This window comes from Gammaproteobacteria bacterium (assembly GCA_016200485.1).
GTDB lineage: Bacteria > Pseudomonadota > Gammaproteobacteria > Tenderiales > Tenderiaceae > JACQEP01.
In genome coordinates this window covers 57,672-100,323 of the sequence record JACQEP010000019.1, presented here as the reverse complement: position 1 = coordinate 100,323, position 42,652 = coordinate 57,672, and the positions used below count along the sequence as shown (strand labels likewise).

Annotated in this window: 40 protein-coding genes (1 of these 40 running past the window's edge); 17 read left to right on the top strand and 23 right to left on the bottom strand. The window is 52.1% G+C overall.

The window, feature by feature from the left end; genetic code table 11:
• The first annotated feature begins 841 nt into the window (after positions 1 to 841).
• Together HY272_12510 and HY272_12505 are read left to right on the top strand one after the other, a co-directional pair.
• A complete protein-coding gene (locus HY272_12510; GenBank protein ID MBI3773508.1) occupies positions 842 to 1,159 on the top strand; it encodes a hypothetical protein in 318 nt (105 codons plus the stop codon).
• Positions 1,160 to 1,242: 83 nt separating this feature from the next.
• Positions 1,243 to 1,662, top strand: coding sequence for a hypothetical protein (locus HY272_12505; GenBank protein MBI3773507.1), 420 nt, complete (start codon positions 1,243 to 1,245; stop codon positions 1,660 to 1,662).
• A gap of 55 nt (positions 1,663 to 1,717) precedes the next feature.
• Here the strand turns inward: HY272_12505 and HY272_12500 are convergent, their stop codons facing one another.
• Positions 1,718 to 2,326, bottom strand: a complete 609-nt coding sequence (locus tag HY272_12500; protein MBI3773506.1) for a hypothetical protein — start codon at positions 2,324 to 2,326, stop codon at positions 1,718 to 1,720.
• Between the two features lie 733 nt (positions 2,327 to 3,059).
• Here HY272_12500 and HY272_12495 point away from each other — a divergent pair.
• On the top strand, positions 3,060 to 4,208 hold the full coding sequence (locus HY272_12495; GenBank protein ID MBI3773505.1) for a Fic family protein: 1,149 nt from the start codon (positions 3,060 to 3,062) through the stop codon (positions 4,206 to 4,208).
• Positions 4,209 to 4,491: 283 nt separating this feature from the next.
• Here HY272_12495 and HY272_12490 read toward each other — a convergent pair whose 3' ends face one another.
• From HY272_12490 to HY272_12480, 3 genes are read right to left on the bottom strand one after another with little or no spacing between them, the layout of a single operon-like run.
• On the bottom strand, positions 4,492 to 5,526 hold the full coding sequence (locus tag HY272_12490) for a DNA polymerase III subunit delta (GenBank protein ID MBI3773504.1): 1,035 nt from the start codon (positions 5,524 to 5,526) through the stop codon (positions 4,492 to 4,494).
• Entirely contained in the window at positions 5,516 to 6,136 is a 621-nt protein-coding gene (locus HY272_12485; GenBank protein MBI3773503.1) for a hypothetical protein, read from the bottom strand. The genes HY272_12490 and HY272_12485 overlap by 11 nt, the downstream gene beginning before the upstream one ends.
• On the bottom strand, positions 6,123 to 8,579 hold the full coding sequence (locus HY272_12480) for a leucine--tRNA ligase (protein MBI3773502.1): 2,457 nt from the start codon (positions 8,577 to 8,579) through the stop codon (positions 6,123 to 6,125). The genes HY272_12485 and HY272_12480 overlap by 14 nt, the downstream gene beginning before the upstream one ends.
• A gap of 86 nt (positions 8,580 to 8,665) precedes the next feature.
• Between HY272_12480 and HY272_12475 the strand changes: the two genes are divergently transcribed.
• From HY272_12475 to HY272_12460, 4 genes are all read left to right on the top strand, one after another.
• Positions 8,666 to 9,178, top strand: coding sequence for a zinc ribbon-containing protein (locus tag HY272_12475; protein MBI3773501.1), 513 nt, complete (start codon positions 8,666 to 8,668; stop codon positions 9,176 to 9,178).
• A gap of 105 nt (positions 9,179 to 9,283) precedes the next feature.
• Entirely contained in the window at positions 9,284 to 9,520 is a 237-nt protein-coding gene (locus HY272_12470) for a hypothetical protein (GenBank protein MBI3773500.1), read from the top strand.
• The gene (locus tag HY272_12465) at positions 9,517 to 9,714 is read left to right on the top strand and encodes a DUF2283 domain-containing protein (protein MBI3773499.1); all 198 of its coding nucleotides are present in this window, start codon (positions 9,517 to 9,519) and stop codon (positions 9,712 to 9,714) included. Before HY272_12470 ends, HY272_12465 begins: the two co-directional genes overlap by 4 nt.
• A gap of 55 nt (positions 9,715 to 9,769) precedes the next feature.
• Positions 9,770 to 9,937, top strand: a complete 168-nt coding sequence (locus HY272_12460) for a hypothetical protein (protein MBI3773498.1) — start codon at positions 9,770 to 9,772, stop codon at positions 9,935 to 9,937.
• 1,347 nt (positions 9,938 to 11,284) lie between these two features.
• Here the strand turns inward: HY272_12460 and HY272_12455 are convergent.
• Positions 11,285 to 12,034, bottom strand: a complete 750-nt coding sequence (locus HY272_12455) for a VIT1/CCC1 transporter family protein (protein MBI3773497.1) — start codon at positions 12,032 to 12,034, stop codon at positions 11,285 to 11,287.
• Between the two features lie 304 nt (positions 12,035 to 12,338).
• On the opposite strand from HY272_12455, the gene HY272_12450 reads away from it, so the two are divergent.
• Positions 12,339 to 13,247, top strand: coding sequence for an SUMF1/EgtB/PvdO family nonheme iron enzyme (locus tag HY272_12450; protein MBI3773496.1), 909 nt, complete (start codon positions 12,339 to 12,341; stop codon positions 13,245 to 13,247).
• 149 nt (positions 13,248 to 13,396) lie between these two features.
• On the opposite strand, the gene lnt is transcribed toward HY272_12450, so the two are convergent.
• From lnt to HY272_12415, 7 genes are all read right to left on the bottom strand, one after another.
• Positions 13,397 to 14,938 carry an apolipoprotein N-acyltransferase gene (gene lnt / locus HY272_12445; GenBank protein MBI3773495.1) on the bottom strand — a complete coding sequence of 514 codons (1,542 nt, stop codon included), beginning with the start codon at positions 14,936 to 14,938 and terminating at the stop codon, positions 13,397 to 13,399.
• A 12-nt stretch (positions 14,939 to 14,950) separates the two neighbouring features.
• Positions 14,951 to 15,841 carry an HlyC/CorC family transporter gene (locus HY272_12440; GenBank protein ID MBI3773494.1) on the bottom strand — a complete coding sequence of 297 codons (891 nt, stop codon included), beginning with the start codon at positions 15,839 to 15,841 and terminating at the stop codon, positions 14,951 to 14,953.
• Between the two features lie 25 nt (positions 15,842 to 15,866).
• Complete coding sequence (gene ybeY / locus HY272_12435; protein MBI3773493.1) at positions 15,867 to 16,334, bottom strand: rRNA maturation RNase YbeY; 468 nt, start codon at positions 16,332 to 16,334, stop codon at positions 15,867 to 15,869.
• Entirely contained in the window at positions 16,331 to 17,344 is a 1,014-nt protein-coding gene (locus HY272_12430; GenBank protein MBI3773492.1) for a PhoH family protein, read from the bottom strand. Before HY272_12430 ends, ybeY begins: the two co-directional genes overlap by 4 nt.
• 58 nt (positions 17,345 to 17,402) lie before the next feature.
• A complete protein-coding gene (gene miaB, locus HY272_12425; protein ID MBI3773491.1) occupies positions 17,403 to 18,770 on the bottom strand; it encodes a tRNA (N6-isopentenyl adenosine(37)-C2)-methylthiotransferase MiaB in 1,368 nt (455 codons plus the stop codon).
• Positions 18,771 to 18,879: 109 nt separating this feature from the next.
• Positions 18,880 to 20,088: an ammonium transporter gene (locus tag HY272_12420; GenBank protein MBI3773490.1), complete on the bottom strand. Its 1,209-nt coding sequence runs from the start codon at positions 20,086 to 20,088 to the stop codon at positions 18,880 to 18,882.
• Positions 20,089 to 20,412: 324 nt separating this feature from the next.
• Complete coding sequence (locus tag HY272_12415) at positions 20,413 to 20,721, bottom strand: PilZ domain-containing protein (GenBank protein ID MBI3773489.1); 309 nt, start codon at positions 20,719 to 20,721, stop codon at positions 20,413 to 20,415.
• 163 nt (positions 20,722 to 20,884) lie between these two features.
• Here HY272_12415 and HY272_12410 point away from each other — a divergent pair, with 163 nt between their 5' ends.
• Complete coding sequence (locus HY272_12410; GenBank protein ID MBI3773488.1) at positions 20,885 to 23,104, top strand: adenylate/guanylate cyclase domain-containing protein; 2,220 nt, start codon at positions 20,885 to 20,887, stop codon at positions 23,102 to 23,104.
• Positions 23,105 to 23,111: 7 nt separating this feature from the next.
• On the opposite strand, the gene HY272_12405 is transcribed toward HY272_12410, so the two are convergent.
• Entirely contained in the window at positions 23,112 to 25,541 is a 2,430-nt protein-coding gene (locus HY272_12405; protein ID MBI3773487.1) for a FecR domain-containing protein, read from the bottom strand.
• Between the two features lie 318 nt (positions 25,542 to 25,859).
• Complete coding sequence (locus HY272_12400; GenBank protein MBI3773486.1) at positions 25,860 to 27,122, bottom strand: tetratricopeptide repeat protein; 1,263 nt, start codon at positions 27,120 to 27,122, stop codon at positions 25,860 to 25,862.
• A gap of 139 nt (positions 27,123 to 27,261) precedes the next feature.
• Between HY272_12400 and HY272_12395 the strand changes: the two genes are divergently transcribed.
• The 3 genes from HY272_12395 to HY272_12385 are packed head-to-tail and all read left to right on the top strand — an operon-like array spanning position 27,262 to position 29,607.
• Positions 27,262 to 27,957 carry a cyclic nucleotide-binding domain-containing protein gene (locus tag HY272_12395; GenBank protein ID MBI3773485.1) on the top strand — a complete coding sequence of 232 codons (696 nt, stop codon included), beginning with the start codon at positions 27,262 to 27,264 and terminating at the stop codon, positions 27,955 to 27,957.
• A 54-nt stretch (positions 27,958 to 28,011) separates the two neighbouring features.
• Positions 28,012 to 28,932, top strand: coding sequence for an AEC family transporter (locus HY272_12390; protein ID MBI3773484.1), 921 nt, complete (start codon positions 28,012 to 28,014; stop codon positions 28,930 to 28,932).
• A gap of 3 nt (positions 28,933 to 28,935) precedes the next feature.
• Entirely contained in the window at positions 28,936 to 29,607 is a 672-nt protein-coding gene (locus tag HY272_12385; protein ID MBI3773483.1) for a hypothetical protein, read from the top strand.
• A 6-nt stretch (positions 29,608 to 29,613) separates the two neighbouring features.
• Here HY272_12385 and HY272_12380 read toward each other — a convergent pair whose 3' ends face one another.
• Positions 29,614 to 30,339, bottom strand: coding sequence for a hypothetical protein (locus HY272_12380; GenBank protein MBI3773482.1), 726 nt, complete (start codon positions 30,337 to 30,339; stop codon positions 29,614 to 29,616).
• A gap of 98 nt (positions 30,340 to 30,437) precedes the next feature.
• On the opposite strand from HY272_12380, the gene cysK reads away from it, so the two are divergent.
• Positions 30,438 to 31,394: a cysteine synthase A gene (cysK, locus tag HY272_12375; GenBank protein ID MBI3773481.1), complete on the top strand. Its 957-nt coding sequence runs from the start codon at positions 30,438 to 30,440 to the stop codon at positions 31,392 to 31,394.
• Between the two features lie 80 nt (positions 31,395 to 31,474).
• Here the strand turns inward: cysK and HY272_12370 are convergent, their stop codons facing one another.
• Positions 31,475 to 32,335 carry an HDOD domain-containing protein gene (locus HY272_12370; protein MBI3773480.1) on the bottom strand — a complete coding sequence of 287 codons (861 nt, stop codon included), beginning with the start codon at positions 32,333 to 32,335 and terminating at the stop codon, positions 31,475 to 31,477.
• 281 nt (positions 32,336 to 32,616) lie between these two features.
• Between HY272_12370 and HY272_12365 the strand changes: the two genes are divergently transcribed.
• A complete protein-coding gene (locus HY272_12365; GenBank protein ID MBI3773479.1) occupies positions 32,617 to 33,003 on the top strand; it encodes a hypothetical protein in 387 nt (128 codons plus the stop codon).
• 27 nt (positions 33,004 to 33,030) lie between these two features.
• Here HY272_12365 and purT read toward each other — a convergent pair whose 3' ends face one another.
• From purT to glgP, 3 genes are all read right to left on the bottom strand, one after another.
• Positions 33,031 to 34,230, bottom strand: a complete 1,200-nt coding sequence (gene purT / locus HY272_12360) for a formate-dependent phosphoribosylglycinamide formyltransferase (GenBank protein ID MBI3773478.1) — start codon at positions 34,228 to 34,230, stop codon at positions 33,031 to 33,033.
• A 40-nt stretch (positions 34,231 to 34,270) separates the two neighbouring features.
• Positions 34,271 to 34,555 carry a glutaredoxin 3 gene (grxC, locus tag HY272_12355; protein ID MBI3773477.1) on the bottom strand — a complete coding sequence of 95 codons (285 nt, stop codon included), beginning with the start codon at positions 34,553 to 34,555 and terminating at the stop codon, positions 34,271 to 34,273.
• An 84-nt stretch (positions 34,556 to 34,639) separates the two neighbouring features.
• Positions 34,640 to 36,325 carry an alpha-glucan family phosphorylase gene (glgP, locus tag HY272_12350; protein MBI3773476.1) on the bottom strand — a complete coding sequence of 562 codons (1,686 nt, stop codon included), beginning with the start codon at positions 36,323 to 36,325 and terminating at the stop codon, positions 34,640 to 34,642.
• Positions 36,326 to 36,740: 415 nt separating this feature from the next.
• Here glgP and HY272_12345 point away from each other — a divergent pair, with 415 nt between their 5' ends.
• A complete protein-coding gene (locus HY272_12345) occupies positions 36,741 to 37,277 on the top strand; it encodes a flavin reductase family protein (protein ID MBI3773475.1) in 537 nt (178 codons plus the stop codon).
• A gap of 15 nt (positions 37,278 to 37,292) precedes the next feature.
• On the opposite strand, the gene HY272_12340 is transcribed toward HY272_12345, so the two are convergent.
• From HY272_12340 to arsC, 4 genes are all read right to left on the bottom strand, one after another.
• The gene (locus tag HY272_12340) at positions 37,293 to 38,525 is read right to left on the bottom strand and encodes an MFS transporter (protein ID MBI3773474.1); all 1,233 of its coding nucleotides are present in this window, start codon (positions 38,523 to 38,525) and stop codon (positions 37,293 to 37,295) included.
• A gap of 208 nt (positions 38,526 to 38,733) precedes the next feature.
• On the bottom strand, positions 38,734 to 39,744 hold the full coding sequence (locus HY272_12335) for a serine/threonine protein kinase (GenBank protein MBI3773473.1): 1,011 nt from the start codon (positions 39,742 to 39,744) through the stop codon (positions 38,734 to 38,736).
• A 329-nt stretch (positions 39,745 to 40,073) separates the two neighbouring features.
• A complete protein-coding gene (locus tag HY272_12330; GenBank protein ID MBI3773472.1) occupies positions 40,074 to 41,159 on the bottom strand; it encodes a response regulator in 1,086 nt (361 codons plus the stop codon).
• Between the two features lie 10 nt (positions 41,160 to 41,169).
• Positions 41,170 to 41,520, bottom strand: a complete 351-nt coding sequence (arsC, locus tag HY272_12325) for an arsenate reductase (glutaredoxin) (GenBank protein ID MBI3773471.1) — start codon at positions 41,518 to 41,520, stop codon at positions 41,170 to 41,172.
• A 92-nt stretch (positions 41,521 to 41,612) separates the two neighbouring features.
• Between arsC and apaG the strand changes: the two genes are divergently transcribed.
• Positions 41,613 to 41,996, top strand: a complete 384-nt coding sequence (gene apaG / locus HY272_12320) for a Co2+/Mg2+ efflux protein ApaG (GenBank protein MBI3773470.1) — start codon at positions 41,613 to 41,615, stop codon at positions 41,994 to 41,996.
• A gap of 144 nt (positions 41,997 to 42,140) precedes the next feature.
• Positions 42,141 to 42,652: the start of an adenylate/guanylate cyclase domain-containing protein gene (locus tag HY272_12315; protein MBI3773469.1), read on the top strand. 1,654 nt of this gene lie beyond the right edge of the window; the window shows 512 of its 2,166 coding nt (coding positions 1-512); it begins with the start codon at positions 42,141 to 42,143; the stop codon falls past the right edge of the window.

The following is a 42,652-nucleotide window of genomic DNA, read 5'->3' as shown; positions in this document are numbered from 1 at the left end:
TACACTCTTTGCCAGATCCAACCCAATCGTTGTAAGCTTCATCTCGGTCTCCTCTCTTTTCGTTTGATGGTTGATACCGTCTCCATCGTGGCGCACTTGACGCCGTTTTAGAAGAGGGAGGAGACCATCACATCAACCTACCGTGCTAAAGAAATACCATTAATAAGACGATATTATTCACAAATAAGTCACCTACCAAAATGGGCGCCGCCCCATACAATTTAGAATTCTAGCTCAGGAGAAACAGATATGAAGCGAGCATTGATATTTCTTCCGCTTTCAATCATATCCTTCAGTTGCTTCAGTCAAACATTCTGGCAACACAGAACTCATAACTCACAGGATCAATTTAACATTGACAGTGCCCAATGCCAGAATGAAACCGCGCGATACTCAGCGACCACAAACAATATGCGACAAACCCCTTCCTACAATATTCCTGATACCTATAGTTCTAATTGTACCTCAACAGGTTATTCACTACACTGCACAACAACAAACGATGCGGATATATATCGACAAACATACGAACAAGGACAACAGCTAAACCGCGCTTACGAGGATTTAGGAGCCGCGCTCGGGTAAACTCTAGTCGAACTATGGGGCGCTCCAAGCAATAACCAACACTACTATGACAACAATTCTTTCAGGGACCAAAATAATAGCGCTGAAAAGTACTATGATAATTGCATGATTGGCAAGGGATACTATAAATAGCGACAATTCGATTCTAATTTTCCATGAGCTTTAAGTGAGAATTAAAATGGCTCTGACTCGAATGGCACTAATATTTCGAAATCTGTCTATTACACCGTTAGAAACATACGGGAGGTGTGTGCATATGAAGACGATATTGATTTCTCTCTGCGCTGCGTCTATTTTGCTTTTTTCAAATTTCGTTGAGGCTCGCGGAGCTGGGCATGGTGGTGGCTATTCCGGGCGAACCCACTCATCAAGCTCTAGCTCTTACAAATCGCCTAAATTGTACAAATGCTCTGGCTGCAACTCGAATGATCACCATGTTGAACCTCATGTTCGCAAAAATGGCGAATTTGTCCAGGGACACATGAAAACTGACAGCAATGAAACTCGCATAGATAATTTCACCCAACGTGGGAATATCAACCCATATACTGGTAAACCCGGCGACAGAGATTAGATGGTTTTCAACACATCGCTCAAGTCGACCGCCTTCCGCGTTGCTGCGGGCATCAGTTTAGCTTGGCACCAGGTCTCAGAAACATGGACATGAAGCAGTTCCTTATCCCGTTGTTAAGTATCGCGGCTAGCGCCATTGGATATTTGATCATTACGTTCTGGGTCAAACCGATCCTTCACTATCGAGAAATAAAGCATCGTGTAGCCGCAGATTTAGTATTTTTTGCAAACGCAACCGAACTGCAAAAACATGATGGGACACTTCGGGAAGACACTCTACAACGGAAAGAAAGTAACCGGCGTTGTGCTTCAGAATTGAAGGCAATTTATTCCGAGCTACCATCTTGGTACCGCCTTCTGTTGAAGAAACGAAAGGAAAACCCGATTGAAGCGTCGAAAAACTTGATCGGCCTGTCTAATTCTTCGAACTGGCGTGACGCGGAACCTTTCGAAAAAGATGCGAGGAAAAATCTGTGCATATCCGACAAAAACTCAGAGACCTAACATCTACGCCTTCAACCGGATGCGGTGTGAAAGCTCGCGTAGGTTGATGGCGTGATTAGGTTACAGCTTTTTGGAGCACATTCATTCTCTCTTCAAACTCGGCATCAATGATTTGAAATAGTGCACGCACCAGTACGTCACAGATTGCTTCGACTTGCCTCGAGGTCGCCTTTCCTGCACCAGGGGTAAGATGGCCGTGGGCAAACGTATGGCGAATTGCAGATGCCAGGAATGTAAAGTTAAATGGTTTTCGCGACGCCAAGTATTGAGAGACATGATGCTTGTGCTTGTCGTTCAAGTTTCCGTGAGCGAGCACGAAATTATAGATAGTGTCATTTGTGTCGGCCTTCTTAAGTTCTTGCACCCAGTCATCGATTGGATATTTCGCCAACAGTCTATCTGAGTTTTTTTGTTTGACTCCGATGACACAAAGTAACAATTCGAATGCCGAATAGGCATATAGCATTCGGGTTAAAGCCAGATAACCGGGGCTAGTTATCGCACTGAAATCTTTTAGCTCAAGCCCTGCCAATGCTTTTGCAGCCCGGTACCTCGCCTTAAAGCGATTGACATGATCAACGGTTGTGAAAATCCCAAACTTGCGCCCCTCGACATAGGGTCCATGCTTGTCAAAAATTTCCCACTTTGGAGGATCGTAGCTCAATGGTTTTTCCTGCAACTTAACGAGGCTGTAGAAAAACCCACCGACGCGAGGCGCGTGCAATCCGGGGACGTTTAAATCGTAATATGCGCTCAGTTTTCATCATTTGTGTTCGATCTTCAATCGTGTTCCTGGAACGCGGAACGGGGTCAAGTTTTGCATTGTGCAATTTACAGCTCGGACGGGAACGCCCCCACCAAGGGAATTATCTATACAATTTATTCAATAAACCAATAAGTTATAAAGCTATATCCAAATCAGAAGACGGGGGTCAGGTCTTGTGTTTTGCATTTACATGCTCGGCCAGCCCCCAAGAAACTAGTTATTTATACTACAAATCAATAAGTTAAATAAGTTATAAAACAACACCCAAATAGTGTCCAATGAGTTTTTTCGACACGCTTGTCGCAATATGCGAAGCACGCTTTTGCTACGCCCCGCCGAATAAGAAAAAAACCATGTTATGTCGATAAAAATAAAAAACATCGACATATTCCATCGCTGCGTCAGATTGGGTGTAATTGGGTGTCTTAACGAGGATATCGGGGTCAGGTCTTGCATTGTGCATTTACGGTTCATTCAAGCAATCCGACACTACTTACATACGGCACAACCGTGGTCTGTCCCTGATTACTCTGATTACTCGATGGAAGCCATTGAAAGGACTCTTTAACGCTGGCGCCCAGTATTAAAGAATGCTTTAATACAGATAGGCCGTATTAAAGACATCTTTACCATGAAACGAACCACAGGCACTTATGTCATATCAACGACACTGGGTGAGCCGGTCCAGGCCTTCGTGCCGCATCCGCTGCCACCCGCCGAACCCACGCTGGCCACGGATGCGTATGTCGATCTGAACCATCAGGCAGAGCTGGCGCTCGCCCGTCTGTCAGGCGTGTCTGGCTTGGTGCCATCGGTAGACTGGCTGCTGTACAGCGCCATCCGCAAGGAGGCCTTGCTCTCCTCGCAAATCGAAGGCACCCAAGCCACGCTGACCGACTTGTTCGATGAGGAAGCGGGGTTCGCCGTCAGCAACACGGACGATGTTGAGGAAGTCACCAACTATCTGCGCGCCTTCCGGCTGGTACAAAACAACCTGCGCGATCCCAATGGACTACCTATCAGTGTACGCCTACTGTGCGAAGCCCACCGCCTCTTACTGGACGGGGTGCGCGGTACTGGCAAGCAGCCCGGGGAACTGAGGCGCTCGCAGAACTGGATCGGCGGTACCCGGCCAGGCAACGCCGCCTTTGTGCCGCCGCCAGCGGATTGGGTGACGGACCTGCTGGGCGATCTGGAGCAATTCATTCACGACGAGACCGGTACACTACCACCGCTGGTAAGGATTGCGCTGGCGCACGCCCAGTTCGAAACCATCCACCCGTTTCTCGACGGCAACGGCCGCATCGGGCGCCTGCTGATTGCGGCGCTGCTCGAACACTGGGGCCTGCTACCCGAACCGCTGCTGTACCTGAGTGGTTATCTGAAGCAGCATCAGGCCGAGTACTATCGGCGGCTGTCGATCATCCGTACCGAGGGTGATTGGGAATCCTGGGTCGCGTTCTTCCTTGAAGGCGTGGCTGCGGCCGCCACCGACGCCGAGCGCAGCATCATCGCCATTGCCAGCCTGGTGGCGGCCGACCGGCGCCGCTTGCTTGAATCACCCAAGGCCGGCCCTGCCAGCTACCGGCTGTTCGAGTTGCTGCCGATGATGCCGCGCTTCACCATCGAGCGGGTACGGCAGACGCTGGACACCAGCTTCCCGACCGCCAATGCGGCCGTCAAGGTTCTGGAAGACCTTGGCATCGTGATCGAAATGACCGGGCAGAAGAAGAACCGCAGTTACAGCTACCAGCCTTACATCGAGCTGCTGACGCGCTGATTTTGCGACGGTTTGCACCGGCACCATATTCAGTTCTCGCATTGGAATATTATTGGGTGTAAATGGGTGTCTTAATGGCGGCACCACTCCCTGGCCCCGGCTGGAGAGGAAAATCGAGCGCGGTACGCTGAACCAGGGTCGGTATGGCCTGCGTTGAGGCGGACACGGGGATCCGGATTCGGGAACTGTAGGTAGTTACAGACACTTCCCAACTACGCGTTGCACATCGCGATTGATGCGGTTCACCGCGTTCACCCCATCCTACGAATTAGGAATAATAGAACTACACCACCCTGCGCACCGCCGGATGCAACCGCACACCGCCGATCCACAAACTCAACTCCAGCAGTTCATCCCACACATTACCGGCGCGGCCACCTTTGATGAGTTGATCGATGCTGCCCGCGCGTTGCAACAGGCGCCGCCAAACGACCGGTTTGTGGCGTTGCAATCCGGCGCGCATCAAGGGTTTGCGCTTTTCCCAGACTTTGGCGGCGGCCAGGGCGCCGTCCACGGATTGGCCGCGCTGCATCGCCTGCGCGCAGTCGGCCATCAGGCGCAATTCGCGGGTGATGGCCCACAAAACGAGCACTGGCTCCACCCCTTCGGCCCGCAGACTATCGAGGATGCGCGTGACACGCACGGTGTCACCTTCGAGCGCGGCGTCGACTAAGGTATAAACATCAAAACGGGAACTGTCGGCGACGCTGGCCGCGACTTGTTCGACGCCGATCTCACTGGCGCCGTGCAACAAAGCGAGTTTTTCGATTTCCTGCGCGCAGGCCAGCAGATTGCCTTCGACGCGCTCAACGAGCAATGAAACGGCTTCCGGTGTGGGTTTCAAACCGCGCGCCTGCATCCGGCGGCTGGCCCACGCGGGCAATTGCTTCACTTCCAGCGGCCACACCGGCACCACCACCCCCGCATCGTCGAGCGTTTGATGCCACTTGCTCTTGCGGGCGGCGGTTTCAAGCTTACCGGCCATGATCAACAACACGTTATCCGGCGCGGGGCGTGCCGCATATTCCGCCAGCGCTTTGGCACCCGCATCACCCGGCTTACCACTCGGTATACGCAATTCGACCAACTTGCGCTCGGCAAACAGCGACAGCGAATCACCTGCCTGCAAAAATGCTTGCCAATCAAAACCGGCTTCAACGCTATACACTTCACGCTCAGCACAACCCGCGGCGCGCGCCTGCATGCGAATTGCATCACAGGCCTCCTGCACCAACAACGGCTCATCACCATAGACAAAATAAATCGGTGCCAGCTCGCGCTTGAGATGTTGCTCGAGCTGTTCCGGCCTAATTTGCACTGGGCACGTTCTCCTGCTTCAGCACCGGAGCAGACTCTGCTTTTTGCAAGCCTTGCAGACGCAGCACTAACGCACGCACCGATTGCAGACGCATGGTCTCAAACAAGCGCGTCTGCTCATCGCCTTTGGCCAGAACATCTTGCTCACTGAAGCTATAGGTTCGTTGCTGAGTGATCTCTTGTAGCGGCAAGCGCTCGGCGCCTTGTTTGTCCATTACTTTAAATTCCAGCGTATACAACAACTCGTATTCGCTGATCTTGCCACTGCGATCTACCGATGACGCGCGCCGATCTTCACCTTCACGCGTCACATTCAAAATTAACTCTGCGGCATCTCTGCTTTCGGTCAACTGAATCCCGGACACTTTGAGACTACGTTTTAATTCACGTTGCAATTGTTGCGAACCACTCACCTCCAGATAAACTGGCGGCAAATGCAAACTAACATCCATCGAGCCACGCAAACGCCAACCGCAACCCTGGACGCTGAACAACACTGATAACAGAATCAGCGCCCACAACAGTAGGGTGCGCCGTGCGCACCAGCGCTGTGGCGAACACCGAGTATTGGTGCGCACAGCGCGCCCTACATTGTGATCAGACTTTGACAACGATATTCACCAACTTACCCGGCACCACAATCACTTTAGCAATCGTCTGCCCTTCAATAAAACGCGCCACATTCGGCTCTGCTAACGCCGCCGCCTCAACCGTTGCCTTGTCGGCATTGACTGCCACTTGCACCTTGCCACGCAACTTGCCGTTGACCTGCACCACCAGCTCGATACTGTCTTTTACCAGTGCCGCAGCATCGACCTTCGGCCAGCGCGCATCAACGACTGCGCCCTGCTTACCCAAGGTCAACCACAACTCATGACAAATATGCGGCACGATCGGCGACAGCAACATCACTATTGTCTCCAGCGCTTCTTGCATCAAAGCGCGACCTTCGTCCGAGTGATCCTCGAATTTGCTCAGCGTATTGATTAATTCCATCACCGCCGCGATCGCCGTATTAAAGGTATAACGCCGCCCCATGTCATCACTGACTTTGGCGATCGTTTCATGCACTGCGCGGCGTAAAGTCTTTTGCGCGTCGGTCAACACATTTACATCCAGTGCCGAAGCCGGACCTGCTGCCACATGCGTATGCACCAGCTTCCACAAGCGGCGCAAGAAACGCGACGCGCCTTCGACCCCGCTATCCGACCACTCCAACGACATCTCCGGCGGCGCGGCAAACATCATGAACAGGCGCGCGGTATCGGCACCGTATTGATCGATCAAGGCTTGCGGATCGACGGTGTTGCCTTTGGACTTGGACATCTTGGCGCCATCCTTCAGCACCATGCCCTGGGTCAGCAGATTTTTGAACGGCTCATCGCCCTTCACCAAACCGACATCCCGCATCAGCTTGTGGAAGAAACGCGCATAGAGCAGATGCAGAATCGCATGCTCGATACCGCCGATGTACTGATCCACCGGCAGCCAGTAATCGGCCCGCTGATCCAGCATCGCGCCATTGTTATCCCGGCTGCAATAGCGGGCGTAATACCAGCTCGACTCCATAAAGGTATCGAAGGTATCCGTCTCGCGCTCGGCCGCGCCGCCGCACTTGGGGCAGGTCGTCTGATAGAACTCGGGCATCTTCTTGATCGGCGAGCCGATGCCGTCAAAGGCCACGTCCTCCGGCAGCACCACCGGCAACTGATCTTCCGGCACCGGCACTGCGCCACAGCAGGAACAGTTGATGATCGGGATCGGCGAGCCCCAGTAACGCTGGCGTGAGACACCCCAGTCACGCAGGCGATAGGTAGTCCGTTTCTCGCCCTTGCCCACCGCCACCAGCTTGTTGGCGATGGCCTCAAATGCCGCGGCCGAGGTCAGTCCGGTGAACTCACCAGAGTTAATCAGCATGCCCTTTTCGGTGAACGCTTCCTTATTTAACAATATCTTAGCGTCACCCGCTGTAGTGATCACCTGTTTTATAGGTAACCCGAATTTTTTAGCAAACTCAAAATCACGCTGATCATGCGCCGGGACCGACATCACTGCCCCGGTGCCATAACCCATCAACACAAAGTTGGCGACCCACACCGGCACTGGCTCGCCGGTGATCGGGTGTATGGCGTTAAAGCCCGTCGCCACCCCCTTCTTCTCCATCGTCTCCAGCTCCGCCGCGGCAGTGCCGGTGTGTTTGCATTCCTCGATGAAGGCGGCCAGCGCCGGATTGTGTTGGGCGGCAGCCTGGGCCAGCGGGTGTTCGGCGGCGACGGCAACATAGGTCACGCCCAGCAAAGTGTCTGGCCGGGTAGTGAATACCTTCAACACCTCATCGCGCCCGGCAACACCGAAGTGGATCTCCACCCCCTGCGAACGACCAATCCAGTTGCGCTGCATGGTGCGCACCTGCTCCGGCCAACCCTCGAGCTTGTCCAGATCGTCCAGCAGCTCGTCGGCATAAGCCGTGATCTTCATAAAATATTGCGGGATTTCCTTGCGCTCGACCTTGGTATCGCAGCGCCAGCAGCAGCCGTCGATCACCTGTTCGTTGGCCAGCACCGTCATGTCGTTCGGGCACCAGTTCACCGGCGCGGTCTTTTTGTAGACCAAGCCCTTCTCGAACAGTTTGGTGAACAGCCACTGCTCCCAACGGTAATATTCGGGACGGCAAGTGGCGATCTCGCGCTGCCAGTCGTAACCAAAGCCCAGTCGCTTCAACTGGGCGCGCATATAGCCGATGTTGTCGTAGGTCCAACGGGCCGGAGGCACATTATTCTTAATGGCGGCGTTTTCGGCCGGCAAACCGAAGGCATCCCAGCCCATCGGCTGCAACACATTCTTGCCCTGCATCCGCTGATAGCGGGCGATCACATCGCCGATGGTGTAATTGCGGACATGGCCCATGTGCAGGCGGCCGCTGGGATAGGGGAACATTGCCAGGCAATAAAACTTCTCCCGCCCCGGTTCTTCCACCGCCCGAAAAGTGCTGTGTTTATCCCAATAACGCTGGGCGTCCTGCTCGACCTCTGCTGGGCTGTACTGCTCTTCCATTATTCTGATCCGTAATCGCTTGTTGTCTGGTTGGAAAACGCATTAGGATACCAGAAAGCCCCCGCCAACCGGACAAGGACACCCCCATGAGCGCAGAAGACCGCCACTTAAACCAGAAACTCGTCCACGCCTACAACCGGATGATGGAACGCGTCAAAGAAATCTTGGAGCAGGCCAAGGGCAAGACCGGCCCCAAACTGCAGCAGGCCATCGCCAAGGCCCAGGACAAGGCTATCGAACTGGGCGAGCTCTCCCGCGAAGAAGCCGAAAAGATCGGCGACTACCTGCGGCGCGACCTCAGCGACGCAGCCGGCTTCCTGTCCGAACAAGCAGACTCTGAATTTGCCGAATGGCTACGCTTCGACATCAACCTGATCGAAGCCGAACTGCTCGACCTGTTCTTCAGCGCCGCCGACCAGGCCAAACTCGATATGCTGGATTTCGAAGAGAGCCTCGCCGAACATGAGGAATATCACGCTGGCGAAATCACCGGCCCCGGCACGCTGATTTGCGAAGGCTGCGGAGAGCATGTGCACTTTCACCAGCCGGGATTGATACCGCCGTGTCCGAAGTGTGGGGGCAAGATTTATCAGCGATAGTGATTTTTTAGCCGCGCCAAACATGTGGTATAAATTGGACGATCAAGATTAATGATGGCCAGGTTGTGTGGCGGCCAATAGTTCTGCCGATAAGGAACAGTGGTAGTGAAGACAACAAAATATTTCCAAGCCACCCGAATTAGACCAGACCGGGAGACGATTAAGGAAGAGTGGATTGCATTTGTCATCCGCTGTCCTGAAAGAGAACTCAAACAGGCCGATGGCCGCATAAGACGATGGGCTAGAATTGAAGAAGTGGAGGGTCGTTACCTCCGGGTAATCTTATTACCAGATGGAGAAACCGTACACAACGCGTTCTTTGATAGAGGATACAAACCATGAAAGTCAGCTACTTTGAAGACACCGACACGCTATACATTGAATTCCGCGACAGCGGCATAGCTGAATCCAAGGATCTGGATGAAAACACTATTCTTGACGTCGATGCAAAAGGCAACGTCTGCGCAATTACGTTCGAGCATGCGAGCCAGCGAACCGACGTAAGCCATCTTATTGTTGAAGGTATTGCGGCATAACGGTTTAAAAGGGTAATCCGAAGGTACTTATGCCGCCGACCAAGCCAAACTCGACATGCTCGATTTCGAAGTGAGCCTTGCCGAACACGAGGAATATCACACCGGCGAAATCACCGGCCCTGGCACATTAATCTGCGAAGGCTGTGGCGAACATGTGCAATTTCATCATCCGGGATTGATACCGCCGTGTCCGAAGTGTGGGGGCAGGGATTATCAACGGTAGTGATTGTAACCACGTGAAACAAGTGGCAAAAATTAGAGTATAAGATAAAAACGGCCGTGTTGTTTTGTGGCTGTTAGTCCCGATATTAAGTTTGAGCGCAATTGAAACGCCATGTACCCTCTTCGTCTTGTCGTCGATGCAAACTGCCTAAACGCAAAAGGCAGGCTGCCTGCCATGAATGAGCTCCAGCGTTACCATGATATAGGAGCGATAGAACTCATCGTGACATCCACGCTTCAAGCCGAGATTGACCGTGGATCGTCTCAAGCTGCCAAGGCAAGAACATATCAGTCAATAGGCGGCCAAATGTTCTCAATCACTGGGGTGCCCGGCATGCAATCAATGCATGGCGCAACTCTCCGACCATCCCGAATGCAACTTCTGCACACAGAGCTTTTCGGCTACAACCTAAAAGGCCACACGCTCACGCGTGCAATTCGAGACTGCCTTCATGTCGATCAAGCGCAAATGAATGCAGCCGAAATCCTTGTCACGAACGATAAGCGCCTTCATCGCGCTCAAGACATCCTCAAGGCTGAAGGTGCGTCGCTATCCGTGACATCACCTGAGCGAGCCTTGGTCATGATCAAGGAGCATCTCCGTGCCTCCATTGGAACCGACGATCTACAAAGAACAAAGGAGCACGTTGAGAGCCTAGGTCCAATCGTACTCGGCTCAAATTCTGTCGGCAACTGCTCGTTCACAGCGGGATCCAGCCAGCGAACACTGCTCTCTCTTCGCATTGATAACGGATTACTCCAGATTGCCGGAACTTTGCGGGACGAGAATGGCGAGGTCGCGATCGTCCTCCGCCCAGGAACATCGCCAGAGTTTCCGATCCCCGGGGCGTCCCTCACTCAAGTATGGCGTGGCCCGCTACTTGTCAGCTCGGAGCCATGTGGATCATTTGTCGTGGAGTTAGGGGGCCGTCCGATTCTTGCCGTGCGAACGAGCCATACGCACAGGGCGGTCGTATTTGCAATGGAGCTGCGCGATGAGACGGGTCGAGTTGTTGCATCGGTGGAGAGAGAGACACTCTCTCTTCAGGGCGCCAACCTTCACTTCCACTGAGCCCACTTAGGGCAATGAAACGGGCTCACCCCTAAACGGCATCGATGCACACAGACTGTAGCCTGTGTAGTATGCTGCCTTTACATCCGGTGCAATGCGCTACGATACTGTGAAAGTATTGGTAAAAACGACAGTTTTTGGTTTGTAACTATTTGATTTTTCGTGCGTGTATAACCAGAAAATTGAATACTTTCACAGTCTCTACGCTTATTGCACCCCACGCGCTAAATGGTAAAACAAAAAAGGAGAAAAGGGGCGGCTATTTTACTAAACATTTCAAACAACCCCAAAAACCTGTCGCAACAAATAACCCGTCAAATAAGCCAGCACTGCGGCGGCACCACCGGTCAGCAACGTGCTGAAGCCAGAAATGATAAATGGCTTAGCGAAGACAAAACTCTTCAGCATGCCAATTGCAAAAAACGCCACGCCTGCGAGCACCGCACTGATCACAAACTGTTGCTGCAACTCGAGTACAGTCATGAAAAACGGGATTAATGGCATTGCGCCCACTACAAGAAATGCCAAAAAAGTCACTGCCGCAGACTGCCATGGATTCGGCCCGGACTTCTGTAATCCATGCTCCTCGGTAAGCATCGTATCTACCCACAACCGTCGGTCTTGGCTAATCGTATTGACAATCGTTTCCAGCGTTTCGCCTTGAAATCCCTTTTGTTGAAATATCTGCCGGATCTCTTCCCGCTCACCTTCAGGAATTTTGTCGATATGTTCTTCTTCTGTGCGCCGCGTCTGATCGATGAATTCACGCTGCGCACGGATCGATTCATAATTGCTGACGGCCATACTAAAACCATCCGCGATCAGATTGGCAAAACCCAACACCAGCGCAATCGATGCCGAAAAACCGGCACCAAAAGCTCCAGATACCACCGCAAACGTCGTAACACAACCGTCGATGCCGCCGAGCACAGCATTTGAAATATGCTGAGACTTGACTGACTGACGCAGACGCTTTTCAATGGCCTCGGGCCGATGCTCTCTGAAAAGATCTTCATGTCTTGCCATCTTCCCGATACCTCAACGCACGGCCACGCGGGCGCAAGCGCCCTCATTAAAAGTCTATCAACATCGCATAACGAATCCAAATAGTCATTCAATACACATCATTTCTTCAAACAAATCTTTTATCTCCCCACTAGCGCATTCCCTAGCAAAGTACTAGGCTAGAAACTCGTCTCGGCGATCATCGTTGTTGATATCAAACAGCAATCACAAGGACTTTTGCTTCTGGGGGAAGGGCATTATGTGTAAAAGAAATATTGGTCTTTGCTGTGCAGCATTACTGGCAAGCGGGTTATCCGCTACGACCATGGCAGCGAATAAATCAGATATGGTGATGATTCCGGCGGGCACTTTTCAGATGGGGAGCGACAAAACTGACGCTACCAAAAACGGCCCGGAATATGGCAACGCCAAACCCTGGTATGTCGATGAACATCCGCTACACGCTGTAGAACTGCCAAGCTTTTATCTGGATCGTTACGAAGTGACCAACGCACAATACCGTGAGTTTGTCGCACGCACGAATCGTAACCCTCCTGCCTATTGGCTCAAAAATGGGTATGTACTGAGCCTGCGCCAAAAAGATTTATCACATGTTGACGATCAACACTTGCGTGCGCTGGCGGCGAAAGTCTTCAAGATCGATGCCGATACCAACAAGCTAGATCACGCCGCGTTACTGAAAGGCATTCAAGAACACATTGAAAGTCATGACCAAGAGCCCGTCACCGAAGTTGCTTGGAATGACGCTCACGATTACTGCCAATGGGCAGGCAAACGTCTGCCGACGGAAGCCGAATGGGAAAAAGGTGCGCGCGGCCAAGGTGCCAACGAGTTTCCGTGGGGTAATGATTGGAAAGCGGGCATCAGCAATAGCGGTGATGAAGCGTGGGACGACGGCGTAGCACCGGTGGGTTCTTACAAAGAAGACAAATCGGCCTATGGCGTAATGGACATGGGCGGCAATGTTTCGGAGTGGGTGGCGGATTGGTATTTACCCTATCCCGGCTCACATGAAACAAGCAACGACTTCGGCGAAAAATTCCGCGTCGTGCGCGGCGGCGCCTGGGGGCGCGAAGGCCACTACTCGCTGCACTTGTTCCAGCGTGCTGCTTATCGGTTTTATTTACAACCAAACAGCACGCTGGATGACGTAGGTTTTCGTTGTGCAAAAAATAGTCATGCAAAAGTAACGGAAGTGACTGAGGAGCATTAACGTATCACTCTCTCGACCAATTCAGACGGCGAAGATACTCAGCTTGGTAGGATGTGGTGAACGCAGTGAACCGCATCGTTCGCGATTGATGCGGTTCGTTCCTCACCGCATCCTACAATAAATGGGGAGGGACGATTCATGAATCGCCCCTATTCTTCTGTTTGTTGTACCGCAAGAAACTCGCGTAACCGCCACACGGCAAACCCGACCGCAGCCATCGCGGCGATGACGACCAGGAAATTACCCACGTAGGCATAAGGTGTCATGCCTTTCATTGGCTGCACGGTACCCTTGACCACCGTAATGGCAAACTGCGCGCCGGTTGCGACTAACGCGCCGGTATGATCGATGATTGCAGTTTTGCCGGTATTGGTCGCGCGCAACATCGGCCGTCCGGTTTCGATCGCGCGCATGCGTGCCATTTGCAAATGCTGATGCGGCGCCCAGGAATCATCGAACCAGGCATCGTTACTGACATTCACCAGCAACGTGGCCTCGGGTAAGGCATCAATGACCTCTTCACCAAAGGCGTCTTCAAAACAAATCGAAATCCCCGCCTTTTGCCCATCCAGCGGCAACGGTTTTGCTGTTTTACCCGCGCTGAAATCGGACATGGGGACTTGCATAAAATCAACCAAACCACCGATCGCCCATTTCAGCGGCAGGTATTCCGTGAAGGGCACCAGATGGCGCTTGGAATAAAACTCGCGCCCCGCGCCCAGACTGATCATGGAGTTGTAATACTGACGTTTGTCATCCAGCTGCAACAACCCGATGAGCATATCGGTACCGTGCGACCTGGCCTCAACTTCAAGATCGTCGATAAAATCCTTGGCCTCGAAATAAAACGCGGGCAATGCAGTCTCGGGCCAGATAATCAAATCACTGTCCCAATTCTGGCGCGTCAATTCGGTATAAAGCTCAACCGTTGGCCGCCGCTGCTCAGGACTCCATTTAACATCTTGCGACACGTTCCCCTGAATCAAGCTGGCATGCAGTGGCGAACCATTCGGTATCGTCCATTGCACTTGATTCAGCGCAAAACCGAGCCCCCAGACCGCCAGCAAACACAGCAGATAGATATAACGATGGATACGATTGACCACGATAGCCACCAGCAGGGCAGCACTCACTGCCACTGCCCATGACACACCATAAACACCCATCACCGGCGCCCAACCCGCGAGCGGCGATTCCACTTGGCTGTAACCCAGACTCAGCCACGGGAATCCGGTCATAAACCAGCCGCGTATCCACTCACCCAACACCCACAACGCAGGCAAGGCGAGCAATAATTTATAACGACTGTAAATTTGTAATTGCCGGGTCGGGAATAACCGCGCCGCGGTGTAACCCACCAGCGCGGGAAACAGCGCCATAATTACAATCAGCAAGGCGGTCAGAAAAATTGAGAGCGGGATATTCACATAACCGTGATTATGGATGCTGATGAAAATCCAGTTGATCCCCGTCCCAAACATGCCGAGGCCAAAGTAAAAACCGCGCCGTGCCGCACGCCGCGGTGGCGACAACATCCATAACAAGAACAGCGCAGCAAGCAGGATGATCGCCATTGGCCACAAACCTGATGGCGCAAAGGCAACAGGCATAAGCACGCCCGCCGCGCCGGCGAACATGTCGCCACGCCAGCCACTGATCTGGTTCCAGGAAAAGGGCTTTGACTCAACCACGGTTAATTAGATTTAGCGTCCTTCGCCTTCAGCCAACGGTTCTACAGGCGATTGCGCCTCGACCGTTAACCGCTTCACTTCCAGTAGATGCAAGCGGCGACTATCTGAACTGAGCACCTTGAAACGCAAGCGCCCCAGACTCACCACCTCGCCACGCTTGGGCAAATGCCCAAAGCTATGCATCACCAGCCCACCGATGGTATCAAATTCTTCATCGCTGTAATTCGTGCCAAAGTATTCGTTAAAATCCTCAATCGAGGTCAATGCCTTCACGGTGCAACGGCCATCATCCAGCTTTTTGATAAAGATATCTTCTTCAATATCGTGCTCGTCGGCAATTTCTCCAACAATCTGCTCGACCACATCTTCGACCGTCACCAATCCGGCAACACCGCCGAATTCATCGACCACGATCGCCATGTGATTGCGATTGGCACGAAAATCCTTGAGCAGCACATTCAGGCGCTTACTCTCCGGCACAAAAACTGCGGGGCGCAACATATCACGCACATTAAACGTCTGACGCCGATCGCCAATGAAATAAGGCACTAAATCCTTGGCCAGCAACAACCCTACGACTTCATCACGATTTTCACCAATTACCGGAAACCGTGAATGCCCAGACTCGGCAATAATCGGCAGCCATTCATCAAGCGAGGAATCTTGCTCTAACACGATCATTTGCGAGCGCGGCACCATGATGTCACGCACTTGCATTTCGGAGACTTGCATAACACCCTCGATCATCAACAGGGCATCGACATCAAGCAGATTGCGCTGCTGCGCATCACGCAACAACTCTACCAGATCCTCTCTGTCCTTAGGTTCGCCCGACAACACTTGACTTAGCCGTTCCAGCCAACTTCGGTGCGCCGGGCTACTACTTGATCGTTCCTCGCTCATATCCTCGTTCCAGAAATTATAGAATTCACGCCGCCGCCACTGCATAAGGATCGGCATAACCCAGGCCTGCCAAAATCTCGACCTCGCGCCGCTCCATCACTTCGGCATCGGCGTCGGAGATATGGTCATAACCCAGTAAATGCAACACCCCATGCACCACCATATGCGCCCAATGCGCCTCGGGTGTTTTTCCCTGCGCACGCGCTTCTTCCAATACCACGGCGGCACAAATCACCACATCGCCAAGCAGCGGCAGATCAACGCCGGGCGGCGCCTCGAAGGGAAATGAAAGTACGTTCGTGGCACTGTCCTTGTGGCGATAGTCGCGATTCAATTCGCGTATTTCTTTGGCATCGACGATGCGAATTGTCAATTCGGCATCATCCCGTTCTTTGTTTACTACTGCCTCAACCCAAGCGCGGATCTGCTCCAAACCGGGAGGCTCGGCATCGCCGTCTTCAACGGCGTACTGGACATCCAACTCGACACTCATTGCTGCTTACCCAACGGCTGCGGCAGCGACACCTGATGTTCTTGCTGCTCATGACGCTCATAGGCGGTCACAATCTGCTGCACCAACGGATGCCGCACCACATCCCCGGCTTTAAAGAAGGTAAAGCTGAGCCCTTCGACATCCCGCAGCACATTAATCACCTGTCGTAATCCTGATTCGCGTCCGCGCGGCAAATCCACCTGCGTGACATCGCCCGTCACTACGGCGATGGAATTAAAACCAAGCCGCGTCAGGAACATCTTCATTTGCTCAGGCGTGGTGTTTTGCGCCTCATCGAGGATCACAAACGCATCATTGAGCGTGCGGCCTCGCATATAGGCCAACGGCGCAATTTCGATCACTTGCCGTTCCAGCAATTTAACGACGCGATCAACGCCCAGCATCTCATATAAAGCATCATAAAGCGGTCGCAGGTAGGGATCGATTTTTTGCGCCAGATCGCCAGGCAAAAATCCCAGCCGTTCGCCCGCCTCGACCGCAGGGCGCGTCAGGATCAATCGTTGCACACGATCCGTCTCCAGCGCCTCAACGGCACTCGCCACTGCGAGATAAGTTTTACCAGTGCCAGCAGGACCAATGCCAAAATTGATATCGTGGTTACGAATATTGCGCAGATAACGTTCTTGATTACCGTTACGGCCACGAATCAGCATCCGCCGGGTGCGAATCGCGGGCAAAGCTTCATCAGCCGTTTTTTGCACACCCTCCACTGGCACCGACTGCCGCTGCAAAGCGAGATGAATACTCTCGGGCGTTACATCTTCACTCGCCGTTGCCGTATAGAGCTGCCTGATGATTTGCTCGGCGACCCTGACCGGCTGCCGATCGTCACCGATCACGCGAAACATATTGCCACGGTTAGTGATCTCGACACCGAGCCGCAGCTCCAGCTGGCGCAGGTGTTGGTCAAACTGCCCACACAGCTTTGCCAAACGCTGGTTGTCGGCAGGCTCAAGCACGAAATCGGCTGTTTTTGATTGGCTATTCAAGAAGTTAGATGACTATCAAGGACGATTCATGATACGGGAATGGGCTACAAGACACATATCAACAGCACGCACATGCTGAACAAGTCTTTGTATTTTCTTTATTTTTAACCAATTCACCACGTAAGGAGTTGGGCATGGCCTCAGTAATCAAAAGATCAACGAACGTACCTATAATATCGGCCTCGGCGCTGAAATTTACAACCCTGTTGTTTTCGGTGCGACCGGCCAGCTGATGGGCATCCTTGGTCGAAGTCCGCTCAACCAATACCCGCTGCACGGTACCGATCATCGCCTGACCGATCTCCGTCGCAATTTCGTTGAGGCGCGCCTGCAGGCGGGCCAAACGTTGCTGCTTGATCTCAAGCGGCACATCGTCGGGATAACCAGCCGCCGGGGTGCCTGGGCGCGGGCTGTAGATAAAACTGAACGAGCGATCAAACCGCAGTTCATCCACTAGGCGCAGGGTAGCCTCGAAATCGGCATCCGTTTCCCCAGGGAAACCGACAATGAAATCCGATGACAGACACAGATCCGGCCGCGCCTGACGCATGCGGCGAATGATCGACTTATATTCCAAGACGGTGTGATTGCGCTTCATCATGGCGAGCACCCGATCCGAGCCGCTCTGCACCGGCAGATGCAAATGCCCCACCAACTTCGGCTCAGTCGCATGCACCTTGATCAAACTTTCCGACATCTCCAGCGGATGCGAAGTGGTATAGCGAATACGTTCGATGCCTTCGATGGCGGCGATGTATTGAATCAATAACGCCAGATCAGCGATATCACCATCATGCATCGCACCACGATAGGCATTTACATTTTGTCCCAGCAATGTCACTTCGCGCACGCCTTGCGCAGCGAGTTGCGAAACTTCCGCGATCACATCGTCAAACGGGCGACTGACTTCTTCACCACGGGTATAAGGCACGACACAGAAAGTGCAGTACTTGCTGCAGCCTTCCATGATTGAAACTAACGCCGCTGGCCCTTCGGCACGCGGCTCGGGCAGTCGATCAAATTTCTCAATCTCGGGGAACGAAATATCGACCACACTCTTGTGCGTGACCTGCGCGGTGTTGATCAACTCCGGCAACCGGTGCAGGGTTTGTGGGCCAAACACAACATCAACATGCGGCGCACGAGCGCGAATCGCCTCACCTTCCTGGCTGGCGACGCAACCGCCAACACCAATCACAAGGCCGGGACGGGTTTGTTTCCACGCTTTCCATTGGCCGAGCAGGGAGAAAACCTTCTCCTGCGCCTTCTCGCGCACGGAACAGGTATTGAGCAACAACACATCGGCCTCTTCAGCGACGTCGGTGAGTTCAAGCCCATGGGATTCACGCAGCACGTCCACCATCTTGGCGGAATCGTACTCGTTCATCTGGCAACCAAAGGTCTTGATATAAAGTTTGCGGGCCATTCAATTAAATAGCGTTAAAACGGACCGCGTAGGATACCTGTTTTCGCTCAAAAACGCCAGGAAGACACAGTAAATGTAGGGGTACGGCGCGGCGCGCCCCTACATGCATCTATTGCCCCAAGGTACTGGTACGCGGAGTAGCCGTTATCTTATGGATGGAGATATCCGCACCCTGGTATTCCTCCTCCTGACTCAGCCGTAGACCAACAGTCTGTTTCAGCACGCCATAAACGACAAACCCACCGCCGAGGGCGATCAGCACACCCAAACCCGTACCAATCACTTGCGCCACGAAGCTGATGCCGCCGATACCACCAAAAATTTGCTGACCGAAAATCCCAGCGGCCACGCCACCCCAGACGCCGCATAAGCCATGCAAGGGCCAGACGCCGAGCACGTCATCGATCCGCCAGCGGTTTTGGGTCATGGTAAAGGTCCAAACAAACAGAGCTCCAGCCACCACACCGGTAAACAATGCCCCAATAGGGTGCATGACGTCAGAACCGGCACAGACGGCGACCAGCCCCGCCAATGGGCCGTTATGTACGAAGCCCGGGTCGTTGCGCCCCGCCACTAGTGCCGCCAGCACGCCGCCGACCATTGCCATCAAGGAATTCAGGGCCACCAGGCCACTAACCCCGGCGACGGATTGTGCCGACATTACATTAAATCCAAACCAACCGACGGTCAGTATCCAGGCACCTAGCGATAAGAAGGGAATGCTCGACGGCGGATGGGCAGCCTTGATCGAGCCGTCTTTGCCGTAACGGCCATGGCGTGCACCGAGCAGAATCACGGCAACCAAGGCAATCCAGCCACCAACGGCATGCACCACCACGGAACCGGCGAAATCATGGAATTTGGCGCCAAAACTGGCCTCCAACCAACCTTGGATCCCGAAATTTCCGTTCCAGGCGATGCCTTCGAAGATGGGGTAGACAAATCCCACCAAGGCAAACGTGGCCGCCAATTGCGGATTGAATTTGGACCGCTCGGCGATCCCGCCGGAAACAATGGCCGGAATCGCAGCGGCAAAAGTCAGCAAAAAGAAAAACTTGACCAAATCGTAGCCGTTTTTCTGGGCCAGCACAGCAGCGCCATCAAAGAAAGAAACACCATAGGCGATGCCATAACCGATGAAAAAATAGGCAATGGTCGAAACAGAGAAATCACAGATAATTTTGACCAGGGCATTAACCTGATTCTTTTCACGTACCGTGCCCACCTCAAGAAAAGCGAACCCGGCGTGCATGGACAACACCATGACCGCCCCCATCAATAGAAAGACGACGTCGCTACCCGCTTGCAAGGCTTCCATGACCACTCCCCTGATTAAATGCAAAGATTTGGAGCAAGACTTTGCAAAAGCCGCACCAACTTGGGGAGGCTTTATTGTTTCAATAAGTTAGGCGTGAGATGGAAGAATTAAAAACGCCAGAATGCACAACTATGGTGCATTCTGGCAGAGGTATGCTTGATCGGAGTGCAACAAACAAATACGCATAATTTACAGCTTGTTGAAAAATATGATCGGGGATGCAGCGTAAAGAGTGGTTGCCGAGTAGGGACAAGCATTTTGCGCCCGCGTCCACAACGCCGCTCTGCGCCCTCAGCGCCTTCAGCGCGTTTTACAGCGGGTTCCCTAGGTGAGGATGCGTGATTGCAGAAACCTATAGGCATGCCCCTCATAATCCGAGAACAAGACTCCCACTCCGCCATGCGCGGCATGAACCACACGGGCGGGAATACGTACTGAGTCCGGTTGCTCCTGATAGTCTTCGTTAAAATAAAGCTCAACCCTGGATCGGGCTGGGATCATGGCTTCACCCGTGTCAATATAGGCACCGTCGTAACTGAGATCCATCGCTTTGCATCGCACCAAACCAAGTCCGGCATAGTACAACACCACATCCATCGCAACCGGTTTCCGCTGACACCAACGACGCTCCATAGTGCTCTCCTTTCTGCAATTGTCGAGCCGAGCTCTCAACTACTGATTTATTAACTATAGATCACATTGCCCTAAGCTCAAGGGGGAGAGCATCCCGCCGTTACGTTTCGCCCATGCAGGCCGATAACCTGCAAGGAAACAATCGGTTAAGGATTGACTAGGAATGGCAATCAAAAGCCTAGGGGATAAATTACTGGCCATCGGACTGGGATTGGGGCTGACCCTGGTTTTTGCCTGGGCCGAATTCAGCGACATCCCTGTACTTAAATCTCTAAAACAGCGCATTGAATTTATTGCCTATGACCTGCGCCTCAATGCCACATTGCCGCGCCAGGAAATCGATCGGCGAATTGTCATTATCGATGTCGACGAAAAAAGCTTGTCCAAAGAAGGTCGCTGGCCATGGCCGCGCGACAAAATCGCCACACTTACTGAAAAATTATACGACGCGGGCACCGTAGTCATCGGCTACGATATTTTCTTTTCCGAACCTGAGCGTAATCCTGCGACGGAAATTATTTCGCGATTAAAAACCACCACGCCACAACCTTCACGCCTGATCGGCACTCTGCAACAGCTGGCACCCGCATTCGACAACGACCAGCGGTTAACTGAGACGCTCACCGGACGTGATCTCACGCTCGGCTATTTATTTCATGAGGAAAAAACCACGCCCACAGGCGAACTTCCAGCACCATTGCTCAAACTCACGCCAGCACAAGCAGCGCGTTCCGGCATCAAGGAAATGCCCAACTACACAATCAACTTGCCCATGTTTCAAAACGCTGCCGCCTCCAGCGGTTTTGTCACTACCTGGCCTGATACCGACGGCATCATTCGCCGCACACCGATGATTATCCAGTATGGCAATAATATTTACGGCTCACTGTCGCTCACTGTCGCCAAACAATATTTGTTCTTAGAAGATGTAAAAATCGACACCGCCACCATTGGTGATATCGATGCCGTTGAAAAGATTATCCTCGGTGGCACCACCATTAACACCGATGGCATGGGATTTGCGCTCATCCCCTATCACGGGCCTGCGGGCAGCTTCCCATACATTTCTGCCGCTGATGTACTCAACAACAACTTTGATCCCGCCATGCTTGAGGGTGCGATCGTACTCATCGGCTCAACCGCCGTGGGCATCGCGGACCTGGTGGCCACACCCGTAGAAAATATTTATCCCGGCGTCGAGATTCACGCCACCATGATCAAGGCAATCCTCGACAATCACTTCCCCACTGAACCTTCCTGGGCCGATGGCGCAAACTTGAGCGCGACACTTATCGTCGGCATTATACTGACCTTGTTATTACCATTACTCAGCCCCGTCTGGCTGTTAATCATTAGCTCCGGCATCGCCAGCGGGATTGTCTGGTTCAACTTCTGGTTATGGCAAGAGAAAGGGCTGGCACTGGCATTGGCTTGGCCATTACTGCTGATACTTGCGCTCGCGGCACTGAGCATGACTTATGGCTTTATCCGCGAGAACCGCAAACGCGTGCAACTAAAAAATGTTTTTGGCCAATATGTACCACCACAACTCGTGGAAACGATGAGCCAAAATCCAGAGGCTTATAGTTTCGAAGGTGAGAGCCGCGAGATGACTGTGCTATTCGCGGATATACGTGGCTTTACCACCCTATCTGAATCACTCTCACCAAATGATTTGCGAAAATTACTGAATCGTTATTTTACTGCAATGACGGAGATCATTTTCAAACATCAGGGCACGATCGACAAATATGTCGGCGACATGATCATGGCCTTTTGGGGTGCTCCGGTAAATGATTCTGACCATGCCAAACATGCCATTGAGGCCGCACTGGAAATGCTAGCCAAGACCGATGAGCTTAAGCCGCAACTGCTGGCTGATGGTTTTCCCGAGATCAACATCGGCATCGGCCTTAATACCGGCATGATGAATGTCGGCGACATGGGTTCCAGTTATCGTCGCGCCTACACCGTATTGGGTGACAATGTGAACCTCGCCTCGCGCTTGGAAGGCCTAACCAAATATTATGGCGCGGGATTGGTTGTAGGTGAGCGCACTCGCGAGACCGCAGACAACTTCGTTTTCCGCCAGCTGGATCAGGTCAAAGTGAAAGGCAAGACTTCAGGCGTGAAGGTGTTTCAACCGATTTGCTCGCAACAAGCGGCCAGTATTGAATTGATTTCAGAATTACAGCACTATAATGAAGCACTCTCTGCCTATTATCAACGCAATTGGGAACAGGCACAAAACCTGTTCGGCGAGCTTCACCAGTCACACCCGCAAATTCATCTCTATGAACTCTATCTGGAACGTATCGAACATCTTAAAAAGCGAAACCCCGGCCCGGAATGGGACGGGGTTTACGAGCGCCGCGAAAAGTAGCGGCTGATCATTGCACCAGGAACACGCCCTGTACAACTTGCGCTGCGGGCGCTCCTCCCGATGCCGCTGGAACTGCGAAATTAAAGTTACCGCCAATCATCTGCGCAGCTGGTCCGGTAAAGACAGCATTGATATTGCCAGAAGCATTACCACCGGTAGCGACAGCTCCGTAAGCATAGGAAACTGTGGGCGCATTAATTACCAGTGCTGAGCCTTGAATATTGCCGGTAAATGCTGCGTCCCAATTAGCTGCCGTACCATACGTCGCTGCGTTGTCACTAAAATTAATCGCCCCACTGGTAAGGCTACCGGTATTAAAGTTAACTGTAGCGCTAAAGGCAAAGCTGGCCGTATTAATAGCGCCTCCGGTACCACCACCTAATATCGTCACTGGCGTGGAATAAGTAAACGATCCCGTCTTGGCAGCAATTACCGCCGGATCGGTCGGCGTCAATTGCATCCAATATAACGGCTCAGCCATCGTTGTTTGCGTTGCGGCGTTAGCCGGATCTGTCTGCACCACCCAACCAGAGCTCCATGCTCCCCAATTGACAGGATGCGTGGGAAAGGTTGTATTCGGTGTTGTGGCAACGAGATCCGTAGCCGATCCTTTGCGAATGACATCTGTGTATTTTGCCTCCAAAAAGCCCATGCCGCCTGGCTTCGCCCAACCGGCCATCGTACCCATTACGGGCGCCGCAGTCGATGTCAAATCCGTGGAGCGTGCAAGCACTGAACTATTCGGCCTCGAGATTAAGGAGAACGAATTCATTGTCAGCGCTTCGGACGAGGCTATACGAAAATCACGCTCGGTAACAAACTGACCTTGCACATAGGCTGCGGGATTACTGACCAGCTCAAATTCAAAGGCGCCTGCAAGGGCATCAGGCGCGGCGCCAACAAAGAACAGGTCCACGCGCCCGGTAACTGCCTGTTTCGTGCCTTGAGCACCTGTGTAGACACCATCAAGCGCAGTCACATCGAGCGACACACCACTCAGGACGCCTGTATATTTCACTTGCCAATCACCGGCAAGCCCCAAGTCAAGAACATGGGTATAACCACGAAACGAAGCTGTATTAAAATCCACCAACACATGCGTATCAATTTGCGCGAGCCCACCCGAGCCTGTTCCATAATTTGCCAACATCGTGGTGTAACTGGTGCCTCCGATCATATTCGCCAACACCGCTTTATCTGTCGGTAACACCGTCATCCACATCACCGGGGCTGCTTGATTAGTGACGATATTCGGGTTCGTCTTATCCGTCTGCAACAATACCGGTGCTGCCGCGGTCGCATCCCAGGTACCCCAAGTCACCGCGTATTTTGTTGGTGTTCCAACACGCGTGACCAGCAATGTAGCCGAACCTTGGCGCACCACCCATGTTGGATCTGAGGTAAAAAATCCAGGATCAGTCAAGACAAGATCGACTTTCGTCAATATTTGATTTGCTAATGCGCTATTCGAGGCCAATCCTCGATATTGCTGTACTCCTGTTTGCGTATTCAGAAACCCGAAGACAGCAATCCGATCAAGACTTGCCTTTTCTGTATTTGTTAAACGAGTATCGGTGGAAGCCGTGATTTGTGCTGACGACTGAAGTTGCTGTGTCTGATTTGTCGTAGGTGCATTGAATGCCCCATCAGCCAATACTGATAAGCTGCTATTACTCGCAGCCACATCTAACGTCAGTGTAGATGGATCACCAAGCAATTGATCTGACATCGCTTGTAATGTATTATTACTAACTACGGGATCACTACCAGAATTTAGTTCAGGCGCATTACCCAACACCGTTGGCGGCACCAACATTCCTTGCGCCATGTGACCTGCATCCGGCACCACTGCGAAATTGTAATCGGCGCCCACTCCCAACTTCATCGCTCCGGCCTTATTTTTCACCACTATCGTACCTTGCCAGGCAGCAACATTCAGACCACCGCTCATCACTGCTTCGTAGGTCGTACCACGGACACCGATACTCGCAACCGAACTCTTCATTTGATAGTTTTCAGGATTCTTTTTGCCGATCTTGCCAGTGATGGTTCGAAATCCGCCGTTGATCAGCGTAAAAATATTTTTATCTTCGCCCTTGGCAGGCTCCTCGAAGCGAAATTCATCAATCCTGATTTCTGTTTCTGGCCGCAATGCGATTAGTGAACCATCACGAAACCTAACCTGCGCTTTGGAATCAGCACTCGTCCGCAGTATTTCACCAGGATAAAACGGTGATTTACGCCCAAGCTTGCGCTGCACCTGATTGGGCTGTACAGCATGGAACTCGCCTGAGGCCATCAGCACATAGCCTGCAGGCTCCGGCGCGGCCATAACCAGGGTTGGCGTCAACGACCACAAGGCCATGACCGCGACAAGCACGATCATCCCTATGAATCTATCTGATCGCAACGGCATGGATTGAGACATCGTATTCATTGCCATAACCTCCTCTGACCACAGGGGCAGGATTACACGGCCAACCACTCATGCCCTCTAATTAGTTATCGACATTTAAGCCCAGGTTACTCAGTGTTGAGTCGTCAGACTGTGACCAGCGTCTCAGCCCGGCCACTCCAGAAATCAATAAAAATATAATATAATCAATTACTTATGTTATAAATTACACATGTATTCAACAAATTGATTGGAGTGTGACCTTCATCACATATATGAACTTGTTTTACACAGCAGTTGTAACAACCTCCAAGCGAATCAGTTATCCACGCTGGCAACCATTGAGCGCCAGTCTTACTGCTAGAAACTATATTTCACACTGACATAACTCTGATTCCGGTAATAGGTATATAAATCGATGCTTGACTTGTTATTTGCAGCTTCTACATTGAAGGTAATTTGCCAATCTGGCTGCAATGACCACGCCCAGCTCAAAGTAACCAGGGAAAAGTTATCGTCTCTTACTTTGCCAAAGATGGGTTGAATCGCCGCGTATTTAGATTCTTGCCGCAACCAGGAAAGCTCAAATTGATGCGCCCCTTGCTTCCATTGGGTACCTACGCGAACACCGTTGTAATCGCGCCCCAAATGTTGAAGCTGCGCATCCTCTGTCGCCACATAAGCGCTTAATGCCAACATGACAGGAACTTGTTTAAAGCGATACCCCCAACCGCCACCGCCCAGCGTGAGATCAGCATCGCTGGTAGGTTGATCCGGGTACTTCATCTTCCCTCGCTGGGCAAAGACACCAAATTGATAGCCGCTCTGCCAGACGCGGCTCCACTCCAATCCCAACGAATAATTTTCGCGATACGTTTTTCGATCCAGCATTAGGGTTTGCCATTGCAATGGGATACGCAAACTGCCCTTCCATGCCGCCCAACCGCCCCCCATTCTCAATCCCAGCTCATTGGTATCGAAAACCGAAAAATCACTATTGTGGCGAGCCTTGAGCGTCATCCCCGTAAACAAAGCCAACTCCTTATGCATCAGACGTGCATAATCCAGATCAAGTTGCGCCTCAATAAAATCATCACTGGTCTCGCGAGAGGTATCGCTAAGCGGCAGTGTAATTCCAACCGGCAAGGTCACTGTCCGGATTTGAGTAGCGCTGTTGATATTGGAATCCATGCCGGCACGTACCTGGACTGATTTGGTAAAACTGTGAGTACGTGCTTCTTGATTACGATTCAGAAGATCAAAAAATTTCTGGATATTGGCTTTCACTTGAGGCGGCGGGTCTGAGGCAAGCACTGTTTCAAACAGTGCCTTGGCCTGTTCGTAATTACCAAGTAGAAAATGCGCCCGCGCCAGCTCCAGTCGCAAGCGTTGATTCCATGGCTGCATCTCCAATGCCCGTTCGAAGGCAAACACCGCCTCCTGCGGCCTGCCATTTTCCAGCGCCGCCAAACCAAACCAGAAATCAAATTGGGGGTCACCGGCCCGTTCCGGCAGCTGCTGTTGCCCCAGCTCATAGGCCTTGGCATTCTCAGCATTGTTTAATAGGGTATCGATATCCTGTGCCAAAGCCGAGTGAAACCCTCCCAAAAGGATCCCTAGCACCAGACATCTGCTTACTTTGCCAAGCATCGCTGTTGATCTTTATTTCCAGATATCCACTTAGTTTTATATCGGCGGCTAATGCCTTCTCTATATGGCGTCGATAAACCAATTATTGGGAAGCAAAATACCGAAATAACATATGGATATATATTCACTACTAGACTCAGTACCTACCACCCTGAGCGGAAAGGCCATCAATTACTTGATGGATTTTGGCCAAAAACAGAGCTTTAATACTGGCGATGTGATTTTTCGTGAGGGCGACCCCAGCCTGAAGGTGTTTATCATCCTCGATGGGGAGGCCACCGTGATCAAGGGCGACTCGTTCGGCAACAGCAATATCATTGCACAGGCTGAAAAGGGGGCCATCTTCGGCGAAATGGGCATTTTTCTCGATCTGCGCCGCTCTGGAACTGTGGTCGCTAAAACAGCGTTATCGGTGCTCTGCCTCAAAAACGAGGATTTTCTCAGTGCCCTGCAACACTTTCCCGATTTATCACTACGCTTGTTCAAATCCCTGTCGATAAAGCTCGACCGGGCTAATAGCCGCCTGGCCAATCTCATGAACGCCATGTGCATGGTACAGGTAGGCACCTTCATCCTGGAATCACAAAAGAATCAGAACGACCCTATTTGCATGTGCAATTTCGAAGCCCTCAGCGCTGAAACGGAACTAAAACGGCGCGATATCGTAAATGCCCTCATCAATTACAATCGACTTAATATTGTCACCGATTTACAATTTAAAGATGACGCCAAGGCCCATCTGAAAATCAATCGCAAAAAACTTTCCAATTACCTGAAGCGTGTCTCGCTCAATCCGAGCAAGACCTAGACTGCAACTTCAAGTAAAATTTAATCTCGGATACCAGTTAGCGATTCCCGACCTATGTTTGAAGTCATGGTAAAAATGGCCGCCCTGATCGCCTGCGGTATCGGTTGGCGCATTATCAAGCCCTTCCAATTAGAGGCCGACCATGTCAGACAAGTGCTGACCAGCTTGGTGTATGGCCTGCTATTACCCGCCTTGGCAATCCAAGTCCTGTGGCAAGCCCCATTGGGACTCGATACGCTTCGTCTTTCACTGAGTGCCGCACTAGGTGTGTTGGGTGCGCTGCTCCTGGCCTTTATTGCCTTTCGTATTGGAAAAACTTCAGCTGCCAATGCGGGTGCAATGATTCTCGCCGCCAGCTTTCCCAATGCCACTTATCTCGGCCTTCCTGTACTTGAACATTTTCTAGGCCCCGAGGGCCGTAGTATCGCGATTCAATATGACCTCTTTGCCTGCACACCTCTCTTGCTCACACTGGGTATCATCATCGCGCAGCGGTATGGCAACACCGACACTCAATTTCATCCGCTACGGTCTATGCTCACAGTCCCGCCGCTATGGGGCGCCGTGCTGGGTGTGACACTCAACCTCAGCCAAACACCGATGCCCGCGTGGATTGCCGAGTGGCTACAAATGCTGGGCGGCGCTGTTGTGCCGCTGATGCTTTTTGCACTAGGATTAAGCTTGCGATGGTCCAGCTGGCAATCCGCTTATCTTGTTATTCTGCCGCCAGTGATTGTGATTCAATTATTCGCCATGCCGCTGATTGTCGCCGTGTTTGGGGCCTGGCTTGAACTACCTCAACCATTACTTACCGGCGCCATTATCGAAGCCGCGATGCCCAGCATGGTATTGGGACTTGTTATTTGCGATCGTTTTAAATTAAACACCGAGCTTTATGCCATGGTGGTCACGATTACGACGGCATTGAGCATGTTCACCATTCCTTTGTGGTTTGGCTGGGCGAGCGCCTTTTAGCTGATGCGCACCACGAACTTTCGCATCACCACCCTAGCTGCTTCGCTATTGTTTTGTCTCTCTGCCAATGCCGAAGAAAGAGGCCTTGATTTCGCCGTGATCTTCAGCCACCAGGCGACACCATTACTAACCAATAATCAACCCATCGAATTACGCTACGACAGCGCCGCCATTCGCATCGCCGAAATAAGTTCACTGCCAGTGCGCCTCGACATCAGCGGTGGCCCCCTTGGCGCCAGGTTGCGTCCCGACACTGCCAATCGCGGCGAACTCAGCGGTCACTTCTTCAGCCTGACACTCAGCTCATCATTTCCCATCGTTGGCCCACTAGTCGCGGGCGCCAGCATGGGATATTCCTATCACACTGCGGATAGCGAAAATTCAACGGCAAAATTTGATTTAAACTGGCGCCAAACCGAGGCCCGCCTCATGCTGGGCATGAGGCTTCGCGACACCCTGCAGTTATACGGTTGTGGACGGCGCATCAACATCGATGGCGAAGAGTTGATACAAACTGCTACGGCACAATCCACTGATTTATCTGAACAATATCCTAATGGCGCATGTCTTGGACTACAACTGGAAACCGGTGATGGCGGTTATGTAAACATTGAATGGCTGAACCACAACAGCGACGGCCTGTATCTTAGTTTTGGCCGCCGCTATCGTGATTAAATCGATTTAGAACTTCATCCCGAGCTTTAGCGAATTAGACGTCACTCCACCCACACTATCATGCTCAATAGCAAGCTGAATAACTCCCGGATTTAACGTCAAGCCCACAAAATAGCGGTTATCGGAAAAGGTTTCTTTCTTCAAGGCAGCCGCCGCACCTTTAGGCGTACTTTCTGACCATTGGCGACCGATACCCGCATATGGCGTAATAAACACAAAGCCTTTCGAAATTTTAGCTTCAATGCCCCGCGTCGCCAACTCCAGATCTTTATCAATAAACAAGCGGGAATAGGTCAGGCCAACTCCGACCGAAGGCTTTATCACCCCGCCATCGATTACTTCATAACTGACTTCAGCACCCCATGACTCAATATTGGTGCTCGGCACTGAAAAATAGTGGGCCCCCACATCAATCCCAAACGGTAAACCCTTACGAACGTAGAGCTTGGGCACATACAGTACCGTGGGTACGTCACTGCTATTGCTCATCGCCGCCGTCCAGGCACTGCTGTGCTCAACTTTGGTAGCGGTCACCGCCATACCAACATCGAAGCCAACCACCCCCAATCCTGCAGCGGCAGATACTGATTTATAACTGCTGGCCGCCGCCAAGTCTAACGATAAGTCTTTGAATTGTGTTTGAGTTAACGCCGATACCCGATCGATACCCGCTCCTTGCGCCATTACCGACCAACCACAAAATAATAAAACAATACTAATGTGCTTCTTCATCACCACCCTCCCAAAAACCATAGCCGATCCCGACATGATCATATATTCTTACTCAGTTCGCAAAGCCTCCTTTTCTCGATACCTTACGAGGTGCCGCCATGAAATATTTCAATGACAACTCTTATGCTATTGGTAATACACCGCTGGTCCGCATCAACAAAATTCTGGGCGACAGCCGCGCCTTGGTTTTGGCCAAGATCGAAGGCCGCAACCCTGCCTATTCGGTTAAATGCCGTATCGGCTCCGCGATGGTTTGGGACGCCGAGGAACGCGGCGCATTGAAACCGGGAATGGAAATCATTGAGCCTACCAGCGGCAATACCGGTATCGCGTTGGCCTTTGTGGCTGCCGCACGCGGTTATAAAGTCACATTCACCATGCCGGAAACCATGAGCATTGAACGCCGCAAAGTGATGAAGGCGCTCGGCGCCAATCTGGTACTCACCGAAGGCGCCAAAGGCATGCCTGGCGCCATCGCCAAGGCCGAAGAATTGGTCGCGCAAAATCCCAGCCACTATTTCATGCCCCAACAATTCAACAATCCAGCGAATCCGGCGATTCATGAAAAAACCACTGGCCCCGAGATTTGGGACGCTACTGAAGGCAAGATCGATGTCTTGGTGGCAGGTGTTGGCACCGGCGGCACCATCACCGGTATTTCACGATATATCAAGAAGACGCGCGGCAAAAAAATCCTCTCGGTAGCCGTTGAACCTGAGGCCAGCCCGGTCATCACCCAAACCATAGCCGGTGAACCGGTAAAACCCTCGCCACATAAGATACAAGGTATCGGCGCGGGCTTTGTACCCAAGAATCTTGACCTGGAAATGATCGATCGCGTCGAGCGCGTCAGTAATGATGACGCGATTGAATATGCGCGGCGTTTGTCATTGGAAGAAGGCATCCTCAGCGGAATTTCTTGCGGCGCGGCGGTCGCTGCCGCACAACGACTGGCCAGCGACCCAGCCTTTGCCGGCAAGACCATTGTTGTCATCCTTCCGGACTCTGGCGAGCGTTATTTATCTTCAATACTTTTCGAAAACATTATTGCTTGAAAACTGAAACAAAAAACGGGCCACATGGCCCGTTTTTTTATGACTATTATTTCAGTCTCAGCGATTTAATCAAAAAAATCCTAGCGGGCTTTACGCACCAACGGCTGAATTAAAGCCCAGGATTCGGCAAACATCACCCCTGCCTCCTCTGCAATTTCTGGCAAGACACTCTCATCCAGCCCCGTCAATTCCCAGGCCTTGGGATTAAATTCAGGAATGACCTCATAATCCATTGGCAGTTCCGCACGATTGGAAATCACATTGGCGATATGCACGATTGCCGCATCCAGTTTGGCATCAACTGCCTTCTCGATATCGTGATGACAGGCAACGGTTTCGATCAACACCGATGGCAAATTCCAGTGCCTTAACAACTCGGCCCCCACATCGGCATGATCGCATCCCAACACTTCACGCTCAGCCAGATAAACCGGCTCCGAACCGGTATTCGAGCGATACAGCACTACACGCTCCAGCTCTGGTACCCGATTCAAAATCACCAACATCCCTACATCATGCAACACCCCGGCGACAAACAAGCGCTCGCTATGCAGCACATGACATTTGGTAGCAATCAGCCTGGATACCACACCGCAATAAACACTATGGCGCCAGAAACTGGCCATATTGGTCAGTTCAATAGGAATCTGATTAAAAGTACGGATCGCCGACAATGCCAGCACAAGATAACGCAACTCGCGCTCACCAATAACCGTAATCGCCCGGGAGACGGTACTAATCTTGGATGGGAAATTGAAGAAGGAACTATTGGCGATACGCAACAACTGAGCGGTCAATGCCGTATCGCGGCTAATGACCTTTCCGACATCGGCCGCCGAACAGCGCGGATCATCCACCATTTCATTGACCCGGACACATACCTCTGGCAACGATGCCAACTTGGCTATCCCTTTGACCAACTCATGGGGAGCTATCGGCATGACTCTGTTCTCCTCGCTACCAGTATGATTCATTTCGGCGCCATTCCACTCAATTAAAGCCGTTGTTGTTTCGGTCGATGATTCTGAGTACAACGGTCATTCGTCGGATCGAGCCCTTTTATTATTTATCGTCCCCCCAATCGAATGATTGAGCCACCCATTGTTAATTTTTATTTAACTTACGGATCAATAAGTTAAACCACACCATGGCCGCGATAAAAAACCGAAATCGGACCAAAATTTCAAAGTCCGGGACTGACAACCCCGGAGCCCAATCATTATTGCGATTATTTATTGCCCAACTCGTTGACGCACAACAGGAAAACGATCAGGCCATCAGCCGCGTCGGTGAGCTATTGGAAATATTGGCAACAGGAACTCGGGAATCCATCAAGCAGAACAATCAGCAACAACTCAATGAGATCGTGAATTTTCTACAAGCACATGACAAATTGAACCAACGCCTGGAACATATTCGCAACGGCATGGAGGCATTGGCGCAACAATTAAATCAATGCTCAACAGCTAAATGGACTAGGTTGGCAAATCAACTGCCGTCTAGTTACACCCTGGAAGCCGAACACAGAATTTATCGCCAGATGTTTGGCATTGAAAAGAAAGAATCATCAACCCCGATAGATCCGGACGACAACATCGAGTTATTTTGAATCGTAGGGGCGATTCATGAATCGTCCCTACCCCGCAACGGGGGTTACTTTCTTCGCTGCCGCTTTGGCGCGTTCTCTTGCCAGAGTAGTATCACCGGCCCACGCCAGTGCCACACCCATCCGCCGCGTTGAAAATGCCTCGGGCTTGCCAAACAAGCGTAACTCGGTTTGAGGAACTTGCAACGCCTGTGCAATGCCTTCATAAGCGATACCCGCCTTATCCATACCACCATAAATCACGGCACTGGCGCCGGGACTACGCATCTGAGTATCCACCGGTAACCCAAGAATTGCCCGCGCATGAAGCTCAAATTCATTTTGCTGCTGTGTAATCATCGTCACCATACCGGTATCATGCGGTCGAGGACTCACTTCACTAAACCAGACCTGATCGCCTTTCACGAACAATTCAACACCAAAAATTCCGCGACCACCCAGGTTCCCAGTCACTGCTGCCGCAATTTGCTGTGACCGCTCTAGTGCTTTTGGCGACATGGCCTGCGGCTGCCAGCTTTCGACATAATCGCCATTGACCTGCACATGACCAATCGGATCGCAAAAATAGGTTTCAACTTCACCGCGTTCATTTTTGGCGCGCACGGCGAGCAAGGTAATCTCAAAATCAAAATCGATAAAACTTTCGACGATCACACGCCCACCCTTGACCCGGCCCGCGCTCATGGCGTAATCCCAGGCCTTTGCGACATCCTCAGATGCGCGCACCATTGACTGACCCTTGCCAGAAGAAGACATTACCGGCTTGATCAAGCACGGATAACCAATCCCGCCATCGATGGCCATTTTCAATTGATTTAAACTGTCGGCAAAGGCGTAATGCGAAGTCGGCAACTCCAATGTTTCGGCTGCCAAACGGCGAATGCCTTCACGATTCATCGTCAACCGCGTCGCCCGCGCTGTCGGTACCACTTCCGCCAAACCATCCCGCTCAATCTCGGCCAGCATATTCGTCGCAATGGCTTCGATTTCCGGCACGATCAAATGTGGCCGCTCTTGCTCGACCAAGCGCCGCAAGGCCGCCCCATCGGTCATATCAATGACATGTGCACGATGCGCCACCTGGTGTCCTGGCGCATTGGGGTAACGATCAACTGCAATAACTTCAATTCCCAAACGCTGCAAAGCAATAATCACTTCTTTGCCTAGCTCTCCCGCGCCCAGCAACATGACGCGCGTGGCTGTCGGTGATAGTGGCGTTCCGATCTTCATTCCGCAATCCTTTTCTCCGCTACACTCTTTCTTGCATTACCTATACAGCGCCATCGACATCACTTCTGCCCAACAGCACATCGAGTTCACCACGACTCTCAAGCTCTACCAAATCCTGGTAACCGCCGATATGCTGGTTATTAATAAATATTTGCGGCACCGTGCGCCGCCCATCCGATCGTTGCAACATGGTTTCGCGCTCATCCGGATCAAAATCCAGGCCATACTCGATATATTCCACGCCCTTGGAATCCAGCAATCGTTTGGCATGCTGGCAAAAACTGCAATGGCGGGTAGTGTAAATCTCAATATAGGGTTGGGTCATAATCGGCGAACTTTAATCTGCAATTTGGATTGCATTCCAATTACTCTAGTGTAACGCTGTCAGCCTGTGCAGCCAAGCGCCATATCAGCGGATATACGCCTCAGTGGCATAGCGGCGCATCATACGGTGCGCATTGAAATAATAGGCATTTTTACAAATCGCGCCCTTCATCACCTGAATCCAGCCTTTGCGATCATTATAATAGAGTGGTAGCACTGTATGCTCTAGTTTAGAGTACAAATCCGCCACATCAACGGCCGGATCTTCCGCTGAACTTTTAATCCCCCAGCCGGTAACACCTTCGATGCACCCCTCGGCCCACCATCCGTCCAGCACACTAAAATTAATCACTCCATTCAGCGCCGCCTTCATGCCGCTGGTGCCTGACGCCTCATGCGGTGGCAACGGAGTGTTCAGCCAAATGTCGGCACCCGCCACCATTTTCAGCGCTATTTCCAGATTATAATTCTTAAGAAAGACGCTCGGAACATCATCCCCTAACTCGCGCATATAATCATGGATCTTTTCAATCGATTGTTTGCCCATCTGGTCGCGAGGATGTGCCTTGCCTGACATCACCAATTGAAAGGGATAATGCTTGGCAATTGATCTCAGCTTTTCAAGATCATGGAATAACAGATCGGGCCGCTTGTATGCCGTCATGCGCCGTGAAAAGCCGATAATCGGCCGTTCGATATCCAGCGTTACGCCCGACTCTAACTTGATAAATTCAAGCAGCTCTTGCTTTGCTGCAATATGCGCATCCCACAGTTCAGCATCGGGAATTTGATCGGCACGTACCAGTAGTTCTGGCTCATGACACCACTCTTTCAAATAATTGCCATACAACTTATTAAAGCTCTTACTGGCCCAGGTTGCCGGATGGACGCCATTGGTAATAGCATGCACACGATAGCCTGGAAACATGTGGTTGGATAGCAAGGCATGGCTTTTCGCCACGCCATTGACATAGTTACTTAAATTCAGCGCCAGGCTGGTCATGTTCAGATGCTCTTCTCCTGCCAGGCTTTTTATAACGTTAATATCAACAAAATCGTCAATCACTTCTCTCACCAGATCATATGAGAATTTATCATGCCCACTTTCGACAGGTGTGTGAGTTGTGAACAAACAAAGCAGCCTGACACGTTCAACATCATATTTCGATTTACTATTTTCAGCGGGATGTTCGAAGCGCCACAGCAATTGCAGAGTCAGCATTGCTGAATGACCTTCATTCATATGATAGGTGTGCACATCAAAACCCAGCGCCTGCAACATGCGGGCACCACCGATACCTAACACTACTTCTTGCTTAAACCGATATTTTTCATCGCCCCCATATAGATAGTGAGTAAGCTCTCGATCCCGGGGATCATTTTCATCGACATCGGTATCTAACAAAATCACCGGCACCGGATAGTCCATTACTCCCTTGACCACCCACAACCAGGCCTGCACCCAAACATCACGCCCTTCAACGGGAACAGAGATCTTGGCATCCAACCTGCGCGTCCATTGCTCTGGCGACCATGGGTCCGGATGTTCGATCTGACGGCCCTGAGCGTCCAATTCCTGGCGGAAATAACCCAACCGGCTGACCAGGGTGACCGCCACCAGCGGTAACTCAAGGTCGGCCGACGCCCGCAAGGTATCGCCTGCCAACACCCCCAACCCGCCAGCATAAGTCGGGATGTCGGAGCGCAGGGCGATTTCCATCGAGAAATAAGCGATGCGAGGCACATGGATAAACGGTTCGAGCGGCGTCATTGAAAAGCCCTCATTAATCTTTGAACAACCAAATAATGCCGACGGCGGCACCCTGTATCTGCTCAGGGAAAATAAACTTCATTTCAACCAAATGCGCTCCCGGACTCTTAAATGTAGCATTTATTCTAGGTCATACCGTGCCCCATTCCACTATTTGATAATAAAGGGAAACCACGACACCACGCGGTCGCTACACATTGCGCACTTGATGGCACCACTATAAACATCCGGCAATGCAACAACTTTGATCTGGATTTAAAAACCAATCATTAACAGTAGCTCACCGTAAATCATCTGGCTCACGAACCAATTCTAGCCTGAACGATAACTTGGATAAGCGCTTACCTGTGGACTATATTCATTAAAATCCACTGCAGCATGATTATGCTGGGCAAAGTGGCAAAGGGGGCACCTGATGGCAAAAAGAACCTTTCCATTGTCCAAGGTCTATAGCCTGCTTGAGCCGGGACCCGTGGTGATGGTCACAACCGCGCGCAAAGGCCGGACCAACATCATGACTATGTCATGGCACACGATGATGGAGTTTGAGCCACCACTTATCGGTTGCGTAATCAGTAACCGCAATTACAGCTTCGATACCCTGAAGGCGGCCAAAGAGTGCGTGATCAACATTCCGACTGTCGATCTCGCGAAAGCGGTCGTCGGTTGCGGCAACACCTCCGGACGCAAGCTCGACAAGTTCCAAGCCTTTGACCTCACGCCGGTGACTGCCTCACTCGTCAAGACTCCACTCATCGACGAGTGTTATGCCAACCTTGAATGCACGGTTGTCGATACACGGATGGTGAACAAATACAACTTCTTTATCCTTGAAGTGCTCAAAGCCTGGATCGACCCGAAAATTAAAGATCCAGAAACCATCCATCATCGCGGTCGCGGCACATTCATGGTGGCGGGCGAAACAATCAAACTGCCTTCCCGGATGAAATGACTTCCCCTGTATATATTATTTAATCGCTTGAGGACTCGCGCGATACGCGAGCACACCCAATACCGTAACGGTGGCAAATCCCGCCCCGGCCAGGAACGTTGCTGGCGCACCAAAGGCGCTCCACAGTATCCCCGCGATGACACTCGCTACCAGCAGCATACTGCCACTGACGAGATTGAAGAGACCGAACGCCGTGCCGCGCAAATCCGCCGGCGCGGTGTCGGCGACGAGCTTGGACAACAAGCCTTGCGTGAACGCCATGTGCAAGCCCCACAGCGCACTGCCAACAAATACCAGCAACGGCGACGCAGCCACCGCCAACACCACATCGGCAGCAATCAGTAACACCAGGCCAATAACAAACAGCGTACGACGACTGAGGCGGTCGGCAGCAGCACCGGCCGGATATGCAAACGCCGCGTAAATGACATTCATCACGATCATCACCAACGGCACATAGCTGAGCGCAAGCCCGACATCCTGCGCGCGCAGCACCAGAAACGCCTCACTAAAACGCGCCAGCGTAAACACCGCGCCCAGCAACACAACCCGCCAGTAATGCACCGGCAGCCGTTTCGTATCGGCCAAGGTCAACGGCGTTTTAGTGGCGGCGCCCCCCTGCGCACGCTCGGGTTCACGCACGTAAATCATGAGCAACAGCACCGCGATGAACGCGGGGACAACCGCGACCCACATCACTGCCGCGATGTCATTGGCGAACCAAAGCATAAACACCATCGCCAACAGCGGACCGATGAAGGCACCGATCGAATCGAGCGCCTGGCGCAGACCATAGGCCGCGCCACGTAAATGCGGCGGTGCAATATCGGCCACCAGCGCATCGCGTGGCGCACCACGGATGCCCTTGCCAATGCGATCGACAAAGCGCGCAGTGAACACCCAGCCGACGGAAGTAGCCAGCGGAAAAATCGGCTTGGTGACCGCAGCGAGTCCATAACCGAGCACCAGCAGAAATTTTCGCTTGCCGAGGTAATCGCTCAGCGCACCCGAAAACACCTTCGTGATCGCGGCCGTCGCCTCCGCCACACCCTCAACGATACCCACGGTGATCATGGAAGTGCCCAGCACCGTGACCATAAAAATAGGCAACAGACTGTGGATTAATTCGGACGAGATATCCATGAACATTGAGCCAAAACCCAACATCCAGATGCCGATCGGCAAAGCGCGCAATCCTGTAGGCGAGGCAGGGGGGGATTGCGAACTATTCGACGGCGAAGCGTTCATGTGTATATGGGGCAGACTTGCATGACAACATTATTCATCTGCGTTTTCCTCAAAAACCCTGACCGCGCAACTCACCTTCGAATATATTGGTTAAACCGTTGACCAACTCAACCCTACCTACATGATCATCCCTTACAGTTTTTATTGCTTTACCCATTATGTTTACGAAATCCACATTCCGCAAGCAAGCCAGCGCTAATATTCCGCGCTAAAACATCCACTCCACCGCCAACGGCAACTCGTCCATTGCTGCCGATTGTTCGCGTAAGGTGAGGATTTGTTCTTCCCAGTAACGGGAGCTATTGAACCAGGGGAAGGCCATGGGGAAGGCGGGGTCGTCCCAGCGCCGTGCCAGCCAGGCGCTGTAGTGCATCAAGCGCAGGGTGCGCAGTGCCTCGATGAGGGCGATTTCTTCGTAGTTAAATTTGGCGAACTGTTGATAGCCTTGCAGCAACCAGCCCAGTTGTTGCGCCATCGTTGGCCGGTCGCCTGCCAGCAGCATCCACAGATCCTGAATCGCTGGCCCGGTGCGGCTGTCATCCAGGTCGACAAAATGCGGGCCGGTGTCGGTCCAGAGTATATTTCCCCGGTGACAATCGCCATGCAGACGAATCTCGCGCAGCGGGCCGACATGTTGCAGGCTGGCCTCAATCTGCTTGATGACATCTTCGGCCAGGCCACGGTAAACATTCTGCAATTCTTTGGGCACAAATCCGTGCTCCAGCACAAATTGGTAGGACTGGGTGCCAAAACTTTCTACATCCAACCTTGGCCGGTGACGGAATTTTTTCTTGGCGCCGACCATATGAATGCGCCCCAGAAAGCGGCCGACCCATTCCAGATCATTCTCTTTTTCCAAATCGGGATGACGGCCACCGCGACGCGGATAGAGTGCATAGCGGAATCCCTGATATTGCTGCAACGTGAGGCCGTTGATCACTAACGGCGCAACGATGGGGATTTCCGCTTGGTCCAACTCTTGAGCGAATTCATGCTCTTCAAGGATGGCGGCATCGGTCCAGCGTTGTGGGCGGTAAAACTTGACGACGATGGGACTGGCATCTTCAATGCCGACTTGGTAAACGCGATTCTCATAACTGTTTAGCGCGAGCATACGGCCGTCACAGAGATAGCCGCATTGTTCGACAGCAGCAATGACCGTTTCTGGCGCCAGTTTGTAGTACGGTGTTGCGGCTGTGTTTGTCTCGTGATTTTCCATTAGCGCGCTATCGAATAACATCGTTAGTTCCTTCTCCCTCAGGGAGAAGGCTAGGATGAGGGGATTAATTGAAGGAAGGTCTGATTAATTCCTTCGGTGTCATTCCCGCGAAAGCGGGAATCCAGTAACCCATTGAATTCAAAGCAGTAGATTCCGGGTCTACGCTACGCTTCGCCCGGAATGACGAATTAATCAGAGGTTCCTAAAGTGTTATATCATTATCGATCCCCTCACCCCAACCCTCTCCCTTAGGGAGAGGGAGTCTAAAGGATCGCCAGCTTACACACTTCATAGCAGCTCGCTGCTAATTTTTTAAATGGAAATCCATCCTAACTTGGAAGATTGTCGATCTCTGCGTCTTCGCTGAGACGCATGCGCCGCTGACCAGGATATAACCTATAGGTAATCACTGGCGCCTGCACACCTTTGACCTGAAGATTCATGGATTCTGAGAAACGTAAACGCGGCTCATTTTGAAGTGCTGTCACGACAGTTTGCGATACGACAACCGAACGCGCCTGGGCGTGACCACACAGCCGCGCGGCAAGATTGATTGTGGGGCCGATCACGGTGTAATCCAGTTGCTTATCGGAACCGATATTGCCGACCATCGCCCGCCCCATGTGGATTCCAATCCCGACATGATACAACGATGCGCCGACACTTTCTGCCTTGCTGGCGGCATATTCGATCATTTTAAGCGCGGCCTGACAGGCGCGGAAGGCCATGTCCTGGCCATCAAACACGGCCATCAGACCGTCGCCGCTGAACTTGTCGATATAGCCGCCATAGCGATAGACGGCCTGGACTTGCGCGCCGAGATGATCGCTCAGTACATTAAATAATAGATCGGGTGCCATTTCCTGCGATAGCTGGGTAAAACCACGCACGTCAGTAAACAGCACGCATAATTCTTTTTCTTCCGGCGGTGGCAAGACGCCGGTTTTGCTATATAACTCCGCCATATCCTTGGTGCGCGGACAAACATAGAGATTCAGGTTGCGTCTGAAATAATCGGTTTGACGCACATACTCACCGCGCCGCAAATGATTGCGCAGTCTCGCCAACAACACGGCGCTGGTCACTGGCTTGGGCAGCACATCGTCGCCGCCGGCGGCAAAGGCCTCTTCTAACACCTTTTCTTCTTCTGATGAGGTGACGAACAGCATCGGCGCATGATGAAAACGTTCCATGGACCGTAATTGCTGGCACAACTCCATGCCGTTACCACCGGGCAAATAAATATCCAGCAGAAAACCATCGATGTCATGGTCACTGGCTATCTCCAGTGCCGATTCCGCATCTCGCGCCTGTAATATCATGACGCCCGCAGGTTCAAGAAAATTGCGCAACTGCTTGCGCACCGCAGACAGATCATCGACCACCAGCACTGTTTTGCCGTTCAGAATATCCATTACGCAATCACTACTCGAGTATCGCCAACACTTGTTCCGGCGGGCGCCCCAGCGCGGCCTTGCCATTGGCCAGCACGATCGGACGTTCGATCAGGCTCGGATTGTTGACCATCGCTTCGATCAATGCCTCACGGCTGAGTTTGGGATTATCCAGCTTCAATTCACTGTATAGCGCTTCCTTGGTGCGCATCAGCTGCCGGGGCTCCATCCCTAATAGCGCCAGAATTTCTTTTAGCTCCGCTTGGGTTGGCGGCTGTTTGAGATATTCAATCACTTGCGGTTTAACACCCTGCTCTTCCATTAACGCCAATGTTTCCCGCGACTTGCTGCAACGCGGATTATGATAAATCACTACTTTCATCGTTATTTCCTTCTCAATCTTGACTACTGTTTCGGCTATTACCACAAAAACCTTATATCAAAGGTGATGGAGATTTCAGGTAAAATATCCGCATGACTGAATCACATATCCATCAAGTCTTGGTCGCGACCAAGGCCTTTTATATTTCCGAGCAATCGGCCCCCGAGGCCGGTCGCTTTGTTTTTGGCTACACCATCACCATCCGCAATACTGGGAAGGTGCCTGCCCGCTTGCTGACGCGCCACTGGCAAATCACCGATGCCAACGGCAAGACCGAGGAGGTACACGGTCCGGGCGTCATTGGCGAACACCCATATCTGGGGCCAGGCGAAAGCTTTCAGTACACCAGCGGCGCAGTGCTGGAAACCCCGGTCGGCGCGATGCAAGGCCATTATGAGATGCTGGCCGATGATGGCGCATCGTTTCTGGCACCGATAGCGCCGTTTAGACTTTCCATCCCTGGCGCCATTCATTAGCAAGGGGCGGGTTTTAAACCCGCCCCTACGTAAATGATTCCCTCACCCTACCCTCTCCCGCAGTGAGAGAGGGTTTTGTAACAAACTGCCACCACTAATTCAGCCACTTCTCCCTCCAGCCGATAGCCTAGTCTGGAGCGTTGAATGTTGAATCTATTGCAAAATCGCTGGCTGGGCGCGAGCCTGATCATGGTAGCGGCCGGGCTGTTGCTCACGGCACTGCATCTGGGTGGCGCGTTGCAACGCCTGGAGTGGTTGAGCTATGACCTGCGCATGCATGCCACGCGCGATGCCATGGCCAAGCCAACCGAAGTAGCCGTCATTCTGATCGATGAGGCCTCACTCAAGGCCATGGAACCCGTCGTCGGCCGCTGGCCCTGGCCGCGCTCCGTGCATGCCGACATCCTGGATTTTATCAACTCGGGCCAGCCGCGTGCCGTTCTTTTTGACATTCTCTTCTCGGAGCGCGAATCCACACCCGGTCAACCCTTGGGCGATACACTCTCCGCCAACGATCAACGTCTGGCTGCTGCATCGGGCGATGGCCCCGTCATTCATGCCTTGCAGATTTACGCCGACCACCAGGATGAAATCAATCACTCATTATTGGATCACACGTTACCCGGCCCCCTGTCGGCCATGGCCCTGACGACACA

What these genes read in the sequence shown, in the direction of transcription:
- HY272_12510 (MBI3773508.1), top strand. Translation starts at nt 842, where the DNA reads ATGAAGACGATATTGATTTCTCTCTGCGCTGCGTCTATTTTGCTTTTT.
- HY272_12505 (MBI3773507.1), top strand. Translation starts at nt 1,243, where the DNA reads ATGGACATGAAGCAGTTCCTTATCCCGTTGTTAAGTATCGCGGCTAGC.
- HY272_12495 (MBI3773505.1), top strand. Translation starts at nt 3,060, where the DNA reads ATGAAACGAACCACAGGCACTTATGTCATATCAACGACACTGGGTGAG.
- HY272_12480 (MBI3773502.1), bottom strand. Translation starts at nt 8,579, where the DNA reads ATGGAAGAGCAGTACAGCCCAGCAGAGGTCGAGCAGGACGCCCAGCGT.
- HY272_12475 (MBI3773501.1), top strand. Translation starts at nt 8,666, where the DNA reads ATGAGCGCAGAAGACCGCCACTTAAACCAGAAACTCGTCCACGCCTAC.
- HY272_12465 (MBI3773499.1), top strand. Translation starts at nt 9,517, where the DNA reads ATGAAAGTCAGCTACTTTGAAGACACCGACACGCTATACATTGAATTC.
- HY272_12460 (MBI3773498.1), top strand. Translation starts at nt 9,770, where the DNA reads ATGCTCGATTTCGAAGTGAGCCTTGCCGAACACGAGGAATATCACACC.
- HY272_12455 (MBI3773497.1), bottom strand. Translation starts at nt 12,034, where the DNA reads ATGGCAAGACATGAAGATCTTTTCAGAGAGCATCGGCCCGAGGCCATT.
- HY272_12450 (MBI3773496.1), top strand. Translation starts at nt 12,339, where the DNA reads ATGGCAGCGAATAAATCAGATATGGTGATGATTCCGGCGGGCACTTTT.
- HY272_12440 (MBI3773494.1), bottom strand. Translation starts at nt 15,841, where the DNA reads ATGAGCGAGGAACGATCAAGTAGTAGCCCGGCGCACCGAAGTTGGCTG.
- ybeY (MBI3773493.1), bottom strand. Translation starts at nt 16,334, where the DNA reads ATGAGTGTCGAGTTGGATGTCCAGTACGCCGTTGAAGACGGCGATGCC.
- miaB (MBI3773491.1), bottom strand. Translation starts at nt 18,770, where the DNA reads ATGGCCCGCAAACTTTATATCAAGACCTTTGGTTGCCAGATGAACGAG.
- HY272_12420 (MBI3773490.1), bottom strand. Translation starts at nt 20,088, where the DNA reads ATGGAAGCCTTGCAAGCGGGTAGCGACGTCGTCTTTCTATTGATGGGG.
- HY272_12415 (MBI3773489.1), bottom strand. Translation starts at nt 20,721, where the DNA reads ATGGAGCGTCGTTGGTGTCAGCGGAAACCGGTTGCGATGGATGTGGTG.
- HY272_12410 (MBI3773488.1), top strand. Translation starts at nt 20,885, where the DNA reads ATGGCAATCAAAAGCCTAGGGGATAAATTACTGGCCATCGGACTGGGA.
- HY272_12405 (MBI3773487.1), bottom strand. Translation starts at nt 25,541, where the DNA reads ATGAATACGATGTCTCAATCCATGCCGTTGCGATCAGATAGATTCATA.
- HY272_12395 (MBI3773485.1), top strand. Translation starts at nt 27,262, where the DNA reads ATGGATATATATTCACTACTAGACTCAGTACCTACCACCCTGAGCGGA.
- HY272_12390 (MBI3773484.1), top strand. Translation starts at nt 28,012, where the DNA reads ATGTTTGAAGTCATGGTAAAAATGGCCGCCCTGATCGCCTGCGGTATC.
- HY272_12385 (MBI3773483.1), top strand. Translation starts at nt 28,936, where the DNA reads ATGCGCACCACGAACTTTCGCATCACCACCCTAGCTGCTTCGCTATTG.
- HY272_12380 (MBI3773482.1), bottom strand. Translation starts at nt 30,339, where the DNA reads ATGAAGAAGCACATTAGTATTGTTTTATTATTTTGTGGTTGGTCGGTA.
- cysK (MBI3773481.1), top strand. Translation starts at nt 30,438, where the DNA reads ATGAAATATTTCAATGACAACTCTTATGCTATTGGTAATACACCGCTG.
- HY272_12370 (MBI3773480.1), bottom strand. Translation starts at nt 32,335, where the DNA reads ATGCCGATAGCTCCCCATGAGTTGGTCAAAGGGATAGCCAAGTTGGCA.
- purT (MBI3773478.1), bottom strand. Translation starts at nt 34,230, where the DNA reads ATGAAGATCGGAACGCCACTATCACCGACAGCCACGCGCGTCATGTTG.
- grxC (MBI3773477.1), bottom strand. Translation starts at nt 34,555, where the DNA reads ATGACCCAACCCTATATTGAGATTTACACTACCCGCCATTGCAGTTTT.
- glgP (MBI3773476.1), bottom strand. Translation starts at nt 36,325, where the DNA reads ATGACGCCGCTCGAACCGTTTATCCATGTGCCTCGCATCGCTTATTTC.
- HY272_12345 (MBI3773475.1), top strand. Translation starts at nt 36,741, where the DNA reads ATGGCAAAAAGAACCTTTCCATTGTCCAAGGTCTATAGCCTGCTTGAG.
- HY272_12340 (MBI3773474.1), bottom strand. Translation starts at nt 38,525, where the DNA reads ATGAACGCTTCGCCGTCGAATAGTTCGCAATCCCCCCCTGCCTCGCCT.
- HY272_12335 (MBI3773473.1), bottom strand. Translation starts at nt 39,744, where the DNA reads ATGGAAAATCACGAGACAAACACAGCCGCAACACCGTACTACAAACTG.
- HY272_12330 (MBI3773472.1), bottom strand. Translation starts at nt 41,159, where the DNA reads ATGGATATTCTGAACGGCAAAACAGTGCTGGTGGTCGATGATCTGTCT.
- arsC (MBI3773471.1), bottom strand. Translation starts at nt 41,520, where the DNA reads ATGAAAGTAGTGATTTATCATAATCCGCGTTGCAGCAAGTCGCGGGAA.
- apaG (MBI3773470.1), top strand. Translation starts at nt 41,613, where the DNA reads ATGACTGAATCACATATCCATCAAGTCTTGGTCGCGACCAAGGCCTTT.